Source organism: Sphingomonas phyllosphaerae, assembly GCF_036946485.1.
GTDB lineage: Bacteria > Pseudomonadota > Alphaproteobacteria > Sphingomonadales > Sphingomonadaceae > Sphingomonas > Sphingomonas phyllosphaerae_E.
Genome location: NZ_JAQIJA010000006.1, coordinates 172529 through 230199 on the forward strand (window position 1 = coordinate 172529; position 57671 = coordinate 230199).

The window sequence follows — 57671 nt, forward strand, 5'->3', positions numbered from 1 at the left end:
ACCGGCCGGCAGAACTAGCGAAGCTCAATAAATTTCCATTGCCGAAACGGTGCTTTGCAGTGATCTGTGTAATCGATTATAAAGATTAAGTGGTTGGGATGAAGTTTAGAGAAGATTAACCATTAGAACTGGCTGCAGGAGCGACATCCAGCGACATAAAGATCAAGACGTTTGTCTCAGTATTTACAATCTTTGTTCTTTTACAACCGAGAAAGTGGTTGTGAATGTTTTCAACGGTTAAGATAAGGTTGAAACCCACCAGTATCTACGGAGCAGTGGCGCAAATCCATGGTTTCTGGTTCTGCTCGTGATCATCCGAAGCGAGCAGGAGCGCCTTCAAGGGGGCATGATGCGGGTTCAGGCACGTTCGCCCTTTAATGCGCGCGAGAGGCAAAGAGGACCGAGGCAGGGCCTTTCGCCTCCATCCGCGGCGGCGCGTTTACCACGCGCCGGTCACAATTTTCTCGAACTGTTCAGCGCCTAAACAACGCCAACCGCTAGCCGTCGTGATGAAGATGAACAAACGTCGGCTGTTGGGAAGTCCTGCCCACCGATTAGCTTTCCGGCTGTGGGGCGTTTCGCCAAACTAATCAGTGCGTCGGAGCAGGTCCACCAAGTCCTGCTTCCAGAACCTCGCTGCGGTGTGGGTGCCGTGACCGCGGGTGTCAGCCGTCTCAGGGATGAGGCGAAATCGAGCATCTCTCATTCGGGCAACCGCGCGCTGCGGATAATCAAGGTTGCGCGGATTGATGAAGTCATCAGCCGAGTTCACCCAGGTGGTGGGCGTGGTGATCGCTGCCAGCAGCGGCCAGGGATCGTACGTACGCGACGCATCGACCAGATAAATCAGGTCGTTCGCGTCGGTGCCCGTGATCGATGCCGCCACCCGCTCGCGTGCAAATGCCTCGGCAGCTTCGCGCCGGGGGTATTGTGCCTGAAAGTAGAGGGGGGCGGCACCGGCAACGAACAGCAGGCTTGCGGCGGTGCGGAGCCCCTGCACAGGCGGAGTCCGGTATTCGCCGTCAGCCCATGCCGGGTCTGCCTTGATCCCATCGATCACTAGCGTGCGCCACATCCGGTTGAGGCCGGCGATCTCGACGGGCTCGCAGGCCAGCGGCATCAGCGCGCGTGCAAAGTCTGGGTGCGTCTCGCCCCAGACCAGGCTGTGCATGCAGCCCATCGACGTTCCCATGATGAGACGCATTCGTCGGATGCCGAGCCCGTCGTGCAGCAGTCGGTATTGCGCCTCAATCATGTCGTTATAGTCGTAGCGCGGGAAGCGCATGTGCAGGCCGTCCGATGGTTTGGTCGATTTGCCGTGGCCGATCGCATCGGGAAGGATGATCCAGTAACGTCTGATGTCCAGGGGCTGGCCAAGGCCGTAAAGCTCGTCCGCGAACTGCGGCGCCAGGAACTGGCGGCCCGTGCCCCCGGTGCCGTGCAGGATCATCACTGCATTGTCGATCTCACCCCTGCTGTTGCGGTGAGGCGATCCCAGCGTCGTGTAGTTGATGCTCAACTCCGGCAGGGACTCGCCCGAGCGGAAGCGAAAATCCCGGACGGTGAATTGTGCCTCGCGTGCCGGCCACTTCGACACGACCGCTGCCGGTTTGGACGCTGACGCGAGCGGAGGCGTCTGGGTTGCGGTGGCCTGAAGAAGCAGAAGCGGCAGGAGAGACAGCATGTCTTATCGTCGCGCTGCTCCGCCTTGGGTGCAAGCGGCCAATTCAAACCGACCCGCGGGCACCGTCAAACCAAATGCACCTGCTGGTAAACGGATGAGGCTGGGGTAGGGCGGGGGTCATGCCCCGCCCGCGTAAGCCAGCCTCACCGTTCCGCTACTTCAACTCCTCGCCGGAGGTGATCCGGCTGGTGGTGCTAATGTACGTGCGGTTTCCGCTCAGCCTGCGGAACGTCGAGGACCTGCTGTTCGAGCGCGGCATCGACATCTGCCACGAGACGGTCAGGCTGTGGTGGAACAGGTTCGGTCCGCTGTTCGCCGGTGACATCCGCCGCCAGCGGGTGAGCCGGATGCGCGGCTTTCGTCACTGGCGCTGGCACGTGGACGAAATGTACGTGAAGCTGAATGGCGAGATGGTCTACCTGTGACGGGCGGTGGATCATGAAGGCGAGGTGCTGGAAAGCTACGTCACCCGCACCCGCGACAAGGCAGCCGCGCTTGCCTTCATGAAGAAGGCGCTGAAGCGCCACGGCTCGCCCGAGGCGATCACCACCGACGGCTGCGCAGCTACCGTGCCGCCATGAACGAGCTTGGCAACGCCGGGAAGCAGGAGGTGGGTCGTTGGGCGAACAACCGGGTGGAGAATAGCCATCTGCCGTTCCGAAGGCGGGAGAGGGCGATGCAGCGCTTCCGGCAGATGAAGACGCTGCAGAAGTTCGCATCTGTCCACGCCAACGTCCACAATCACTTCAGCCTGGAACGCCACCTCATCGATCGACAAACCTACCGGGAGCGACGCTCCGCCGCACTGGCGGAGTGGCGGACGCTTGTCGGCTAAACGTCGCCGTCAAAGACCGAGATGCATCGTGTGGAGAGCGGTTCGCATTAGACTGACAGCACCGCCACTTCAACGCCTGACGCGGCTGGCCCAGCGCCGCTATTCTCTGTCAGTTCTGTGCGGGCAACAGCGTGTCATGAGCAGGCGGCGCTTCGATCCTATATCCGGATTTCGTCGTCACCAATCTCGCGCGCTGAGCGCAGGGGTGATCCCGTCGACACGGTGGGCATCCAAGCGCCTTAATGTGGCTGGACTGCTGCCGGTCGACTCTTCCCATTCTCCGGCGGCCGTGGGTTCGGCAGCGGGAGAGGAGGCGGTGTCTCGCCCAGGAGGTTGCGGACGAAATACTCGCGCAGCTTTCGCCAGAAATAGGGCTGGAACACGTTGTGTGACGTGTTCGGCAGGATCACGACATCGACGTCGCGGCGCCGGGCGATCAACTCGCTGGCCAAGCGGAAGCTTTCGACCACCGGCACGTTGTCGTCCACGTCGCCATGCACCAGCAGCAGCTTGCCGACCAGATTGCCCGCGACCGACATGTTGGAGTTGCGCTCCCATAGCTCGGGCGAGGCCAGGCCCATCGACACTTCGGGCCACCATGCCTTGTCGAGCCGCAGTTCGTGATTGCCGGCACCCGCCACCGCGACCTTGAAGAATTCCGGCCGGCGCAGGATGAAGCGCGCCGCGTCATAACCGCCTGCCGACATGCCGAACACGCCGACTCTGTCGAGATCGATATAGGGATATCGCGCGGCCATCTGACGGATCATCGCGATATGATCGTCCAGTCCGACCTCGCCCAAATTCTGATAGGCGGGCAGCCGGAAGGCCTGACCGCGACCGGAGGTGCCGCGGGCATCGATGCTGACGACGATCGCGCCGAGCTGCGCGACGCTCGCCGGGGCCGATCGCACCGTCGCCTGCCAGCTTTGCGGGACGATATGCGTCGTCGGCCCGGTATAGGCGAAATCGATGATCGGGTAACGACGGGCCGGATCGAAATTGGCCGGCCGCCAGATAATGCCGTAGAGCGGCGTCTTGCCGTCGGCGGCCACGCCGCGAAACGGCTCCGCCACGGTGAAGCCGGTTGCCGACAAGGCCGCCGGATCGGCTTGGCCAAGGGTGGCAACGATCCGCCCGTCGATCGCGGAGCGGAGCAGGGTGACGGTCGGCGTCGTCGGGCTCGACATGGTGTCGACGAACCAGCGCCCGTCGGGCGAGATCTGCGTATCGTGGTCGAGCGGCTCCGGCGTCAGCAGCCGCGGCTGCGATCCGTCGAGCGCCACGCGGTACAAGGCGCGGTAATAGGGGTTGCGATCCCGTTCGCGACCATTGCCGGTCAACAGCAAGGTGCGCGGCGTATCGGCGCGCGCCACGCCCGTCACTTCCCCTGGTCCCCGCGTCAGCGGCAAGCCGCCATCGGGATCGTCGGGCCGCACCAGATAGAGCTGTGCCCAGCCGCTCCGTTCCGAAACGACCAGTTCGCCGCCCAGATCGGGGGCCGGCCAGATCTGCGTGGCGGTGACGGTGACAAGCGGCTTGATCGCCTCGCGCGCGACGACGGTCGCCGCGCCGGTTTCGGGGTCGGCGTGAAAGACCTCCAGCTTGCCATAGCCGCGCTCGGTCCATTGCGACCGCACCAGATTGCCGTCCCAGCCGTAATAAGGCTCGGTCGGATAGAGCAGCGATTCGGCCGGCACCGCGAGCGGGACGAGCCGGGCGCGACGGCGTTTGAGCGCGCGTTCGACATCGACGGTATAGAGCGTCACCTGCGGCACCGCGGCGGCCCCGGCGAGCAGATAGATGTAGCGAAAGCTGCGCGGCAGCAGCCCGCCCGGATTTTCCTGCGTCATCGTCAGCGGGGCGACCCCGCGCGTGTCGAGCCGGAAGGTCGCGATCGAGCGGCCATCGGGCGACCAGCGCACCGACACCGGCATCTTCGGCTCTTCGGTTCCCTGCGTCAGGATCTCCGACAGCAGCGGCAGGGTACGCCCGTAAGGACGCTCCCGATCGCCATCGCTGGTCAGCGCCACCTCGCGGCCTGAACGCGTGTCACGCGCGACGAGATTATAGTTGCGCGCGAAGATCTCGAACCGACCGTCAGGGGAGCGTGCCCCGTCGCCCTGCGGCGGCCCGGCCGGCGCCTCCTTCAGCGTGCCGGCGTCGTCGAGCGTCCAGCGCTTGCCCATGAAGCCGAACTGGAACGTGCCGGCGGCATAATCCGGTGATTCGAGTTGCACGGCCCAGGGCGCAACCTCTTTGCCCGTGGCGTGCGACAAGAGCGTGGCGAGCGTGGCTTCGTGGGTGAGGATGCGCGACGATCCGGTGCGCAGGTCGAGCAGGCTGACGTCACGCTTGCCCAGAATGCCGGGGCGATAGATCAGCGCATGGCCGTCAGCGGTGAACACGGGTTGCAGATCGGCATTCAGCGACAGCCGCTCGTTGCCGATACCCAGCGCCTTGTCCGCCAGCTCGTAGCGTTCGGCGATCGTGGGTTGTAGGTGCGCGCCGGAGCCCGTCGGCTGCGCGAAGCCGCTCGCCTCGCCCGCGATGATGGCGAACGCTATCCGCGCGACCCAAACGCCAATACGCACCTGCTACCTCCCCGAATAATCATCGTATCATGTATACGGTGGACGAGGCTGGCAAGCGTCGTGTGCGGGCGGGCGCGGAGGCGCAGTTACGTGCAGCGGTTTGCGTCAGACGGGCGATCCCGCCTCAGCCCATGTGCGGAAAAGCTCGAGCCAGGCACGCGCCGGCTTGTCGGCCGCCTTGCGTATGCCGAAGCCGTGACCACCCTGCGCGAACAGATGGGTTTCGACCGACACGCCCGCGGCGCGCAACGCCGCCCGCATCTCCAATGTGTTGCCGACCGGAACGACATCGTCGTCCTCGGCATGGACGAGGAAGCAGGGCGGGGTATCGCGGGTGACGTTGTGCGCCGGCGTGTGCGCACGCTCCTGCGACGGTGCGGCATCGCTGCCGATCAGCAAGGTCCGCGACCCGGCGTGCGCGAGCGGCGCGCTCATCGACTGGACGGCGTAGATCGGCGCGGCACGGTCAGGGCGCGCGGACAGGCGGTCGGCGGCGTCAACCGGCGCATATGTCGCGGTGGCGAAGCGGGTGGCGAGATCGCCGCACACATGGCCGCCGGCGGAAAAGCCCATCGCCGTCACCTTGCCGGGATCGATGCCATACGCATCGGCGCGAGCGCGGATCAGGCGGATCGCACGCTGCGCATCGGACAAAGCGACATCGGGGCCGGCCGCCCAACCGTCGCCGGGCAGTCGGTAGAAGAGCACGAACACGGTATAGCCGCGCGCCGACAGCCACTGGCCGACCTCATACCCTTCCTTGTCGATCACGACCCAGCGGTAGCCACCGCCCGGCGTGACCAGCACCGCCGCGCCGTTGGGCGTGGCGGGACGGAACACGACCAGGCGCGGGCGGACGATGCCGTGTACCGCCCGGTCCGACTGGCGCGGATCGGTGCTGCGCTCGACGACGGTTTCGACCGGTGCGCGGGCCGGCATTCCGGGCGCGCCGCCGGGCCACAGGTCGATCGTTTCGCGTGGGTCACGCGCGCGCCCCGCCACGGTCGGCGGCGGCGTCTGCGCAGGGGCCGTTCCTCCGCCGATCACGGCGGCCAGCGTACCGACCAAAGCGTTGCGACGATCGATCGCCCTCATCGGCGCTCTCCTCACATCTTGAAGCGCGCGCCGAACAGGATCGTGCGCCCGAAATGATTGTATTCATAGTTCCGGTTGGCATCGAGATCGGTGTAGCGGCTGCGGTAATTGTCGGTGAGGTTGGTGCCTTCGAGCGACACCTCGACGTTCGGCGTGATCTTGTACCGGACCGAGGCGTCGACGTTGAGCGACGAGTTATAGCCTTCGAAGATGTTGCCGGTCCCCGATCCGCCGTCGATATACGGCCCGCGATAGCTGACCGAGCCGCGCGCGCTGAACCGCGCATCCTCGTAGTAGAGCGTGCCGTTGTACGCGCGCTTCGACAGGCCGTAGAGCGTCTCGGTGCGTGTCACCGCCACCAGCGCGCCGCCCGGTGTCACCGCCGGGCCGCTCTGCGTATAGCTGGCGTCCGATCCGATGAAGGTGGCGTTCGCGATTACGCCGAAGTTGCGCAGGAAGCCGGGCAGGAAGCGCAGCGCGGTCTGGAACGACAATTCCATGCCCTTCAGCGACGCGCCGGTGCCGTTGGTGACCGAGGTGATCTGCCACAACTGCCCCTCCGGGTTCGACGCCGCGGGCGAGCTGGGCGGGATGATCGAGGTCGGCAGCCCGGTCGAGGCATAGGTGCCGGTGGTGGTCACCGATACCGGGAAGCTGTCCACGGTCTTCTTGAACAGCGCCACCGACAGGATCGACTGCGGCGCGAAATACCATTCGGCGGCGAGGTCGTAGGAGGTGGCACGGAACGGATCGAGCTGCGGATTGCCGAAGCTGATCCGATAGTTGAACCCGTCGACCGAGCCGCCCGGGGTGAGGTTGCCGAGCGTCGGGCGGGTCATCACCTTCGACACCGCGCCGCGAACGATGATCTCTTCGGTCGGGAACAGCGCGACGTTGAGCGCGGGCAGCCAGTCGTCATAGCCGCGCCGCACCGTCACCGCGGTGCCGTTGTTGAGCCCGGTCGAGGTCTGTTCGGTGCGGACGTAGCGCATGCCGGCATTGGCGGCATAGCGCAGGCCGAGCAGCTCGCCCTTGATGTCGAATTCGAGATAGCCGCCCTTCACCTCCTCGACGACGTTGCGGATGTTGCCGACGTCGGGCGCGAGCGCGCGGTCGTAGAGGCCCGTATAATCCGCCGCCGCGGCGATGTTGGGGATCAGGAACGTCGTCGTCGTGCCCGACGGCTGACCCGCCTTGCCCAGCTCGAACGTCTCGCCGAGGTTGCCCGCCGGGAAGCCGTAGACCGCACCGGGCGCGAACACCTGCGACGAGGGCGAGCAGGTGACGGTGCCGAGCACCACATCGGGGGCGGCGGTCGTCTTGGTCGGGCAGACGGTCGCGTCACGGGTATAGGCGGTCGAATCGAATTCGAACCGGCGCCACACTCCGCCGACCTTCGCCTTGAAATTGTCGGTCACGTCCCATTCGGTGCGCAGTTGCGCCGTGCGGAACGTGTTGACGACGTCGGACGGTCGATCGCGTATTTCGGCGAGCTGGAAATTGGCCGGATCGGTGACGCTGGAGCCGAACGTCAGCTTCGGCTGCCACATGTCGGTATAGTCGTAGCTGTAATTCTGCGCGGTGCGGTTGTCGAAGACGAAGGTCGTCTCGACCGGGATCGTCGCCTCGGAGCGTGAAATGCCGCCGAGCAGCGTGAAGCGGAAGCGGTCGCCCAGATCCTGATCCCAGCTGCCGCCGATCTGGTAGAATTCGGTCTGCGACTTGCGGAAATAATGTTCGGTCCGCACCCACGCATCGTTGAGCGTCGCCGACGTCATGTTGCCGCGATCGTCGTAGGTCGGGTTGAGCAGGTCGATCGACCGCTCGTTCGAGCGCAGCAGCACCTCGCCCCATTTCTCCTCGCGATCCTCGCGGAAGCGCGAATACAGGCCGTCGATCGAGATCTTGGTCGCCTCGCTCGGCGCAAACTGGATGCTGCCGGTCACGCCGAGCCGCTCGCGATCGTGCAGCACCTCGCCATAGCGCGGGATGCGCGGGTGGAAGGCGAGCGCCGCCTGGTCGCACGCGGCGCTCGACCGGTAGGTGCCGCCGCTGTTGCGCACCGGCGTGGTGCCGGTGGCGCTGTTGTAGAAGCACGGCGTGCCGTTCACCGAATCGAAGCGCGCCTGCGCCCAGCGCACGGTGTTGTTGCCGAGTTCGAGGATGTTGGTCTTGCTGTACGCCGCCGACACGGCCGCGCCGAACGTGCCGGCCTCGTTCTTCCACGACAGCAGCCCGGCGACGCGCGGGCGGACCTTTTCGGACAAATCGTTGTAGCTGCCCTGTACCGAGCCGACGAGCGTCACCCCGGCCTTGCCGCCCAGCGGATTGCCGGTGTTGAGATCGACCACCGCGCCCAGCGACCCCTCGTCGAGCGATGCCTCGGCGGTCTTGTGGACGACGATCGAGTTGAAGAGTTCCGACGCGAAGACGTTGAAGTCGAAGGCACGATCGCGGTTGGAGCTGGCGCCGTCGGTCGAGGTGGCGACCGTCTCCATGCCGTTGACGCGCACGCGCGTGAATTGCGCGCCAAGCCCGCGGACGGTGATCGCCCGCCCTTCGCCCGCGTCGCGCTGGATCGAGATGCCGGGAATACGCTGGAGCGATTCGGCGAGGTTCTGGTCGGGGAATTTGGCGATGTCCTCGGCGACGATCGCATCGACCGCGCCGACCGACTCACGCTTGACGTTCAGCGCGGCGTCGAGCGACCGGCGAAACCCGGTGACGATGATGTCGGCGGCGGCGCCGTCCTCGATCGGTGCAGCGGTGATCGCAGCCGGATCGGCGGGGGTCGTCGCCTCCTGAGGTGCGACCGCGGTCTGGGCCGGGGCGGGATCGGTATGCGGTGGGTCGCCTGGCGCCGGGGTGGCGGGTATGGCCGCCGCCTGTGCGAACACCGGCGCGGGTACCGCCAACGCCAACGCGACCGCCGCCAGCGAACTGCCGCGCCGGTACAACGTGTGGCTGCGCTCGCCCATCGCGCGAAACTCGACCATTTCACCTCTCCCCTCTGGCATGGACGTGCACCGCCGATGCGCGCGCAAGCGCTCCGCTCGCCGGTTCGCCGGAGACGTGTCCTTTGGTCCGCGCCGTCGACGCAGGCAGACGATCCTCTCCAGCGATGAACCCATTTGCGGTTCAGCTTGCGGGCACTGTCCCTCATCAAGGTAACCGGTGTCAACCCGCTTTGTCGATCATGTGCAGGCTGGCCGAAAGATCATTTTTCCTTCGATCCCGAGGACCTGCGCGGAGCATTTGCGAAAGGCGGTGGTGCGCCGTCGCGCGCCTCAGACAGCGGCGTGCAAATCCTCGTCGCGCCGCCGCCCTGCGCGCAGGAACGGGATCAATCCCTCTGGCTGCTGCGCCATCCGCTCCCTGATCGAAAGCCAACTCGTCGCCTCCGCCACCCGGATGCCGGGCTCGACGAGGATGCGGCCGATGTCGGTGGCGAAATCGATGAAATAGGCAGGTTCGCCAAGTAGTTGCTCAAAACGCTGGCGCACCTCGGGGATCGGGGTTCCTCGCCAGTGGATCGCCAGATCGGCGCGCGCGCGGCTTACCCGGAACAGCAACCAGTGGAGATGCCCGAGCGCAACGAGCGGGTCGTCGCCGAGCCATCCAGCCGTGGCGGCCATCTCCTCGGCGTGAATGGCCCAGCCTTCGGGAAAGCCGACCGCATATTCCAGCCGTAGCGGATGGGGAGGCCTGCTGGCTTCCAGCGGCATCTGAAGCAAATGCCCGGGTAGCAGTTCGTGCGCGACCACGCTTGGCAAGGTCCAGCGTGGCCGCGCCGCGATGCGGCGGAGATCGACCACATAGGCGCCCGAGGCGGTCGGGGTCGGCAGTTGGCGAAAGCCCTGAACGCCGGCGGCCAGTTCCGAAGCAGTCATCCCGCGCACCGCTACGTCGAGCGGCCATGACGGGACATCCGGGACAATTCCACGCAACGTCGCGCGGATCGTCGCGAGCACGCCGTTCATGTCGTCCACCGCGGCCGCACGACCGCGGACATCGTCGGGATAGTGGTAGCGCGCGTCGCGCCACAATCGTCGGTACCGATCGCCGAGCACCCCGTTCCGATCGCCACGCGCGGCGAACAGCGCCTGCGCCCGCGTCATCAGTCGCGCCTCTTCGCGCGCGAGCAGGCGATCGGCAGCCACGGGCGACACCGCCACGCCGTGTCGCCGCAGCAGAAGCGCATACCACGCCGGACCGTGCGGCAAATGGAGCATCCCCGGCGGCGGTGCCTGTTCGCGCAGCGCCGCCAGCGCTCCGGCAAGCCGTTGGAGCGCGGCGGTGACCGCCGGCGCCGCGACGCGAGCGTGGATCGCAGCGACCGTATCGTCGAGCGCGGCGCGTGGCAGCATCACGCCTCGCTTTGCATCGGCGACCACCGCCTCCCGCTCGGCATCGATCGCCGCGGGATCGGTGGCGCGCTGCCAAATGCCGGTGCGCGCACTGACGCGATAGGGGCTGCGGCCCGGTGCGCCGATCGTCGCCAGCGCGGCATCGCAGGCGAGCCCGGCGCGTGCGGTCAGCAGGTCGAGCCTGGCGCTTTCGTCCAGCGCAGCGGGGTCGACCGGGTCGAGAAGCGCGCGTCCGACGCGTGGGGGCAGGGCGGCGGCGCGATCGAGAAGCGCGTGGAGTGACGCTTTGGTTACCGGTGTCTTTGCTGCCTCGAGCCGCGGCGCAAGCGTCGTCGCGAGCAATCCGGCCAGCGCCGCGCGTCGCGTGGGTGTGATCATTTCGGCAGCGGCACGCGATTGTTGGCGCGCGTCACCTCCGCCGCATCGCCGGTCAATGCCACCTCCACCGTCAGTTCCCGCGCCGCGGCCCCGCGCGGGATCGCGAGCGGCACGGTCGCGACGCGCGGACGAAGGTCGAGCGGGGCGGCGAGCGGCGGTATGGGGGCGCGCGCCACTTCGGTGCCGGCGCTATCGATCAGGCGCGCGATTCCGCCCGTCGTCGGCGCGCCGCCGAGGCTGTGGACGGTCACGATCGCGCGCGCGCCGCGTCGCACCACGTCGTCGGTGCCGATGCCGAGATCCGGCCGCGTCTCGACCGCGCGCGCCTCGTCGACGAGCGTCAGGTCGAGCACGGTCGTCACATGCGGCGCGAAACCGACCGGAACGCTGCTGCCGCGTTCCAGGGTTATCGTGGTCGGCGGGGCCTGCCAATTGACCGTGCGCCCGTCGTCGGTGCTGGTGCCGACCCGCATCGTCCAGCGGCCCGGCGCGACGTTCCACCCGGTCATCTGCGCCTGTCGCAACGCATCGGCGAGATTGTGGGCGATCACGCGGAAATGGCGCTGCGTCGCGTCGCGGACGAGAAGCGCGACATCGGTGCCGTCACCCGGCGCGGCGAAGCGCCAGCTGACGACGTGCCCCGGCCACGTCTGGTTGCGGCGCAAGGCGACGCCGCCTAGCCGCTCGCGCTGGAGCAGGCTGGTATCCATGTCGACGCGATCGGACCACCAATGGCCTTCGGTGAGCATGTACATGCGCTGCGTCTTCTCGGTCGCGCCCGCGGCGTGGAGCGCGGCGAGCGGGGCGGGATCGCCGCTGCGCTCGACCGCAGCCAGCGTCGCCAGTTCGCTGCCGCCAGTCAGCGCGGGCAGCCCCGGGATCAACGCGGGCGCCTCCGCGATCTCGCGGACGTCGCCTTTCGCGATCCGCGTCTCCCAAGGGCGCAGGAAGCGCGCGTCGCCCGAGAAACGCCATGCCGCCCACGCCGATTGCAGCGGAGTCGACGCTCCGCCGCCATCCCCGGCGCGCACCTGATCGGTCCGCCAGTTGATCTCGTTCGGATAGCGCCAGTGCCCGTTTGCGTCGCGCGTGCCATGCGCCATCCAGCCGTCGATCACGTCGGTGACGAGGCTGCGCGCGACGGGATTGGCGTTGTAGAGCCCGATCAGCAGCGGGGCATGCATCACCGTGAAGCTGTACGGTTTCTGCCACGCCCAGGGATCGTCGCGGTACATCGTCGTCGCGCCGTACCAGCTGGAGGCGAAATGCCGGTGCCCGGCGGGGTTGGTGAGGATCACCTTGTCCAGCCCGCGCACCGTCGCCATCAGCCGCTCGACCGCCCTGGGCTCGCCCCAGTTGAGATAGAGCCGCGCCGCATCGGCGTTCATTCCCTCTTCGTAGGCGTGCAGTTCGTCGGTGGTGATCGTCCCGAGCCCGTCGGTCATCATCCCGTTTTTGTAGACCGCATCGGACAGCGCGCGCAGCGAGGCGTTCAGCTTGTCGGGCATCACCCCCATCAGCGCGAGGCCCGGCCATTGCTGGACGAGGTCGGTGTCGTCGGACAGCCCGCCGCCGAAGTCGCCGTAAGGCACCTGCCGCTCGTCGATCCACCATTCGAAGAAGCGGCGGACCAGCTTCAGCTCCTCGACCTGCCGGAACGCCCATGCCGGGACGCCGGCCGGAACGGCGGGCAGCGTGACCGCGGGCAGGTTCTCGGGGCGATAGTCGATGTCCGCCCAATAGGCGCGCGCCTGCGGATGATCCGGATCGACGCGCAGCAGGTCCGAGATGTCGGTGTAGAGCCGGTCGTAGAGCGCGGCGCGACGAGAGGCGGTATGTTCCTCGACCAGGAACGCCCAATTGTCCTTCACCTGATGGAAGCGATCGGCGACATGCTCCTTCAGCGCCGCGGCGCGTGGCTTGAACACCAGCCGGACGCGCGCCCCCTTGAGGCTGTCGACCCCGAACGCCGGGTCGGCCGAGGCGATCGACAGCATCATCGGCTTGTCGGGCAGGATGCGGTCGCGCAGGTCGAGCCACAGCGTCCGCGCCTTGCCCGCCGGCACCGAAAGCTGGACGTCGATCAAGTCGCGTCCCGGCCACAGCGGATCGGCGACGCGGATGTCGAGCGGCACGGGCGCGCTGCCCGCCAGCGCGGGCACGTCGATCGCGACGCCGTCGAGCCCATCGTGGACGTTCTGCCAGCCGTAATCCCAGGCGCGCGCGAGCGGCTGGTCGGCGAAGGCGGCGCCGAAGCTCTGCGGGATCAGGACGTGGACGATCGGTGCCGCGCCGGCGACGCGTTCCGCAGCCTTGGTCTGCGCCCCCGCCGCGCCGACGGCGACCTTCTGTCCTTCGGTCGGCATCGCGATCAGGGTCGCGCGCTCGTCGGGCGCGTAGCGGCCCGCCAGATAGTGTCGCAGCGGCGCGAGGGCGGCCAGTTGCGGAGCCACCGCGGGGTCGATCGTATAGCTCAGCTGGAAGCTACCACCGGGCACGTCGCCGGCACCGATGTCATAGGCCCAAAGTTCCTGGATCGGCTGTTCGGGCATGATGTTGGCGAAGCTCAGCGTGCCGCCGGTGCGTCGCTCGACCCGCGCGACGCTGCGCACCACGCCTTGCGGCCGCGTCGCCAGCCGCGCACCGTTCCACGTCAGCGCGCCATAAGCGGCGCCGCGCAGTTCGATCTGGTTGAACGCCTCATCCGCGGGCACGGTCAGGTCGTAGCGGCCACCGCCTTCGACATAGGTGTTCCAGTCGGGCAGCGTGAAATAGTCGTTGCGGCCCGGCAGGCGCGAGCGATTGTAGACGCCCGGCCACGTCGTCTCGGCGATCCCGTCGACGCCTTTCCACATCCATTGTTTCTGGTCGCGCGCATCGGCGAATTCGACCTTGCGGACGCGCGTGACGGGATCGCGCACCAGCGGCGGGGTACCGGTATCCCAGCCGAAGCGATGCAGCCACGCCTGCCGCCGGCCGCTGGCGGTCGGCTCGGAAACCACCGGCTCGCGCCCCGCTGCCAGCGCGGCGGCGGCAGGGGCGTCGAGCATCCGGTCGTAGACGCGAATCTCGTCCAGGTCCGACCCGCGCATGAAATTGTAGCGGCTCTGCACCTGATGCGGCGACAGCACGCGTCCGGCCATGCCGAACTGGTCGAGCCCGGTGTCGAGGTCCGCCTTCTGGTCCTTGCGGGCCACTTCGCGTCCATCGACGAACAACCGCACCCCGATCGTCTCATCCCAGGCGAAGGCGATATGCGTCCAGTCGCTTGCGGCAGGCGGCTGGTCGATCCGCCACGACACGCGCACGCGCGACAGATTGGCGTCGGTGACGAAGGCGTCGAAGCCGTGGCCGTTCCAGTCGATGCGCAGGAACGCCATGTCCCAGCTCGAATGATCGGCGAAGGCGACGCGGAAGATGTTGAACGGCGTGGTGCCGACCGGCGTCCGCGCGCGCCAGAAGAACGCCAGCGTCCCGCGCTGTGCCCGGATGTTGCCGGGTGCCTTCCATGCGACATAGCCGTCGTCGGCCCAGCGCGCCGCACCGCCGATCCTGCCGTCCGGCACCACGTCCACCTTGGCGCGGAAGTTGGGCACCGGATCGCCGCCCGCGACCTCGGCCTCGAGCGTGCGATCGGCGGAGGCGCGGAACAGCAACCCGTCCTGCGCGACCGCCGGTGTCGCCACCAGTGACAGGAGCGAGGCGGCGGCGAGCAGCGTGGCGCGCGTCATCTCAGCGCGCATCCACCCGCGCCAGCCGCGGCGACAGCAGATGGACCAATGCGAGCGCGACGAAATAGGCGGAGCCCGCGATCGCGAACAGCACCGAGTAATTGTTGCCGGTGGCATCAAGGATATAGCCGGTGAACAGCGCCATCCCCATGCCGCCGATCGCGCCGATCGTCCCGCCGATCCCGACCACCGAGCCCACCGCGCCGCGCGGGAACATGTCCGACGGCAGCGCATAGAGGTTGGCCGAGAACGCCTGATGCGCCGCGGTTGCCAGCCCGATCACCGCCACGGCACCCCATACGCTGGAAATGCTTTGCGCGAAGAAGATCGGCAGCACGCAGGTCGCGCAAATCGCCATCGTCAGCTTGCGCGCGGCGTTCGCGCTCCACCCCTTGCCGATCAGCCGCGAGGACAACCATCCGCCCGCGATCGAACCGACGTCCGAGATCAGGTAGATCGCGGCCAAGGGCAGCCCGAAGGTCTTGAGATCCATATCGTAACGCTCGAACAGGTAGCCGGGCAGCCAGAACAGGAAGAACCACCAGATCGGATCGATGCAGAACTTGCCCAGCGCATAGGCCCAGGTCTCGCGATAGGTCGCGACGCGCCCCCACGACAGCGGCTCGACCGGATCGGCAGGGTCCTGATTGATGTAGGCCAGTTCGGCGGCGGTGACACGCGGATGCTGGTCGGGGCGACGATAGAGGGCGAGCCAGGCGATCAGCCAGACGATGCCGAACACGCCGGTGGCGTAGAAGGCAACCCGCCAGCTGAACGCGAGCACCAGCGCCGGCACCAGCAACGGTGTGAGGATCGCGCCGATGTTCGCCCCCGCGTTGAACAGCCCGATCGCATAGGCGCGCTCGCGCTGCGGGAACCACTCGGTCACCGCCTTGATCCCCGCCGGAAAGTTGCCCGCTTCGCCCACGCCCAGCCCGAAGCGCGCCATCGCGAAGGTCGTGACCGAGGTGGCGAGGCCGTGCGCCATGTGGCTGACCGTCCAGATCAGGATCGCGACCGTATAGCCGGCGCGCGCGCCCAGCGTGTCGACGATCTTCCCGAACCCGACATAACCGATCGCATAGGCGAGCTGGAACCAGAAGATGATCGTGGCGAAGTCGCTCTCGGTCCAACCGAATTCGGCCTGCAACGTCGGCTTGAGCACGCCGATCATCTGCCGGTCGACATAGTTGATCGCGGTCGCCGCGAACAGCAGCGCGCAGATCACCCAGCGATAGCGTCCGACCCGCTCGACCGTCCCGGAGATGGCTTCCTCGCCCGTCGACATGTCCCGTTCCTCTCCCGCGGCGGCGTTTGCCGTCTCGCCGCCTTCGGCTGCTTGTTGTTGTGCGTGCTAGCGTGCCACGATCGTGCAGCCGATGCGAAGCGAGGCGCCGAAGCGCGCCTCGATCCGGTCGCCCACCCGCACTTCATGTACGCCGGTGACAGCCCCGGTCGAAATCCATTGGCCCGGCAACAGCTTCAGCCCGCGCACCGCGGCATGTTCGAGCAGGAAGCGGACCGCACCGAACGGCCCGTCGAGCATCGTCGCCGTCGTGGCGGTGCCGATCGGCGTATCGTCGATCGACAGCGTGACCGGCCAATCGTCGAGCGTCGCATCCGCCCAGTCCGGGATCGCCGCGCCCACCACCAGCCCGTTGTTGTTGCCGAAATCGGAAATCGTGACCAGCGGGCCGTCGGCGTTGATCCCCGGATAGGGCGAACTGGCGATCTCGATCCCGACATGCACCGCGTCGATCATCGTGCGCGCTTCGTCGATCGACCAGCTCTTCTTCTCTGGCGGGGGCGCGGCGGACAGGCGCAGCAGGAACTCCGCTTCCGCCGCCGCGAAGCCCTCGGCGAACACCGGCATCGCGGCATTGTCGTCATGCGTCACTTGATCGGCGAAGATCGGACCGGTCAGCCGATTGCGCACCTCCAGCGGCGGATCGATCTTGCCGACCTTCCACCCCGCGACCGGCCGCGCGTCGAGCGCGATCGCTTCGTCCTGGATGCGGTAGGCCTCGTGCATCGTCAGTGGTTTGATGCCCGGATATACCGGCAGCGCGACCCCGTCGCGGCGCGCCGCGACGAAGCGTCGGGCGATGTCGTTGTCGGTCGATCGGTCGGCGATCACGCCATCCCCCCCATGTTTGATGTGTTGCGCCATGGCTATGGGAAACCGGTGTCAAAGGCAAGAGCAGTCAGGACGGTTTTGAGTGGCGGCGGGGGGAGGGGGGCGTTATCACCCGGCGATGCGCAAGACCGGACAGCCGACGATCAACGACGTGGCGCGGGTTGCGGGCGTGTCGAAAAAGACCGTCAGCCGCGTCATCAACCAATCGCCGCTCCTCAATCAGGAGACGCGCGCGAAGGTCGAGGCGGTGATCGGCGAACTGGGGTACATTCCCAATCCGCAGGCGCGCGCGCTGGCGTTGCGCCGCAACTTCCTGATCGGGCTGGTCCACGACAATCCGAACGCGCAGACGGTGATGAACGTCCAGCAGGGAATGCTGGAGGGATTGCGCGACACCGAATTCGAGATGGTCGTCCGCCCGCTCGATCGCGGCTCGGCGACGATGCTAGAGGATTTGCGCCACTTTCTGGAGCGGCAGCGGCTGTTTGGCGTGTTGTTGATGCCGCCGGTGAGCGAGAACGACTCGGTCGCGAAGCTGTGCGAGCAGATCGGCTGCCGGTACGTCCGCATGGGCTCGGCGGAACTCGACGATCCGCAGCATTCGGTAGCCTCCAACGATCGCGAGGCGGTGCGCGCCGCGACCGAGCATCTGCTGGGGCACGGCCACCGGCTGATCGGCTTCGTCGCCGGACCGCACGGCTTCCGGTCGGCGCGCGAGCGGAGGCTGGGGTTCGAGGAAGCAATCGCCGCCGCCGGGCTGAAACTGCCGCGCAGCCTGATCGCCGATGGCAATTACACCTTCGAGAGCGGGCTGAATGCCGGCGAGCGGCTGCTTGATCTGATGCCGCGGCCGACCGCGGTCTTCTCCTCGAACGACGAGATGGCCGCTGGTGTGATCCATGCCGCGCGCCAGCGCGGGCTTGACGTGCCGCGCGACCTGTCGGTCGTCGGGTTCGACGATACGCCGATCGCTGCGCATATCTGGCCGCCGTTGACGACGGTGCGCTGGCCGATCGCCTCGATGGCGCGCTCCGCCGCGCTCAAGCTGATCGCCGAAGAGGGCGAAAGCGAGGTTCGTGAGCCGTCGCTGTTCCCCTCGACGCTGATCCGTCGCGCCTCGGTCGCCACCCTCGCGAGCTGACACGTCCGCCGACGCCGGGACTTGCGTCATCATTTGACACCGGTTACCAATCAGGCGGACGCCGGGGAGAGGAGGCGTGCCGGCGACGCCAGCCATGCGTTTCGCCGTCGTTCTTCTCGACCGGCCATTCGATCGACTGAACGGAGCCGCCATGTTCGACCGCACCTATTACGCCACGCATCCCGACATGATGGAGTGCGTCTCCAACGACGAGCTGCGCGACCGTTACCTGATCGCCGGGCTGTTCCGTCCCGGCGAGGTCGTCCTCAATTACACCCACGCCGATCGCTTCGTGATCGGCGGCGTCGCGGTGGCGGGGGCGCCGGTCAGGCTGCCCGCGCAGGAAGAGCCCGCCTCGGCCAAGGGGCACCCGTTCCTCGAGCGCCGCGAAATGGCGGTGGTCAACGTCGGCGCGGCCGACGGCAGCGTCACGGTCGACGGCGAGACGTTCGCGCTCGCCAGCAAGGACTGCCTCTACGTCACGATGGGCGCGACCGACGTCGAGTTCGCGGGCGAGGGAGCGCGCTTCTATCTCGCCTCCTGCCCCGCGCACAAAGCGTTCGCGACCCGCAAGCTGGGCATCGCCGACGCCAACGCGCTGGATCGCGGCAGTCTGGAGGAATCGAACGAGCGCACGATCTACCAGCTCGTCATCCCCGGCGTCTGCGATTCGGCGCAACTGGTGATGGGGCTCACCGTGCTGAAGCCGGGCAGCGTGTGGAACACGATGCCGCCGCACGTCCATGAGCGCCGCTCGGAAATCTATTTCTACTTCGAGCTGGATGGTCCCAACGACCGCGTCATGCACTTCATGGGCGAGGGCGAGGCGATGCGGCACATCGTCATGGCCAATGAGGAAGCGGTGATCTCGCCGCCATGGTCGATCCACATGGGGGCGGGGACGAAGGCCTATGCCTTCATCTGGGCGATGGCCGGCGAGAATCAGGATTATACCGACATGAACGTGCTCGACATCTGTCAGCTGGCCTGAGGGGAGCGCACGATCATGACTCATCCCTTCGACCTGACCGGCAAGGTCGCGCTCGTCACCGGTGCCAACACCGGGATCGGGCAGGGCATCGCGCTGGCGCTCGCGGCGGCGGGGGCCGATCTCGCGGTCGTCGGCCATATTCCGCCCGAGGAAACGATCGCCAAGGCGCACGCGCTCGGGCGTCGCACGACCTTCATCGAGGCCGATCTGCTGTCGATCGAACCGGTCGCGCGGATCGTTGACACCGCCGTGGCCGAACTCGGCGCGGTCGACATCCTGGTCAACAACGCCGGGATCATCCGACGTGCGGACGCGACCGGCTTCTCCGAGCAGGACTGGGACGACGTGATGAACATTAACGTCAAGACCGTGTTCTTCCTCAGCCAGGCCGCGGGCCGCCACATGATCGCGCGCGGCAGCGGCAAGATCATCAACATCGCCTCGATGCTCAGCTTTCAGGGCGGGATTCGCGTGCCCAGCTACACCGCGTCGAAATCGGGAGTGGCGGGGATCACGAAGCTGCTCGCCAACGAATGGGCGGCCAAGGGCATCAACGTGAACGCGATCGCGCCCGGCTACATCGCCACCGACAATACCGCGCAGCTGCGCGCGGATGCCGATCGCTCGGCATCGATCCTCGCGCGGATTCCCGCCGACCGCTGGGGCACGCCCGAGGATCTCGGCGGGGCGGCGGTGTTCCTCGCCAGCCGCGCCGCGGATTACGTCAACGGGCACATTCTGGCGGTCGACGGGGGCTGGCTGGCGCGTTGACGCGGACGGGACGCCCGCGCGCAACGGCGTGCGGCCTGCCACAGGAGAGAGGGATCGCGATGGGCAGGTTGCTCGCGTTCGGCGAAGTGCTGCTTCGGCTCAGTCCGCCGGGGCGCGAGTTGTTGCTCCAGACGCCGCGTCTGGATGTATGGATCGGCGGCGCGGAGGCGAATGTCGTCACGCAACTCGCGCGGCTCGAACATGACGTGGGAATGGCGACGATCGTCCCCGACAACGATCTCGGCCGCGCCGCCGTCACGGCCTTGCGCGGCCACGGCGTCGACACCGCCGCGATCCAGACCGGTGGCGAGCGGATGGGGCTGTATTTCGTCACCGCCGGTGCCGGATCGCGCGCCAGCGAAGTGATCTACGACCGCGCCGGTTCGTCGTTCGCGCAAGCACCGGTCGCCGCCTGGAACTGGGACCGGCTGCTGGACGGAGTGGACCGGCTGCATCTTTCGGGGATCACGCCCGCGCTCGGCCCGGTGCCGGCGCAAAGCGCACTGGTTGCGGCAGAGGCGGCCGAGGCACGGGGCGTGGCGATCTCGTTCGACGGCAATTGGCGCGGCAAGTTGTGGCAGCGCTGGGATTCGGACCCGCGCGGCATCCTGACCGCGCTGGTGCGCAAGGCCGATCTGCTGTTCGGCAACCATCGCGACATCTCGTTGCTGCTGGGGCGTGACGATTTCTCGGGCGACGGAGCCGATCGCCGCCGTCACGCCGCGGAGGCGGCCTTCGCGGCATTCCCCAAGCTGCGCATGATCGCCTCGACCGCGCGGCAAGTCGAACACGCGGATCTGCATCGGCTATCGGCGCGGATCGATACGCGCGACGGCGCCGAGCAGACGGCGGAGATCGTGCTCGCGGGGATCGTCGACCGGATCGGCGGCGGCGACGCCTTCGCCGCCGGCGTGCTCCACGCAATGCGATCGGGGGGCGGGGCGGCGGAGGCGGCGCGCGCCGGGCTGGCGCTCGCCGCGCTCAAACATTCGCTGCCGGGGGATGCGGGGCTGTTCCGGCAGGCCGATCTGGAGGCGTGGCTTGATGGCGGGCTCGATGTCCGGCGCTGAGTGGAGTCGTCGCGCGGTGATCGCGGGCGCGGCTGGTCTTGCGGCGCTGCCGGCGCGGGCGCTTACCCCGCCGGTCGTCGATGCGCCCGCCGGCCGCTTCGTCGGCACCGCCGAGAGCGGCGTGCTGGCGTTCCGCGGCATTCGCTACGGCCGCGCCGAGCGGTTCCGGGCGCCGGTCGCGGTCGCGATGCCCGGCGAAATACGACCCGCCCAGACCTTCGGGCCGGTCTGCCCGCAAGCGACGCGGCTCGGTCCGCAGGACGAGGATTGCCTGTTCCTCAACGTCTGGACGGCTGCGGCGGATCGTCGCGCGGGCAAGCCGGTGCTCGTCTACATCCACGGCGGCGCCTATGCGACCGGCAGCGTCACCGATCCGATGAACGACGGCCACGCGCTGGCGGCGCGGGGCGACGTGGTGGTGGTGACGGTCAACCACCGGCTGAACGCCTTTGGCTATCTGTATCTCGCGCGGCTCGATCCGCGTTTCGCCGACAGTGGCAATGCCGGGCAGCTCGACCTGATGATCGCGTTGCGCTGGGTGCGCGACAATATCGCCGCTTTCGGGGGCGACCCGGGGCAGGTGACGGTGTTCGGCCAGTCGGGCGGCGGCGCGAAGATCGCGACCATGACCGCGATGCCTGCCGCGGCCGGACTGTTCCACCGCGCGATCACGATGAGCGGGCAGCAGGTCACCGCCTCCGGGCCGCTCCACGCGCACGACCGTGCGCGCGCCTTTCTGGCGAAGGCGGGAGTCGCCGAGCGGGACCTCGCGCCGTTGCTCGTGATGCCCGCCGCGCGGCTGGTCGAGGCCTTGAGTGCGACCGACCCGATCATGGGAGGCAACGTCTCGTTCGCGCCCGTGCTCGACATGCGGCATCTGTCGCGGCACCCGTTCTGGCCGGACGCGAGCCCGCAGGGGCTTTCGGTGCCGATGCTGCTCGGCAACGTCCGCGACGAGACGCGCGGCTTCATCTCGCCTGACGGCGCGCTGGTGCGCGGCCTCGACTGGGCGAACCTGCCCGACCGCATGGCGCGGGAGCTGCGTGTCGACATCCTGCCCGAATGGGTCGTCGCCGAATATCGCCGCCGCGAGCCCGGCTGGTCGCCCGCCGACGTGCTATGGGCCGCGACGACCGCGGGGCGAAGCTGGCGCGGGCAGGTGGAGGAAGCGGAGGCGCGCGCCCGCGCCGGGACGCCGGCGTGGGTCTATCAGCTCGATTTCGGATCGCCGATCGACCCGGTGCGCGGTGCCTTCCACACCCATGACATCCCGCTGGTGTTCGGCACGCTCGACGCCCCCGGCGCGAAGACCGGCACCGGACCCGCGGCACGGAAGGTGTCGCGTACGATGCAGGACGCCTTCGTCCGCTTTGCCACAACCGGAAGCGCGCCTTGGCCCGCCTACACGTTGCCGCGGCGCGCCACGATGATCTTCGATGTCGACAGCCATGTCGCCGACGATCCGCGCCGGTGGCAGCGCGAGTTGTTCGCACGCGTGCCCTATATCCAGCCGGGCAGTTGATGCGGCGTCACGACGTCAGAGGAGGTGCACGATGACCGGTATCAATCGCCGTGACGCATTCGGCCTCGCGCTGGCCGGCGGCAGCGCGACGATGCTTGGCACCGGGCCGGCGGATGCGACGCGGGGGGGCGATCAGACGTGGCGACGCGGCCACGATGGGCAGCGGATCGCCGATCTGGGCGACGGGCGCTTCCTGAATCCCCTGATCGGTGGCGATCGGCCCGATCCCGCCATCCTGAAGGATGGCGACGATTATTACATGACCTTCTCCAGCTTCGACAGCTATCCCGGTCTGACGATCTGGCATAGCCGCGACCTGCTGAACTGGGCCCCGCGCACCGCCGCGCTCACCCGCAACATCGGCGCGGTCTGGGCGGTCAGCCTCGAAAAGCACGCCGGCCGCTACTTCCTCTATATACCGGTGAAGGCGACGCCGAACGACATCTACGTCAGTTGGGCGGATCACATCGACGGTCCGTGGTCGGACCCGGTATCGCTCGGGCTCCACCGCCATATCGACCCATGCCATGCGGTCGGCGAGGATGGCTCGCGCTGGCTGTTCCTTTCCGGCGGCGACCGCATCCGCCTTGCGCCGGACGGTCTGTCGACGGTCGGCGCGGTCGAGCATGTCTACGACCCGTGGCGCTATCCCGACGATTGGGACGTCGAGGGCTTCAGCCCGGAAGGTCCGAAGATCCACCGCCGCGGCGACTGGTTCTACATGATCACCGCGGTCGGGGGCACCGCCGGGCCGCCGACCGGGCACATGGTGATCGTCGCGCGATCCCGCTCGATCCATGGTCCGTGGGAGAACGATCCCGGCAATCCGGTCGTCCGTACCGTATCGAACGAGGAGCGCTGGTGGTCGCGCGGCCATGCCAGCCTGGTGCAGGCACCGGATGGCGGCTGGTGGTCGGTCTATCACGGGTTCGAGAACGGTTTCTGGACGCTCGGCCGGCAGGTGCTGCTCGATCCGGTCCGCTGGACCGCCGATGGTTGGTTCCGGATGACCGGCGGCGATCTGTCGGCCCCGTTACCTGCGCCGCGCGGCGGCCGGAAAGGGCCGCATGGCCAGTCGCTGTCGGACGCGTTCGACCGCCCGTTGGCGCTGGGCACGAAGTGGAACTTCTTCCGCCCGCAGCCGGAGGAGGCCGCACGCGTCCGTACCGAGGCGGGTGCGCTGATCCTCCGCAGCACCGGCACCGCGCCATCCGACTCATCCCCGCTGCTGCTGATCGCGGGCGACCAGGCGTATCAATTCGATTGCGACATCGAGATCGCGCCGGGCACGACCGCCGGTCTGGTGTTGTTCTACGACGACCGCCTGTATTGCGGGCTGGGCTTCGACGAGCAGCGCTTCGTGACGCATCAATATGGAATCGAGCGCGGCCGTCCCGCCAATCCGCACGGGCGACGGATGCGGATCAGGATCGCCAACAAACGCCACATCGTCGCGATCCATACCTCGGGCGACGATGGTCGAAGCTGGCAGCGTTTCGACCGCGGCATGGAAGTCTCCGGCTATCATCACAACGTCCGGGGCGGGTTTCTGATGCTGCGCCCCGGTTTGTATGCCGCGGGCAAGGGTGAGGCGCGTTTTCGCGACTTCAGGTTCCGCGCGCTATGACTCGCCTGTTGAGGAGCGTCCAGAAGCGGGCGGACTAGCGAGTTTCGCCGCGATGTCGTCGCTAGCGCCGCGATGCGGTGGTCGGCGCGCGCCTTCCTCGTCAGAGGCATGTCGATCCACGGGCTTCCATCGGCGGGCAGGTAAAGTCGATGGTGAAGGCTTCACGCTTGAGTCAGTGCTGCTTGCGGTGACAGACGGTGATCCCTTCGGGCATCAGCGAGCCTTTATGTAGCGGTGCGCTGCCGTTGACGACATGGTCTGGACCTTGGCGCTACGCAGCGCGCCGCGTCGTGAACCCGCGTCGCGTGATCGCCCTCTATGCCAGCGTAATTCGGTTGCTTGGGCATTGCGCTCCACCTGCCCGCGCCGGTTTTCGTCGGCTACATCTACACGGCCATCCACATTTTATATCGGGGAAATCGAACAAAAGGTCACTAAGTATCAAAGGGTTGAAACAAAATTACTGTCATCGTAAAATACGATAATTATATTTGTCCGGCATTTGCAAACGTGCGATATAGCCTAGGTTAGCCGTGAGACGGCGACGACGTGAGGAGGGGTATATGCGGAAGCTGGAAGTGCGTTGGCTCATTGGTGCATCGATGGTGGCGATCACCGTCTGTGGATCGAGCGGAGTGGCCGGTGCGCAGGCGGGCGCAACCTCCGCGGCGCAGGGCGGCGTCAGTGTTGAACAGGGTGGCGGCGCGACTGGCACGCTGAACGCCTCTCAGGTCGGGCAACAGGACCAAGCGGAACAGGACGTCGTCGTAACCGGCGTCCGTGAATCGCTGCGCTCGGCGCAAGCGCTGAAGCGCAACGCCAGCCAGATCCTCGACTCGGTGCAGGCGACGGACATTGGCAAGCTGCCCGACGCCAACACCACCGAGGCGCTGCAACGCATCACCGGTGTGCAGATCCAGCGGCGCTACGGCGAGGGGGCGACCGACTTCGATCACCGCACGTCGCCGGCGATCACCGTTCGCGGGCTCACCCAAGTTCAGAACTTCCTCGATGGCCGCGCGGTCTATTCGGCATCGGGCGGTCGCGCCTTCGATCTGGAAGGCATCCCGCCCGAGCTGCTCGCCGGGATCGACGTCTACAAGAACGCCCCCGCCAACATCATTGAGGGCGGCGTCGGTGCAGCGGTGAACCTGCGCACGCGGCTGCCGTTCGATCAGGCCGGCCAGACGATCAGCGGCACCGTCCGCGGCAATTACTACGACCGTGTCGACAAGTTCGGCTATTCGGCGTCGGGGCTGTACAGCAACCGCTTCGACACCGGGATCGGCGAGATCGGTATCCTCGCCAATGCGGTCTATTCGACCAGCGCCTATCGCCAGGACGGCATCCTCGCCAACCCGCAGAACCCGATCCCCGCCGGATCGATCGCCGGCGCGCCCGCCAATGCCAAGGCGCCGATGGGGATGCAGGTCTATGACGATCTCGGCGACCGGCGCCGGCTGGGCGTCGCTGCCGCGATCCAGTGGCAGGCGGCGGACAATCTGCTCGTCACCGGCCAGTATCAGCTCGCCAAATACTGGTTCAACCGCCGCGGTGCCTATTATTACACCGTCAACGGCGGTTCGGAGTCCAACCCGCTGCCCGGCTCGACCTTCACGTTCAACAAGGACGGCTATGCGACATCGGGATCGCTGCAGCAGCAGAATTTCGAGACCGGCCGCTTCGACCAGCAATTGTGGAGCCAGAGCCAGAACTTCACGCTCGCCGCCGACTGGCAGGCGACCGAACGCGCCAAGGTCCATTTCGACGTCCAGTATCTGAAGAGCTATTACAACGCCGATCGCAACGGCCACGTCCTTACGCTGTTCACCGCCGCAGGCCAGAACACGCCGACCGGATCGCCGCACCCGTCGATCATCGACTTCGACCTGCGCGGCAGCCGTCCGCGCTGGGATGTGCGCGACAAGGCGCTGCTGACCAATCCCGCCAATTACGCGACGCCGTTCATCGCCGACGCGCTGCAACGCAACGACGCCGACACGCTCGCGCTTGCCTATGACATCGAATATGATCTCGAGGGCGGCTTCCTGCAGAAGCTGCGCGGTGGGGCGCGCTATTCGGACAATTCGATCGACCTGCGCGGCACCTGGAATGGCGTCTGCCTCTATGCGACCGGCCCCGATCCGTCGTGCTCGGCGAAGGACGGCACGGCGCTGATCCCGCTCAGCCGCAATCCACAGCTGGCAATGGCGGCACCGTCGCCGAACTTCTTCGACGGCAAGAGCGTGACCGGCGGGCTGCTCTATCCGGCGCTGCCCGGCGGCGGGGGCGTGACCGGCGACGTGTGGAAGCAGACCAAGGCGCTGTACGCGCTGTTCGGCGCCAAGACCAAGGACGCCTTCACCCCCGGCGATCTCAATGCGCAGACCGAAAAGACCTACACCGTCTGGGGCTCGACCGATTATGCGTTCGAGGCGGGCAGCATCCGCTTCGACGGCAATGCCGGCGTACGGCTGGTCAAGACCGACCTCACCTCGTTTGGGACGCAATTCAATTCCAACGGCACCACCTCGCCGCTGGCCGTCGACAAGAGCTACACCCGCGCGTTGCCCAGCGTGAACCTGCGCGCGCGGCTGACCGAAGAGTTCCAGATGCGCTTCGCCTATTCAAAGGGGCTGGCGCGACCGAACTTCGACCAATTGTCGACCAATCTCACGCTCAACAATGCCAACCAGGTCAATCCAATCACCGGTCGCCCGAGCGCCAGCTCCGGCAATCCGCGCCTAAATCCGATTGAGTCCAACAACTTCGACCTGACCGCCGAATGGTATTTCGCGCCGACCGGATCGGTGACCGGCGGGCTGTTCTACAAGAAGGTCGACGGGTTCCTGGCGAGCGGTACGCTGGTCCAGACGTTCCAGGGCCGCGCCTATGACGTCAGCACCGTGCTCAATTCGGGCAAGGGCACCGTCAAGGGCGCCGAGATCGGCTATCAGCAGTTCCTCGACTTCCTGCCCGGTCTGTTCAGCGGGTTCGGCGTGCAGGCCAATTACACCTATGTCGACTCGAACGTCACCAATCCGTTCGCGGTCGCCGGGTCCGGCCAGTCCTCGCAGCTGCCGCTCGAGAAACTGTCGAAGCACAATTACAATCTGATCGGGTTGTACGAGAAGGGGCCGCTGACCGCGCGGCTCGCCTATAACTGGCGGTCAAGCTACCTCGATCAGACGTTCGGGGCGGGCACCAACCAGCCGCAATATGCCAAGCCCTATGCGTCGCTCGACGCGTCGGTGAGCGTCAACCTCAACACCCATGTCGCGATCTCGGCTGATGCGGTGAACCTCACCAATCGCATGAACGTCACCTATATCGGGACGATCGGCCAGCCGCTGCAATATCAGCTCAACGACCGCCGCTTCGGCCTGTCGTTACGCGCGACCTATTGATGACCCCTGCCGGCCTTTCCTGATAGGGAGAGGCCGGCATTATCTCGAGGGAGGGGCGTCGGTGACGGTTCGGCATGATCTGGCATTTGCCCCAGGCGCGACCCTGACCGTGCACCATGTCGGCACGGAGCGGGAGCCGGTGCTCGTCGTCGACTGTGCGACGGGGCAGGTCGACGCGCTGCGTGCTTTCGCTGCCGATCGTGCCGCGTTCGTGCCGGCGGCCGAAGTCGGCAGCGGCTATCCCGGCCTGCTGGGTACCGCGCCGGTCGCCTATATCGACGCGATGGTGCACGGTATTTTGCCGTTGATCGCGACGCATTTCACTGGCTGCCCGGTTCGTCCGGTCCGCGCGCGAGGCAATTTCTCGCTCGTCACCACCACGCCGGAACGACTGACCGCGGATCAGCGCGTGCCGCATGTCGACACCGCCGATCGGCTGCAATTCGCGAGCGTTCACTTCCTGTCGCCGGATAATCGCGATGGCACCGCCTTCTTCCGTCATCGCGCGACCGGATTCGAGACGGTCGATGCCGAGCGGCTGCCGGTCTACCAAGCGGCGCGTGAACGTGATCCGGCTCCGCCGCGACGGTACTGCATCGGTGAGGACGACGGGTTCGAGGCAATCGAGACCATAGCGGCGTTGCCCGACCGGCTGATGCTCTACCGCGCGGCACTGCTCCATTCCGGATGGATCACGACGCTGCCCCACGGGGCGGCGGATCCGCGCCAAGGCCGGTTGACCGGCAATCTGTTCCTGCAATGCCGGATGGACGCATGACCGACAACACGCCGCTACAGCGTATCGCCATCGTGGGCGGCGGCACCGCCGGCTGGATGGCGGCGGCCGCGCTGGCGCGGGTTCTGGGGCCACATGGCCCTGCGATCACGCTGATCGAATCCGAGGAGATCGGCACCGTCGGCGTCGGCGAGGCGACGATCCCACCGATCCAGGCCTTCAACGCACTGCTCGGAATCGACGAGGCCGAGTTCGTCCGTGCGACGCAGGGCACATTCAAGCTCGGCATTGAGTTCGTCGACTGGCGGCGGCGCGGGCACCGCTATTTCCATCCGTTCGGCGTGTACGGCATCGACAAGGGCGCGGTGCCGTTCGAGGCGATGTGGCAGCGGTTGCACGTGGCGGGCGAGGCACAGCCGCTGGAGTCCTATTCGATCTGCGCGATCGCGGCGCGCGCCGGACGGTTCATGCCGCCGCAGCCCGGCAACACGCCGCTCGCACACATCGGCTATGCCTTTCATTTCGACGCCGCGCTCTACGCGCGCTTCCTGCGCGACAAGGCAGAAGCGGCCGGTGTTGTTCGACGCGAGGGGCGTGTCGTCGAAGTGATACGGAGCGGCTCGCGCGATTTCATCGCCGCGGTGGTTCTGGCGGACGGTTCACGCGTTGCGGCAGACCTCTTCATCGATTGCTCCGGATTTCGCGGGCTGTTGATCGCCGATGCGATGGGCGCAACGTTCGAGGATTGGGGCCATTGGCTGCCCAACGATCGTGCCGTCGCAATCCCCACCGCCAACACTGGTCCGTTGACACCCTATACACGCTCCACCGCGCAAAGTGCCGGCTGGCAATGGCGCATTCCGTTGCAGCATCGTGTCGGCAACGGTCACGTCTATGCCAGCCGGCATCTGTCCGACGACGAAGCGATCGCGACGCTCCTCGCGAATCTCGATGGCGAACCGCTTACCGAGCCGCGGCAACTCCGCTTCCGCACCGGTCGGGTGGATCGGTTCTGGATCGGCAATTGCGTCGCGCTAGGGCTGGCGAGCGGCTTTATGGAGCCGCTGGAATCGACCAGCATCCACCTGATCCAGGCCGGGATCGCCCGCATGCTCGAGATGCTGCCGACGCGCGCGTTCGAGCCTGCGGACACGCGCCGATATAATCGGTTGATGACCGCCGAGTTCGAGAGCATCCGCGACTTCCTCATCCTGCATTTTCATGCGACCGAGCGACGCGATACGGAATACTGGCGCAGGCTCGCCACGATGCCGATCCCGGAAGCGTTGTCCGAACGGCTGGCGATCTACGCGCGGACCGGCCGCGTGTATCGCGAGGGGGACGAGTTGTTCACAAAAACCAGTTGGCTGGCTGTCATGGACGGACAGGGGCGGACGGCCGACGGTTACGATCCGCTGGCGGCTGGGATGCCCCTAGACGAGGTGCGGGCGCGGTTGGAGCGGATCGCGGCCGTGACACACGCCGCGATCGGCCACATGCCCGCCCATGCCGATTTCATCGCGCGGCACTGCGCCGCTGTTTGAGTCGGGCGGTTCGACGTAAAGAAGAAAGTCCGCGCCTGATGTCGCGGCTTTCCCTGATGCCTCGTCTCTGCGTGATAATTCGATATAAAGTGTCGGAAATCGCCTTCTCGAAGCAAAACTCAAATACCGGATCGGCTATGAAAGGGTCAGTCGGAATCGCGTCGGCGCGTGAGATTGCAGCGTCAGCGTGCCGCCGTGCGCCAGCGCGATCTGCCGGGCGAGGCTGAGGCCGATGCCGGTGCCGTCCGGCTTGGTGGTGTGGAAGGGACGGAAAATGCGCGTGGCGGCGTCGGGCGGCACGCCCGCGCCCGCGTCCTCGATCTCGATCGTGAGACCGGTGGCGGTGATGTACATGCGCAGCGTTACTCTAGCGTCCGTATCGGAGTCGGCGGCCTCGGCGGCGTTCTGGAGCAGCGCCCATATGGCCTGATCCAGTTGATCACGGTCGAGTGGCCAGCACAGATCGTCCGCTACCTCGATCGACAGCGAAGCCGCTGGCCAACGGCCGATGAACAACCGCGCCAGATCGTCCGCCATCTCCCGCAATCGCACCAGTGCCCGCGTCGGCGCCGGTAACCGGGCGAGCGCCCGATACCCCTCGGTAAACCGCTGCAACCCCTCCGCACGCCGCGACAGGGTGCCGAGGATCTCGCGCAGCAAGTCGATGTCGACCACCGGACGTTCGATCGCCGCCGCTCCGCTATCGGCGAGCGAGACGATCGGGGAGAGGCCGTTGAGCAATTCGTGGCCCAGCACCTGGATCAGGTCGGCGGTAGCGCGTGCCTCGGCAACGCGCTCCTCCTGCTCGATGTCGATCAGCGCGGCGACATCGCCGCCACCCGTCACCGTCACCCGGTCGATCCGCCAACTGCGGCCTTCGTGGCGCAAGTGGGTAGCGCAGGGATCAGCCAGTTCGGTCGGCAAAGGAAGAACATGGTCGTCGGTCGCGAACAATTGCCGCGCGGCGCGATTGAGGGCTCGGCCGGTCGTGCCCTCAATCCCCAGCAGCGGGGTCGGCGCGGCGTCGAGCAGGACGCGCAGCACGATCGCCTGAGCGTCGGCACCGGCCGAAACGATCGGTGCCGCCGCGCCGCGGGGCCGGACCACCGTCGAATAGTTGAGCGCGGCGAGCCACAGGGAAACGAGGATGGCACCGGTCAGGAGACCCCATAGGCCGGCTTGCCAGGCGATCGTCGCGGCGATGCCGCAGGCGACGAGGCCGAGCGCCGCGCCGATCGCGACCCAGCGCCGCCTAGAGCCCATAGCGCGCCATGCGTCGATAAAGCGCGCCCCGGCTGAGGCCCAGGGCGGTGGCGGCGTGGGTGACGTTATGGCGATGTTCGCGGAGCGCGGCCTCGATCATCGCCCGCTCGGCATCGGTCAGGTCAAAGCGAATGTCGGGCGTGGCTTCGGTCGGGGTGGGGACGACGGGAGCGGGTGGGGCCAGCGCAGCGGCATCGATGACGCCGTCGTTCGAGAGCAGGACGGCGCGCTCGACCGCCAGCGCCAGTCCACGCACCTCGTCCGGCCAGGCCGCCGCGCGGATCGCTGTCTCGGCCGCTCCGGTCAGCCGTGCTTGCGGTCGTCCGAACCGCTCCGCGGCGGTGCGTGCGAAGTGCCGGGCGAGCAGGATGGCATCGTCGTCACGATCGCGCAGCGGCGGCACCGCCACTTCTACCGTCGCCAGCCGTCGCCGGAGTGCGGGCAGAAAGGGCGCGGTACTGTCGGCGATGGCGATGCAGCGCAGGTCTGCCGGGATGCGATCCAGCAATCGGGTCTGCGCGACGGGATCGAGCACGTCGGGGTGACGCAGGATGGCCGTGCCGCTCGCCCCGTCCAACCGGCTCCACGCGTCCATGTCGCGCAGATCGACCCGGGCGGGCGCGGTCGCGGCGCGGGGAGAGGCGGCGTGGATCGCCAGCGCGGTCAGCGTTCGGCCGCTGCCGGGCCGGCCGGTGATCGTGACGCCGGCTGGTACCGGGCCGATCCGGCGCACCAGATCGCGCAAGCCGTGCATCGCCGCACTGTCGCCGAGCAGGTGCGCCGGCGGCTCCCCGGTGGGCGCGGGCGCGGCAGCTGGGACGGCTGGTGCAGCTGTTCTGCCGCGCGCGATCGCCGCCTCCACCTTGGCGACAAGCTCGGCATTGCGCCACGGCTTCATCGCAAAGTCGCGCGCCCCCGCCTGCATCGCGGCCACCGCGATGCGGATGCCGCTGTGCGCGGTGATGACGACCACACAGGCGGCGGGATCGTCCGCCATGATCCTGGCGAGACACGCCAGCCCCTCTTCGCCGCTCGATTCGTTCGGGCCGAAGTTCATGTCGAGCAGGATCGCGTCGTAGCGGGCGAGCGCGAGCCGCGAGAACGCCTCCTCCGGCCCGGTCGCGGTGTCGAGCCGGTGGCCGGCGAGCCGAAAGGCGATCTCCATCGCGCGCGCCACCGCCGGATTGTCGTCCACCAGCAGGATCGTCGCCGGTCTTGACACATGCTGCGACTGTCCATCCACGGACACCATGTCCGGCTCCGGACGGTCGCTTGCCGAAGCATCTGATAAAAATCGTTCGTCATAGTGACTTAGGTTTTTCGACTGTTCCGGGCGACATTGTCCGCATGATGACCGAACAGCCCGTACACGCAACTGCTTCCGCCGGTGCCGCAATGGATCGCCGGATCGAGCGGTCTCCCAAGGCGTGGTGGCGACGGCGGGGCACGTTGGTGGCGGTGGCGATCGTCGTGGCGGCGATGCTGGTGTGGCGGTTCCTGCCGGCGAGCGGATCGACCGACATCGCGGCGACCGACATCGAAACCGGCTTGGTCGAGCGCGCACCCTTCGCCGACTATCTGCCGGTGCGCGCCACCGTCGCGCCGCGCATCACGACGCTGGTCGGCGTGCTGGCGGGCGGGCAGGTCGAGACGCTCTCGGTTCAGGATGGCGCGATGGTGGTGGCCGGCCAGCCGTTGGCGACGCTCGCCAATCCGACGCTGAAGCTGGACGTGCTGACGCGCGAGGCGCAGATCGCGAGCCAGTTGGGCAGCGTGGCAGGCGAGAATCTGGGGATCGAGCGCAACCGCCTCGATCGCGCCGGGCAGATCGCGCAGGCGAACTACGATCTCATCAAGGCGCGGCGCGAACTCGGCATCCGGCAGCAATTGCACGACCAGGGCTTTGTGGCAGACGCCGGGGTGAAGAGTTTCGCCGAAGAAGCCGCCTATCAGGAACGACGGCTCGCGCAGCTGCAATCGGGCGGTGCGGCGGAGGCGCGGATCACCGCGACGCAGGGGCGGCGGCTGGACGACACGCGTGGGCGGCTGGAGAGCAACCTGGCGGCGGTGCGCGCCGGGTTAGACGCGCTGGTGATCCGCGCACCGGCGAGTGGGCGACTGACCAACTTCGTCATCCAGCCCGGCCAGACGCTGAAGCCCGGCGACGCGGCGGGGCAGGTCGACAGCGAAGGATCGTGGAAGCTGGAGGCGGATGTCGACGAATATTTCCTCGGCCGCGTCGCGGTGGGGCAGAAGGCGTCGGCCGGCGAGATGCGCCTGACCGTGTCCAAGGTGTTGCCGGCCGTGAAGGACGGGCGGTTCCGCGTCGAGTTGACCTTCGACCGCGCACCGCCGGGCCTGAACCGTGGGCAAACGCTCGATATCCGCATCACATTGGGCAGCACGGCGCCGGCGCTGGTCGCACCGGTCGGCGGCTGGCTGGAATCGGGCGGTGGATCGTCGGTGTTCGTCCTCGACGCCGATGGCGCCCATGCCCGCCGCCGCACCGTGAAGACCGGACGGCGCAATCCCGAACAGGTCGAGATTCTGTCGGGCCTGCGCGTCGGCGAACGCATCGTCACCAGCAACACCGCCTCGATCAAAGGCGACATCATCAACATCTGTTGAAAGACCCTTTATGATCCGTCTCGAGAACATCCAGCGCCGCTACGTTTCCGACGATGTCGAAACCACCGCGCTCCACGACATCGACCTGCACGTCGAAGCGGGCGAGTTCGTCGCCATCATGGGGCCATCGGGCTGCGGCAAATCGACCTTGCTCAACACGCTGGGCACCGTCGATCGCCCGACCGGCGGCCGTTACCTGTTCGGCGACCGCGACCTCGCCGCGCTGGACGAGAAGGAGCTGGCGAAGTTCCGGGGCTCGACGCTCGGCTTCGTCTTTCAGAGCTTCAACCTGATCGACGAACTGACGATCGAGGAGAATGTCGCGCTCGGCCTCGCCTATCGCCGGGACGCAGGCGATCGGAAGGCGCGCGTCGCCGCGGCGATGGACAAGGTCGGCATCGCCCACCGCGCGCGCCACTATCCGCATCAATTGTCGGGCGGTCAGCAACAGCGCGCGGCAATCGCCCGCGCGATCGTCGGCGCCCCGAAACTGATCCTCGCCGACGAGCCGACCGGCAACCTGGACACCGCCAACGGGGAGCAGGTGATGAACATCCTGACCGGCCTGAACGACGAGGGGGCGACGATCGTGATGGTCACCCACTCGCCCAGCCATGCCGATCTGGCGAAGCGCCGCATCGACATGCTCGACGGCCGCATCGTCGCCAGCGCCATGCGCGCGATGTGATTGGGCCACGCCGATGAACCGCTTCGCCCTGCTGTCGCTCTACCGCTCGCTGACCCGCCACAAGCTCCATGCCGCGCTCAACATCGGCGGGCTGGCGGTGGGCATCGCGGTGTTCCTGGTGCTGTCGCTCTACGTCCGGTTCGAGACGAGCTTCGAGACGTGGCTGCCCAAGCATGACCAGATCTACCTTGTCCAGACGGTGTGGAAACTGCCGGGCAATCCGTACAACGGACCTCAACCCGAATCGATGGGCGGGTTGCTGGACGAGATGCGGCAGGACTTTCGGGTCGTCGGCACGCGCGTGAACGGCGGCGAGGGCGGTGGCAGCGTCATCCGCAATGGCATCGCCACCCGTGAGGATGTCGCGCAGGTCGACCCGAGCTTCTTCGACGTATTCGACCTGCCGATGGTCCGTGGCGACGGGCGGCTGGCGCTGTCGACGCCGACCGGCGCGCTCATCAGCGAAAGCCTTGCCCGCAAGTATTTCGGCAGCAGCGATCCGGTGGGCCAATCGATGACGATCAATGCCAACGGACCGCTTCGTTACCGTGTCGCCGGCGTCTTTCGCGATCTCCCGGCCAACACCGAACGCCATTTCACGATCCTCGTCCCGCTGCCGCGAACACCGCCCAATCCCCAATGGCTACATTGGGGCAGCACGGCGCTGTCTACCTATCTGCGGTTCGAGACGCCTGCCGCGGCACGTGCCTTCGAACAGAAGATGCCCGCCTTCATCGCGCGGCATGTCAGCAACGACATGGACCCGCATCATATCGGCCTCACGCTGCTTCCCATCGATCAGGCGCATCTGACGCCCGACATGGGAGAAGGGTCGCGGTTGACGGTGGTGACGCTTGGCCTGGTCGGGGTTCTGACCCTGTTGATCGCGATCGTGAACTACATCAACCTCGCCACCGCCCGTGCCGGACTGAGGGCGCGTGAGGTCGCGATGCGCAAGGTGCTGGGCGCCGATCGCGTCATGCTGATCCGGCAGTTTCTGGGCGAAGCGATGCTGACCGTGGCGATCGCCGCGCTGTTCGGGCTCATCATCGCCGAACTGGGATTGCCGATGGTCAATGCGGCCGGCGGCCTGTCGCTGACCGTTCCGTATCTGACCGTCGTGCCCGCGCTGGCGCTGCTGGTGCTGGTCGTCGGGATCGCCGCCGGCTTTTACCCGGCGGTCCTGCTGGCCCGCTTTCCCGCGGCATCGGTGCTGGCATCGGCGCGCTCGCCCGGGGGCGGGCGCGCGGGCACACGAACGCGCGAGGCGCTGGTGGTGGTGCAATTCGGTCTCGCCATCGCCTTCATGATCGGTACGGCGGTGCTGGTCGCACAGACCCGCTACGTTCGGCATGCGGATGTCGGATACGAACGACAAGGATTGCTGATCGTGGGCGGCCTTTCGGACGGCCAGATCGGCCCGGCGCGCGCGCGGGCAATCGTCGATGCGTTCCGCCGCGTGCCGGGCGTGGTGGACATCGGCATCTCCAATGCCGGGGTGGGCGGCAGCGGCACGTCCAGCAGCGACAATGTGCCGTTGCCGGGCGTTGCCGGCTTCGGACCGCTGCTCAACTGGGTCGACGTCGGTCACGGGTTCTTCTCGTCCTATGGCGTGAAGCCGCTCGCCGGGCGGCTGTTCGACGACGCGCACCGCGCCGACGACAACAGCAAGCGACCGGCGGGCACGGCCGCGAATATCATCATCAGCAACATGGCGGTGAAGTCGCTGGGCTTCGCGACGCCGCAGGACGCTATCGGCAAGACCGTGGGGGGCGACCGGCCCCGCACGATCATCGGCGTCGTGCCCGACCTGCGCTTCCGCTCGCCCCGCGATCCGCTGTTCCCGACCTATTATTACTACAGGTCCGATCAGCCGTCGTTCGTGACCGTCGCGTCGTTGCGCGTGACGGGTGATCCGCGGGAAGCGCTCGCCGGAGTGCGTGCGATCTGGCTGCGCATGGCGCCGCAGGTGCCCTTCTCCGGCAAGTCCGCCGATGCGCGACTGGAGCGCTATTACGAAGCCGACGAACGCGCCACCCGCCTCTTCGGGATCGGTGCCGGGCTCGCGGTGGTGATCGGCTGCGTGGGCCTGTGGGGGCTCGCCTCGTTCAATACGCAGCGGCGGATAAAGGAAATCGGCATCCGCAAGGCACTCGGCGCCTCGTCCACCGACATCGTGCGGCTGCTGGTCGGGCAGTTCCTGCGGCCGGTGCTGATCGCCAATCTCCTCGCCTGGCCGCTGGCGTTCGTCGCGATGCGGACATGGCTGGCGGGGTTCGACGACCGGATCGCACTGTCGCCTCTGTATTTCGTCGCCGCCAGCCTGCTTGCGCTGGCAATCGCGGTGCTGACCGTGCTCGGCCAGTCGCTGCGCGCCAGCCGCGCTGCCCCCGCCTGGGCGCTGCGTCATGACTAAGTGGCTGGTCTCCGTCGCCGCGCTATGCCTCGCGGTGCCCGTGTCGGCGGAAACGCTGCGCGAGGCGATCGCCGCGGCCTACGCCACTAATCCGCAACTCGCCGCCGCCCGCGCCCGGCAGGAGGCGCTGGAGGAGACACCCGAACAGGCGCGCGCGCTCGGGCGGCCGACGGTGTCCGCCAGCGGAAGCGGGGGATATGACCGGCTCGGCTATGGCAATGCCGGTGCTGCCTCGCTCACCGCGGCGCTGCCGATCTGGACCGGCGGTCGCGTGCGATCCGCGGTGCGCGCGGCCGGTGCGGACGTCGCCGCCGGGGCGGAGGCGCTGCGCGATACGGAGGCCGCGATCCTGCAGGGGGTCGTCGCCGCCTATGCCGACCTGCTGTTCAACCAGCAGGCCGTGGAGGTCGCGCGTGTCGGGATCGAGCGGCTGGATGCGCAGGTGGCGGAGGCGCGCTCGCGGTTCGAGTTGGGGCAGGCGACGCGGACCGACGTGGCGCAACTGGAGGCGCAGCGTGCGACGGTGGTCGCCAACCTCGCCGATGCGGAAGGGGCGCTGGCCACCGCCGCCGCCGCCTATCGCGCCGCCGTCGGTCGGGATGCGGGCGCGTTGTCCGCTGGCATTGCGGTGCCGGCCGCGCTGCCCGCCAGCCGTGATGAGGCGCGCCGCGCGGCGGAGGCCGGCAACCCGCTGCTCCTCCAGCAGCGCCGCATCGTCGAAGCATCGGCGGCACGCATCGATCAGGCGCGGGCGGAGCGGGCGCCGTCGCTCGACCTGGACGGCGGCTATGGTCGCGGTGCCCGCCTGACGGACGGCAACCTGCGCGGGTACGATGCGGCGGCGTCGCTCGGCGTGGCGCTGCGCGTGCCGCTGCTGACCGGCGGCCTCGTGCCATCGCGCATCCGCCAGGCCGAGGCCGTTACGCGCGCCGAGCGATTTCAGGCGGATGCCGCCGCGCGGGAAGCCATGCGCTCGGTCGATGCCGCCTGGGCATCGCTGACCGCGGCACAGGCACGGTTGCGCGCCAATATCGAGGGGCTCGCCGCGGCTGATCTGGCGCTGAAGGGCGTGCGCGCCGAATATGGCTTCGGCCTGCGTTCGACGATCGACATCCTCGTCGCGGATCAGAGCTTCCGTGGCGCACAACTCGCGGTGGCCTCGGCCCGCGCCGATGTGCTGGTGGCGCAGGCGGCGCTGCTACGCGCCACCGGTCGGCTGCGGCAGGACGCCTATGGATGATGGTGTGCCGTTTTCGGAGGGGGCGAGATGGGCCGGCGCACGCCGTCGACGCACTATGCCGGTCGCTCGGCCGCCAGTTCCTTGAGTGGCCGCGTCTTGTCGGCGAGCGCCTCGACCGGCGCCTGCGTCCCCGCGAGCACCAGCGCGCGACCCTGGACGTAGTCCCGGACCGCGTTGACCGCATCGATCGCGATGACGCGTCCCGCGCGCAGGTAGATCACCGAGAAGCTCCGTTCCTCGGGCCTCCCGCGCACGACCGCCTGATCGAAGCCGGACGCCAGCCCGACCGTCTGTAGTTTGAGGTCATATTGGTTCGACCAGAACCACGGCACCGCGTCGTACACGGCTTCCCGCCCGACGATCGTGCGTGCGACCACACTCGCCTGATCGTTCGCGTTCTGGACGGACTCGAGCCGGATCGTGGCGCCGTCCGCAAACCGGTTGCCGTGCGCGGCGCAGTCGCCGATGGCGTAGATGTCGGGCAGGGTGGTGCGGCAGCATTCGTCGACCACAACGCCGTTGCCGGTCACCGCCCCCGCCTTGGCCAGGGGCGCGACCGACGGAATGATGCCGATCCCGACGATCACCATGTCGGCGCGTAGCACCTCCCCGCTCGCCAGCCGCACGCCGCTGACGCGGGCGTCGCCCTCGATGCATTGCACCGCTGCGCCCAGCAGCACGCGCACGCCCTGCGCGCGATGCTCCGCCTCGTAGAAGCGCGACAGCGGCTCGCCCGCGACCCGTGCCAGCACGCGGTCCAGCGCCTCCACCAGCGTCACCGACTTGCCGAGCTTCGTCAGCGCCGCCGCTGCCTCCAGACCGATATAGCCGCCGCCGACGATCACCACGTCGCGCGTGTCGGGCAGTTCGGCCAGCAGCCGGTCGACGTCGGCGCGCGTGCGAACGGTGTGCAGCCCGTCGAGATGATGGCCGTCGCAGGTCAGCCGCCGTGGCTCGCCGCCGGTCGCCCAGATCAGCGTGCCATAACCGATCGTCCGTCCGTCGTCGGTGCGGATCGTCATCGCCGCCGCATCGGCCGCTTCCACGCGCGTGCCAAGCAGCATCGCGACCGCGCGTTCTTCCCAGAACGCGGCGGGACGGATCAGGATGCGCTCGAACGGCTTGTCGCCCGCCAGATATTCCTTGGACAGCGGCGGACGTTCGTAGGGAAGCTCGGGCTCTGCCCCGATGACGGCGATGGAGCCGGCGAACTTCTCCTGCCGCAGCGCGATCGCCGCCGCCGCCCCCGCATGGCCACCGCCGACGATCACGACATCATAACGGGCTTGGCTCATGGGATCGGCACCACCTTGACGCGATCGCCGGGCTGCCGCGCCGCGTTGAGTTCGGCCGGACGTCGGCCATCGGAGATCATGCCGGCCCTGCGCAGCACGTCGAGACGCGCGCAGCCCCCAAACCGGCGGGGAACAAGTATCGCGATCGCGTGCGGCGCGCATCCCGTCATCAGAGATACTTCAGCCAGGTGATGTCGCGCCGGCGCTTTTTCAGGCGCGAGAACCAGACGGTCGGAATATACAGCGGCACGATCAGCGCGACATACCACAGCAGCACCCAGCCATAGCTGCCGACCCCGAAGACGGTGCCCTGATTGGGGCCGTAGATCGCCAGCGCGCCGTGATACAGGACGCGCAACATCGTCAGGTGGAACAGATAGAAGAACATCGGCGCGGCCCCGAATACCGCCAGCGCGGGCAAGATCCGCGCCTCACCGAACCGCTCGCACAACATAAGCAGCAATGCGCCGGCACCGAGCGTCGGCAACAGGAACAGGAGTGACGGCGGATATTTGGTCATCGCGAAGAAGCTCATCGCGGTGCGCAGCGGATCGCCCGCGACCACGAACCACGGCTTGTCCCCATAGACGTTGATCGCGCGCAGCACCAGGAACGCAACCATCATCGTGACGCCCAGCCGCAGCAAGCGCCGCTGCCGCTCGCGGCTGTCGACGCCTGGCAGGAACCACGGGCCGATGCCGTAGCCGAGCAGCATCACGCCGATCCAGGCGAGCACCGGATAGGTGGTCTTTAATGTCAGCCCGATCGGCAGCACGATGGCGTCGCGCTGGTGCAGCAGCGCCCAGGGGATGAACAAGGCGTCGTCGGGCGCGAAACGGATCGTGTCGAGCAGGTTGTGCCCGCACACGATGACCAGCCCGATCGCGACCAGCGCGCGGTGCGGCAACCGGATCAGTGCCGCCAGTACGATCATGCACACACCGATGCACCAGATCACCTGCAGCCATAGGGTCGGCGCGGCGATCCCCCAATAAAGCTCGGAGAGATAGAGGATCTCGAACGCCATCAACACCAGACCGCGCGTGAGCAGATAATGCGTCGTCTCGGCCAGGCTGTGGTTGGCGCGATACAGATAGACACCCAGCCCGGTCAGTGCGACGAACACCGGCGCACAGATGCTCACCAGCAGCCGCGCCAGGAACAGCGCGACCGGCGCGATCCGCGCGTCGATCGGATCGGCGACGGGCACGTGGACGAACCACGTCTCGCGGACGTGATCCAGCAACATCACGACCATCACCAGACCGCGCAGCGCGTCGATGCTCTGCAGGCGCGGCCGCGTGGCGGCGGCCGGTTTGGCGGAGCGGCCTCTCGTCGAAATCGATGCGGCAGCGATTGTTGCGCCCATTCATGGTCCCTTGCTCGACGATCGGTGCCGCACGGATTCATGCGACAGAAGCGGCGATACAGGCTGGCCTGCAGCTTTCGCCGGACCACCGCGCTCATCGCCGCAGCGATGGCGGGCGGCAAGACCTTTTCGGGGACGCGTGACGATCCTCCGACAGATGCCAGAGCGCCAGCTCAGGAGGGTCGATCGACGGATGTCGTCGTGGCGCACGATCGTCGTTCCGCCAGGCGTCAGAACCAGGCGCGCACGCCCAGCGCCAGCGCGATGCCGCCGGTGCGTTCGCCGTCGCTGCGCGCATAGCGCGCCGTCGCGCCATAGCGCCGCTCCCACGACACGCCGACATAGGGTGCGACTTCGCGACGCAGCTCGTAGCGCAGGCGCACGCCGACCTCCGCCGACGACAGGCCCGCGCCGATGCGGCTGTCGGGCATGTCCTGCGCAGCGAGGTTCAGCTCGACGCGCGGTTGCAGGATCGCGCGTTGCGTGATCCGTTGATCGTACCACGCCTCGCCGCGCGCCAGCACGTCGCCCTTGTCGGAGAGGAACACCGCGCCCTCGACATCGAACCAGTAAGGTGCAAGGCCCTCGACGCCGACCACCGCATAGCTGCGCCGCGCGCCGGCCCCCAGATCCTGCCGCACGCCGGCTTGCAGGTTCCAGTAGGGATCGAGCGCCCTGGCATACAGCGCCTGCACTTCGGCGTCGTCGACGCGGTCGCCGAACCCGCCCTCGCCCTCGCTCTTGACGACCAGCCGGTCGATATCGCCGCCGAACCAGCCCTCGCCATCCCAGCGATAGCCGTCGCGGCCGCGCTGGACCTGCGCCTCGGCGAGATTGAAGATCACCTGGCTGAACCGCATCCCGCCGTGCATCGCGCGCATCGTGCGATCGGCCTGCGCCATCGCGGCCGGATCGTAGAAGCGCGCCGCTGCGCGGTCCGCGGGCGGGGCAGGGGGCGGGGCGTCGCCGGCCGGCTGGTCGGTGCCGGCGGGGGCGGCGACGTCCACTTCGGGCTTCGCCGCGGCCGGGGTGCAATGTCCCATGGCGGCGTGTTCGGGGGGGCAGGCGTCGGTGGCTGCTTCAGGGGCGGGCGCCGGCGTCGCGACCTTGCAGTGCCCCATTGCGGCATGTTCGGGTGAACAGGCGCCGGCCGGCGCGCTCATGTCCATTCCGTGCATGGTCTCCGCGGACGCCGCCGGTGCCGCGCGCCGCGCCGGTCGTTTGCGGACCGGGGCGGCAGGCTGGGGCTTCGCCGGCATCTGCATCCCCGGCATGTTCGCCATGTCGTGCATCTGCCCGCCCGCGAGCAGCGCCGACAGCGTCATCGCCAGCGCGCTCATGCGGCCGCCTCCGGCATATCGTCGGGGCGGACGGTGACGACCTGCATCATCCCGGCGTGCATGTGGTAGAGCAGGTGGCAATGGAACGCCCAGTCGCCGACCGCATCCGCGGTCAGGTCGAAGGTCGCGGTGCCGCCGGGGGCGACGTTGATCGTGTGCTTGCGCGGGCTGTGATCGCCATGCCCGGTCACCAGTTCGAAGAAGTGGCCGTGCAGGTGGATCGGGTGCGCCATCATCGTGTCGTTGACCAAGGTCACGCGCAAGCGCTCCCCGGCGCGGAACGGGATCGGTTCCTTGACCTCGTTCAGCTTCACGCCGTCGAACGCCCACATATAGCGTTCCATGTTGCCGGTCAGGTGGATGCGCAACTGCCGCGACGGTGCGCGCAGGTCCGGGTTCTTTTCCAGCGCGACCAGATCGCGATACACCAGCACGCGGTGCCCGGCGTCGGCCAGCCCCTGCGGCGGCTCGCCGGTGCGATCCATCGGCATCGGGGCGACCGTCTGCACCGTCGGCGTGCGTGGCAGGCCGGGTGCGTTGGCGAAGTCGCGCATCTTGTGGTCCATCGCCATCGGTGCGGCGTCGCCCGGCGTACAATGCCCCATCGCGGCATGTTCGGGCGCGCAGGCGGCGGAGCCGTGAGCGTGGCCCGTAGCGCCCATGTCGCCCATGCCCATGTCCTTCATCGTGGCCAGCGGACGGCGACGCAACGGGGGGACCGGCGCGGCCATCCCGACGTGTGGCGCGATCGTCGCGCGCGCCATGCCCGACCGGTCCCAGCTTTCCGCCACCAACGTATAGGCGCGCGGCTCCGCCGGTTCGACGATCACGTCATAGGTCTCCGCGACCGCGATCTGCAATTCGTCGACCGGCACGGGGCGCACGTTCTGCCCGTCGGCCTGCACGACGGTCATCTTCAGCCCCGGAATGCGCACGTTGAAGATCGTCATCGCCGCAGCATTGACGAAGCGCAGGCGCACGCGCTCGCTCGGCGCGAACAGCGCCGTCCAATTGTCGGCAGGGCCGTGGCCGTTGACGAGGTAGGTGTAGGTAGAGCCCGTCACGTCTGAGACGTCGGTGGGGTCCATCCGCATCTTGCCCCATGCCGCGCGCTGCCTGGCGGGCTGGTCGCGCCCGGCGAGCAGGCCGGCGAGCGTCTGCTTCTGATAGTTGAAGTAACCGCCCTGCTGTTTGAGCTTGCGGAAGATCGTGTGCGGATGCAGCGGGCTATGGTCCGACAGCACGATCACATGCTCGCGATCCGACGCGACGGGATCGGCGCCCTCCGGATCGATGACGATCGGGCCGTAATGCCCCATCTGTTCCTGCAGGCCGGAATGGCTGTGATACCAATAGGTCCCGGCCTGTACGACCGGGAATTCATAGGTGAAGCTGGACCGCGCCGCGATCCCGGGGAAGCTGATCCCCGGCACGCCGTCCATCTGGAACGGCACCAGCAGGCCGTGCCAGTGGATCGACGTTTCCTCGTCGAGCATGTTGTTCACCGTCAGCCGCGCGGTCTGGCCCTGCCGCAGCCGGATCAACGGGCCGGGCACGGTGCCGTTGATGCCGATCGTGTGGAGCGGCTTGCCGTCGATCATCGTCATCTGATGTGCTACCGTCAGCGCGATGTCGGTGCCCGATACGCTTGGCAGCGGGGTCGCGATCCCGGCGGACACCGGCTGTGCCCAGGCGGGGAACCACGGCAGCGCCGCCATGCCCCCGGCGAGGCCGGCGTCGCGGAAGAACTGGCGTCGGGTAAGGCGGGGCATGGCGTCGATCATGCCCTACATACGCGCGCCGCGCGCGATCCCCTCACGAAACCGTGCTGCGTGCCGACAGCGCCGCACGCGCACGGCGGATGCGCGTCTCGACCGCCTTGGCCGTGATCCCCAGCGCCTCGCCGGCCTCGGCATGGCTGAGTTCGTCGACGGTGCACAGCAGCAGCGGCTCGCGCAGCCCGGCGGGCAGTCGCGCGATGTCGGCCAGCGTCTGCGCCAGTTCGTCGCGGTCGATCGCCTGTGCCTCGACACCGGCCGTCGGATCGGGCACGCGCTCGCCCGCCTCGATCGGCAGCACCCGCGCCAGAAAGTGCCGCACACGTCGTCGTCGCTGCCAGTCCCGACACTTGTTGATCGCGATCCGCGCCAGCCATGCGCGCAGCGAGCGATCGGCGTCGAAGCGCGCCAGCGCGCCATGTGCGGCGACGAACGTCTCCTGCAACAGATCGAGCGCGTCCTCGGCGTCGCGGGTCTGCGCGACGATCAGGCGATAGAGCGGTTGCTTGTGGCGCGCCATCAGCGCGCCGAATGCCGCGCGCTGCCCGGCGCGGTGCAGCGCCACCAGCCCGGCATCGTCCAGCGCGTCGAGCCCGGCGCTCACGAAGCGGGGGTCAGCGCCCGCACCACGATCCGGTCGAAGGCCGCGGTCTGATCGGGCCGCAGCAACCGCCGCATCGCGAAGACATGCTCCAGCGTCGCCTTCTGCAGCGCGCCCATCGTGCGGTGCGACTGATCGACCGCCGCCGCCACCCCCGGCCCGTTGTCATGCTCCTGCTCGATCGCCGCCGCGAGCTGCGCGTTGTCGGCGCGCATCTGCGCCTCCAGGGCCCGGCGACGCACCGCGAAGCGCGCCTCCAGCACGTCGAGCGCGGCTTCCTGCTGCCGGTCGAGCGCGACCTCGCCGTGCAGCAGCGCATGGACTTCGGTGCCGTGCTGCATCCGCGTCGTCATCAGCCGGCAGCCGACCCATACCCCGGCCAATGCCGCCAGGAAGGCGAGCACCATCGTCAGCGCGAGGCGTCGCACGGTGTCGCTCATCGGCCGAGCAGCAAGGTGGAGGGGGCCAGCGCCGCATCGATGCCCAGCGGACCGGCGGCAAGCGCGGGTGGGGCCAGCATCGTGCCGCCCGCAAGTCCGATCGCCAACGCCACCGCCACCGAGCACATGCCCGCGGCCCGCCCGGCGCCGCGTTGGCGCGCCCGTTCGTCCAGCGTGGCGAACACCTCGGCCTCGATCCCGTCCAGTGCCGGCGGCCCGCGCAGCGCGGTCAGTCGGGTCAGTCCATGGTCGACGGGGTCGTGCATCGCTTGCTCCATCCTCATGCTGCCATACGCATGCGGTTGCGCAACCCCGCAGCTTTTTTTGGACAGGCTTTGATGCCCGCTGATTTTGCCCGGCTTGGAAGTCCGTCCCCGTCGGCGTAGGCGGAGCGCCCGAAATCGTATTGAAGCAGATGATTGTGGGTGATGGCATCCCGGCGAACATCACGTCGTTCGAACCGTCGCCCGGCGCGGCGTGACGTCGCGGCGGAGCGATGGCTCCTGCTCATCTTCGTCGTGGCCGCCCTCGCGATCGTGGCGAGTCTTCTGGATACGGACGCCATCGCGCCGGAATCGAAGCGCACCGGACAGATGACCATGGCGGAGGCGCGCACCTCCAACGCCAAGGTCCCCATCGTCGCCACAGCGCGCGTCAGCGCCGCGCCCTATCGCTTTCGCGGCGGCCCGGCCGAACGCGCGCAGGCGGTCGACTGCCTCGCCACGGCCGCCCTCTACGAGGTGGGCGACGACCCACGAGGGCAACGCGCGGTGATCCAGGTCGTTCTCAACCGTTCGCGTGCCCCCGGCTTTCCGCGCACGATCTGCGGCGTCGTCTACCAGGGGTTCGATCGCACGACGGGCTGCCAGTTCTCTTTCACCTGTGACGGATCGGTCAAACGGCGCACCAGACACTATGGCTGGGCGGCGGCGCGGCGGATCGCGAAAGGGGCGCTGGCCGGACGCGTCTTCGCGGGCGTGGGCCGCGCCACCCATTATCATGCCGACTGGATGGTGCCGTATTGGCGCGACACGATGACGAAGGTGGCGAAGGTGGGACCGCACCTGTTCTACGTGCGCGCCGCCTGAGCGCGGGCGCGCGTTTTCAGAAGAAATGCGCCGCCGCCACCACCATCGAGCAGCACACACCGGTATAACCGAAGAACCGCGTCCACCCGGAAGCAGGCGGACGGAGGAAGTCGCGGTACATCATTCCCGGCATCGTCGTGACTCCCCTTTATGCCGCGGACGCTTCGCACGGACGCGCGGCGGCGACCGCCACCGCGTCGGGCGCGCCGCCCGACCGGACGGCCTCGCCGATCAGCAGCAGCGTCGGGTCATCGTCGCTGATCGTCTGGACCAGGAAGGCGAGCGCCGAGAGCCGGCCGCGGATGCACCGTTCGTGCGGTAGCGAGGCGTTGACGACGATCAGCACCGGGGTCGAGGGATCGCGCCCCGCCGCCATCAGCCGCGTCGCCACCTCGCCCGCCGCGGCCCGGCCCATGTAGACGGCGAGCGTGCCGTCCGCCCGTGCCAGCGCCGGCCAGTTCAGATCGATCGGCTCGCCGTTGCGGGCGTGGGCCGTGACGAAGGTCAGCGATCGCGCAAGCCCCCGCAACGTCAAGGAAACGCCGCTCGACGCGGCGGCGGCACTGGCGGCGGTGATGCCGGGGCAGATGTGCACCGGAACGCCATGTGCCGAAAGATGCGCCGCTTCCTCCGCGGAGCGGCCGAAGATCGACGGATCGCCACCCTTCAGCCGCACCACGCGCCGCCCCGCTTTCGCGGCCGCCAGGATCAGGTCGTTAATCGTCTCCTGTGCCTTGGAATGACGGCCCGAGCGTTTGCCGACGGACAGGCATTCGGTGGTCGGGGCGGCCAGCGCCAGCACTTCCGGCCCGACCAGCGCATCGTAGAAGATGACGTCGGCGGCGCGGATCAGCCGCTCGGCCTTGCGGGTCAGCAGGTCCGGGTCGCCGGGGCCGGCACCGACCAGCCAGACCGTGCCGGGGGCGATTTCAACGGACGGCAGCATCGGCGATCTCCTGATGGTCGGTGACGAGGCGCGCGAGCGCGGGGCGGCACGAGCCGCAATTGGTACCGGCGCCGAGCGCCTTGCCGATCGCGGCGACGTCGGTCAGCCGCTGTTCGGCGATGGCGGCGACGATGGTCTTCATGCCGACATCGAAGCAGGCGCAGACGATCGGGCCGCGATCGACGGCTGCACCGGGTGCGCGGCCGGCAAGGACGGCAGGCCCGGCGGCTTCGCCCAACTGCCGGATCAGCCAGTCGCGCGGCGGCAGCGATCCGTCCCGCGCGAGGAACAGGCAGGCGGCGAGGCGTCCCTGTTCCAGCACGGCGGCGCGCCAGGTGCCGCGCGCCCGGTCCTGCGCCTCGACCCGCTCGCCGGATGGCAGCAACGCCTGCAACGCGGCGGGGTCGCCGTTGCCGGCCAGTTCGATCATCCACCCCGCCGGCACCGCGACACGCGTCGCCCAAAGGGCATCGGGCAGCGGCGGCGGCGCGCTGGTGCGCAGGATGGCGAAGGCGCGCCACTCCGTAGCGACCGAAGTGATGGCGGCGGGGGTCGCCTTGAAGCCGGGCTGCCCCGAATGCGGATCGACGAGCGGACGCGACAGCAGCCCGGTGCGGCCGCCTTTCGCGACATGGTCGGTCCAGTGGATCGGCACGAACAGCTCGCCCACGCGCTGCCCCTCGCTCAGCGCGACGCGGTAGAGGCTGGCGCCTTGCGGGGTGGCGACGCGCGCCAGCCCGCCGTCGACGAGGCCCAGCGCGTCGGCATCGGACGGGTGGACTTCGACCAGTGGCTCATCGCGGTGGCGCGCCAGCTTGGGGCTAAGCCCGGTGCGGGTCATCGTATGCCACTGGTCGCGATAGCGGCCGGTGTTGAGCGTCATCGGCCATTGCTTCAGCGGAGCGGCGATCGGGGCCGGCTGCGGCGTGACGAGCCGCGCCCGACCGGTCGGGGTCGGATAGCGGCCGTCGGCGAACGGCGTCCCGCCCCAGCGGAACGGCGTCATCGCGTCATAGCCGGCGTTGCTCGTCCCGGCGTGACCCGGCAGCGCGAACAGTCGCTCGCCGCCATTCTGATAGAGCGACAGGCGGGCATGTTCGCGCCAGATATCGGCGGGACGGTCATAGGCGAAGTGCGACGCCCACCCCATGCGCCGCGCCACCTGACTGACGATCCACCAATCGGGTTTCGCGTCGCCGGGCAGCGGCAGCACGGCGCGCTGGCGGCTGATCGTGCGGTCGGAATTGGTGACGGTGCCGTCTTTCTCGCCCCAGCCGGCGGCGGGCAGGCGGACATGCGCGTGATCGCTGGTGTCGGTCCGCGCGACGACGTCGGAGACGACGACGAACGGGCAGGCCGCCAGCGCGTCGCGCACGCGCGTCGCGTCGGGCATCGAGACGGCGGGGTTGGTCGCCATGATCCACAACGCCTTGATCCGCCCCTCGTCGACGGCGCGGAACAGGTCGACCGCCTTCAGTCCGGGCTTGGTCGCCATGGACGGCGCGGCCCAGAAGCGGCCGACGCGCGCGACGTTGTCGGGGGCGAAATCCATGTGCGCCGCCAGCGTCGTGGCGAGCCCGCCGACCTCGCGGCCGCCCATCGCATTGGGCTGGCCGGTGATCGAGAAGGGTGCCGCGCCCGGCTTGCCGATGCGCCCGGTCGCGAGATGGACGTTGAGGATCGCATTGACCTGATCGGTGCCGCGCAGCGACTGGTTGATCCCCTGGCTGAACACGGTGACGGTGCGCGGCGTCGCGGCGAACAGTTCGAAGAAGCGGTTGAGGTCGGCCGGCGGCACGTCGCAGGTGCGCGCGGTCGACCATAGATCGCCGTCGCGCGCGATCGCGTCCCAGAAGTCGTCGGGCACGTCGAGCTGGCCGTCGTCGGTCAGCCCCTCGCGCCGGCAATGCGCGAGCAGGCCGTTCATCAGCGCCACGTCGCTGCCGGGGCGGATCGCGAGGTGGAGGTCGGCGCCCTCGGCGGTTTCGGTGCGGCGCGGGTCGATCACCACCAGCCGCGTGTCGCGCGCCTCGCGCGCCGCCATGATCCGCTGATAGACGATCGGATGGCACCAGGCGGTGTTGGAGCCGACCAGCACGATCAGGTCGGCGGCGTCGAGATCGTCGTAAGCGGCGGGAACCACGTCCTCGCCGAACGCGCGGAGGTGTCCGGCGACCGCGCTCGACATGCACAGCCGTGAATTGGTGTCGATATTGGCCGAGCCGATGAAGCCCTTCATCAGCTTGTTGGCGACGTAATAATCCTCGGTCAGCAACTGGCCGGAGACGTAGAAGGCGACGCTGTTCGGCCCGTGCCGCGCGATCGTCTCGCGAAAGCGGCGCGCGACGAGGTCGAGCGCCTTGTCCCAGCTCGCCGCCTTGTCGCCGATCATCGGGGTCAGCAGCCGCCCCTCCAGTCCGACCGTCTCGCCCAGATGCGTACCCTTCGAACACAGCCGTCCGCGATTGGCGGGGTGATCGGGATCGCCCTGGATCGCGACCGATCGCTCGCCGGTCCGCGTCGCGAGGATGCCGCAGCCGACCCCGCAATAGGCGCAGGTGGTGCGAACCGGCGCCGCCATCTCAGGCGGCGTCCGCAAGCGGCATGGGGCGGGCGAGCAGGATGCGCTCGCCGTCGCGCCGCACCGCCAGCGTCGGGGTGCAGCCATGGTCGTCGCCCTGCGCCCGGCCGCTGGCTAGCGCGATCCGCCAATTGTGGAGCGGACAGGCCACCGCATGGCCGTGGACGATGCCCTGGCTGAGCGGCCCGCCCTTGTGCGGGCAGCGATCGACCAGCGCGAAGACGTGATCGTCGACGGTGCGGAAGACGGCGATCGGCGTGCCGTCCAGCGTCAGCGTGCGCGCGCCCTGCGCGGGGATGTCGGCCAAAGTGCCGATGTCGAGCCAGTCCTGCATGATCGTCTCCGTCATTGCGCCGCGACCAGCAGCGGCTGGTGCAGATGCGCATCCTCGCCCGTGACGCGCTTCTCCCACGGGTCGTCCTGCATGAAGCGCTGCGAGAAGCGGAAGCGCGCGGCCAGCGTCGGGATCGCGTCGGGATCATCGAGCAGGCTGGACTTGATGTGGTCCATCCCGACGCGTTCGATCCACGGCGCGGTGCGCTCCAGATAGCGCGCCTCCTCGCGATAGAGTTGGATGAAGGCGGCGCAGACCTCCATCGCCTCATCTTCGGTGGCGACCTTGCAGAGCAGATCGGTGGCGCGCACCTTGATCCCGCCATTGCCGCCGACATGCAGTTCATAACCGGAGTCGACGCAGACGATGCCGAAGTCCTTGATCGTCGCCTCCGCGCAATTGCGCGGGCAGCCCGATACCGCGATCTTGAACTTGTGGGGCATCCACGATCCCCAGGTCATCTGCTCGATCTTGACGCCCAGACCGGTGGAATCCTGCGTGCCGAAGCGGCACCATTCCGATCCGACGCAGGTCTTCACCGTGCGCAGCGACTTGCCATAGGCGTGGCCGGACACCATCCCGGCGGCGTTGAGATCGGCCCAGACGGCGGGCAAATCCTCCTTCCTGATCCCGAAGATGTCGAGCCGCTGTCCGCCGGTCACCTTCACCATCGGCGCGTTGAACTTCTCGACCACATCGGCGATCGCGCGCAGCTCCCGCGGGTTGGTCAGGCCGCCCCACATGCGCGGCACGACCGAATAGGTGCCGTCCTTCTGGATGTTGGCGTGCATCCGCTCGTTGACGAAGCGGCTCTGCTGGTCGTCCTTATACTCGCCGGGCAGCGCGCAGAGCAGGTAGTAATTGAGCGCCGGCCGGCACGACGAACAGCCGTCGGGGGTCGACCAGTGCAACTTGTGCATCACCTCGGGGATCGAGCGCATGTCCTGCGCGACGATCTCGCGGCGGACGTCATCGTGGCCGAAGCTGGTGCATTTGCACATCGTCTTGACGGTGCGCTCGCCGCCGTAATCCGCGCCCAGCGTGATCGACAGTAATTGTTCGACCAGCCCGGTGCAGGAGCCGCAGGAGGCGGACGCCTTGCAGGTCGAACGCACCGCGTCGAGGCTGGTCGCGCCGCCGACGATCGACTGGCAGACCTTGCCCTTGGTCACGCCGTTGCAGCCGCAGATCTCGGCATCGTCCGAGAGCGCCGCAACGGCCGCCTTAGGGTCCGCCTGCCCACCCCCGGAGGCGAAGGCTTGGCCGAAGATCAGCACGTCGCGGATCGCGGAGACGTCCTCGCCTTTCTTCAGCAGGTCGAAATACCAGCTGCCGTCCGCGGTATCGCCGTACAGCACCGCGCCGACGATCCGGTCGTCGCGGACCACGACGCGCTTGTAGATGCCGCGGCTGGCGTCGCGCAGCACGATGTCCTCCGCGCCGTCGCCACCCGCGAAATCGCCGGCCGAGAAGACGTCGATCCCGGACACCTTCAGCTTGGTGGAGGTGACCGATCCACGATAGCCGCTGTGCCGGTCGACCAGCCCGTCGGCGAGGCTGCGGCACATGTCCCACAGGGGCGCGACGAGGCCATAGACCTGCCCGTCATGTTCGACGCATTCGCCGACCGCGAGCACGTCGGGGTCTGACGTGACCATATGATCGTCGACCTTGATGCCGCGGCCCACCTCCAGCCCGGCGGTGCGGGCGAGCGCGGTGGCCGGGCGGATGCCGACCGCCATGACGACGAGGCTGGCGGGGATCAGCGTGCCGTCGGCCAGCCGCACGCCCTCGACTCGGTGCTCGCCGACGATCTCGGCGGTGTTCGCCTCGGTCAGGATCACCTGTCCGCGCGCCTCCAGCGCGGTCTTGAGCAGCCAGCCCGCCGATTCGTCCAGTTGCCGCTCCATCAGCGTCTTGGCGAGGTGGATCACCGTCACCTTCATGCCGCGCAGCGACAGGCCGTGCGCCGCCTCCAGCCCCAGCAGCCCGCCGCCGATCACCACCGCGTCGCCTCCCTTGTCGGCGGCGGCGAGCATGTGGTCGACGTCGTTCATGTCGCGGAAGGTGATGACGCCGGGCAGGTCCTTGCCCGGCACCGGAATGATGAACGGATCGGACCCGGTGGCGAGCAACAGCTTGTCATAGCCGACGCTGCGCCCCGACCGTGCCGTCACCGTCTTCGCCGCGCGATCGATCGTCTCGACCGGGTCGCCCGCGATCAGCTCGATTCCGTGGTCGGCGTACCAGTCGTGGCCGTTGATGACGATCTCGTCGAAGGTCTTCTCGCCCGCCAGGACCGGGGAAAGCATGATGCGGTTGTAGTTCACATGCGGTTCGGCGCCGAAGATCGTGACGCGGTAGCGCCCGGCGTCGCGCGCGATCAGCTCCTCGATCGCGCGGCAACCGGCCATGCCGTTGCCGACGACCACCAGATGCTGGCGGTCGGGGAGGGCGGGGCCGTCATCCAACGCGCAGGGTTCCAGCGCCTCCTCGAAATCGACCTTTGCGAAGCCTTCGAAATCCATGGGTCAATGCTCCGGAAACGAAAAAGGCCGCCATGAGGACGCTGGTGAACCCAGCGCCTGCATGGCGGCCTTGCCATCATCGTGAGCGGTAGCGGACGGGCCGCTGACCGAGCGATGCGCCGCCCGCATCCAGCATTGGAGCGGCCAGCCTATGATCGACGGGCTTCGTCGCCCGATCGAATGAGAAGATGCCGTGATTCGCCGCGACCTGCAAGAGCCTTCTCGCAGGCGCAGCATCTTCACAGCGTCCAGTCGGCCTGCAGCCACAATTTGCGGGTGTCGGTGGCGAACCGATCCGCCCGGTAATCGGCGTAGCGGATCGACAGCGCGGTGCGCCCGATCTTGGCGGAGGCGAGCAGATCGAGTTCGTCGCCATAGTGGCGGGCGAGCCGGTCGCTGTCGAACCGGTGGTAGCTGGCCTGTAGCGCGATCGTCCCCAGCCGCGATCCCGTCTTCACGCCGTAGCCGATGTTGCCGTACAGATCGCGCACGCCATCGGGCGGCGTGGTCAGGAACTTGTCCGCCCAGCCCTGGAACTTGAAGGCGGTGGCGAGCGGCGTCTGGAACGAAGTCAGCGCCGCGCCGCGATCGGCACCCAGCACCTCGAAACCGCCGCCGACGTTCAGCGCGGACAGCGCAAGCGCGGCGTCGGCCAGATAATAATCGGCCCGGTAACGGTTGGGATTGCGGTGCCAATCCTGCTGCCGTGCATAGCTCAACTGGTAGCTGAGCTTCGTCTTTCGTGAGAAGGCATAGCCGCCGCTGAAGCGCCCGCCATAGGTCTGGCTCGACAGGCGAAATGCCTGCACCGCCGCCTCGTCCTGATCGACGAGATAGGCGAAGGCGGTGAGCGTGCCGAACCGGGTGCGATAGCCGAGGTTCGCGAACACATTGTCGCCGGACACCGCCGCTTGCCGCGCCCCGCGTCCGTCGATCCCCCAGATCGTGCGCTGCGCCCAAGCATAGGTGAGGTCCACCTTCAACCGCGACAAGGGTGCGATCTCCGCGCGGACGGCGTCGAACGTCTGGCCGTTGTCGCGGAAGCCGATCGCGCCGACGAACCGCTCGTCATCCAGCGCGATCCGCTGCCGCCCGGCGGTGAGCGCGATACCCTTGCCGGCGTAGCGCAGCTGCGCGCGGTACAGCGCGACATTCTGCGGATCGGCCACCAGCGGGCGGGTCTGCGCGCCGTGCAATCCGTCGTAATAGCGGTCGACCACCGCCAGCGTGCCCTGTCCCTCGACCAGCGCCGACAGACCGCCCGCCTTGGCCTCGACCCCGGTGCGGACCCGAACGGTCAGCGCGTCGGCGTCGTCGGCGATCCCGTCCTGCGCGGCATGTTCGTAGCGGGTGCGCGCGTCGACCAGCGGCGACACCGTGACGGTCTGGGCGCACGCCGGCCCGGCGACGGCCAGCGCGGCCGCCGTTGCGATCAGCTTCTCCATGATGTCCCCCGAAGAAACGGGCGGGCGGCGTCGTCGCGCGCGGCCCGCCCCGGCACGATCAGATGCGGACGCCCGCCGCGGCGCCCCAGGTCCGTCGCCATGTCGCCTTGACCAGCGTCAGCCCGCCCAGCGCGACCAGCGCCAGCGCGGCGAAGATCAGGAAGCCGGGCGCAAAGCTGCCCGTCCATTGCTTGGCGAGGCCGAGCGAGGAGGCGAGATAGAAGCCGCCGATCCCCCCGGCCATGCCGACCAGCCCGGTCATCACCCCGATCTCCGCGGCGAAGCGCTGCGGCACGAGCTGGAAGACCGAACCGTTGCCGGTGCCCAGCGCCAGCATCGCGACGACGAAGAACAGCAGCGCGACCTCCAGCGTCGGGGCGATGCCGACCCCCGCCAGCGCCAGCGCCGCGACGACGAACACGCCGGTCAGCGCCTTGACCCCGCCGATCGCATCGGCGAGCGCGCCGCCCATCGGCCGCACCAGCGATCCGGCGAAGACGCAGCCGGCGGTGCAATAACCGGCGGTGACGGTCGTCAGGCCGAAGCGTTCGGTGAAATAGATCGGCAGGCTCGCCGCGAGCCCGACGAAGCCGCCGAAGGTGACGGCGTAGAAGCCCATCAGCCACCAGGCATCGGCCTGCCGCAGCGGCTGGAGATATTCGGTCAGGCTCTTCGGCGCCGGCCGCCCCGGCGCGTCCTTCGCCATGGCGAGATAGGCGATCAGGACGAGGACGAGCGGCACGCAGGCGAGCCCGAGCACCGCATTCCAGCCGAACATTTTCGCAAGTGTCGGCGCGAACAGCGCGGCCAGCACGGTGCCCGAATTGCCCATGCCCGCCAGGCCCATCGCCTTGCCCTGATGCTCGGGCGGGTACCAGCGGCTGGCGAGCGGCAGTGCGATCGCGAAGCTGGCGCCGGCAAAGCCCAGGATCACGCCGAGCGCCACCGTTCCGCCGAAGCTGTTCACGCCCAGCGCCCAGGCGGACAGCAGCCCGGCGATGACGATGATCTGGCTGATCGCGCCCGCCCGCTTCGGCCCGATCCGGTCGACCAGCAGGCCGTTGACGACGCGCAGCACCGCCCCCGCGAGCGTCGGGGTGGCGACCATGAACCCCTTCTGCGCCGGGGTCAGCGCCAGCGTCTTGGCGATGTCCGGGGCCAGCGGCCCGAGCAGCACCCACACCATGAAGGCGAGGTCGAAATACAGGAAGGCGGCGATCAGTGTCGGGGTGTGCCCGCTCGACCAGAAGCCGGTGGCGGGCTTGGCGGGATTATCCTCCCAATATGCGGTGGCCATCGGAAAACTCCATCGGAAAAGGGTTTGTCCTTGCACGGCAAACGCCACCGGCCGCCTCTCCCGATCGGGAAGGCGGTCAGCGGCTTTGCTGGCGAAATCGATGGGGGTGCCCACCCGCGCTGGCGCGGCATCCCGGCTGAACCCGCTGCGTCGCGAGTCAGGACCGAAAGCTGACCGAAGTCGTGTTTCTTCGCAAGTGCAAAATGTCAGCCCTGGTCGCCGCCGATGCGATAGCTGCGCAAATAGCCCGCGACGTCGGCAGGATCGAACACCGCCCCGTCGAAGAAGCGATCCGGACCCAGCGTCAACGCGCCGCGATGCGCGCCGACCGGCATCGGCTGCGTCACCGCGCCCTCCAGCTTCAGGCTGGCGCCCGGCATCGGTTCGCCCATGTCGACCAGCGCGCGGCGATAGATGTCGGAACGGAACACCTCGGCGGCCTGGCGTTCGTGATCGGGGCTGGCGGCGACCATCTTCCAGCGGACCAGTTGCGAATAGATCCACAATGCCTGGCTGCGCCACGGAAAGCCCGCCGCCTCGCGGTGGAACAGCAGCGCGTCGGGGACATCGACCACGCTCTGATCGGCGCGCAAGGTCAGCCGACCCGACAACGCCGGCAGCAGCGCCGCGGCCGGTTGCCCGACATACGCGTCGCGGGCGAGCAATTCGGCCAGCTCTTCGCGGTTCGCGGGATCGTCGCACCAGGCGGCTGCGGCGGTGAGCGCCTGAAGCAGCCGGTCGACGGTGTCGGCGTTCGCCTCCATCCAGTCGCGCCGCATTGCCAGCACCTTTTCGACGCCGCGCTGCCAGATGCACGGGCCGAGCGCCACCGCCTCCGCAAGGCCGTCGGCGATCGCGACGCTGCCATAGGGCTCGCCCGCGATGAAGCCGTCGATCTCCCCGGTGCGCAGCGCTTCGGCCATCAACGACGGCGGCAGCACGCGCAGCGTCACGTCGCGATCCGCGTCGATCCCGGCATAGCCGAGCCAGTAGCGCAGCATCAGCGCATGGCTGGAGAAGCGGTGGACCACGCCGATCACCGGCTTGCGATGATACAGTCCGATCGCCGCCGCGAAATCGTGCGCGCTGCCGATCGGATCGGCGGTGCGCCGGACCACGTCGGGATCGAGCGCGGCGGCGAACCCGCTGGCCATCACCAGCATGTTGCCGTTGATGTTGAGCTTGAACGGCGCGGCGATCGCGGCCGGATGCTGGCTGAGCCCCAGCGTCACCGCGATCGCGAGCGGTGCCAGCATGTGCGCGGCCTGCACCTGCCCGAACACCAGCCGGTCGCGCACCGTCGCCCAGGAGGTGGTGCGCACCAGCGTCAGGTCGATGCCGCGTTCGGCGGCGAAACCCTTTTCGCGCGCGCTGACCAGCACCGCGCTGTCCGTCAGCGGCAGAAAGGCGATCGCCAGCGGCGTCATGCACCGCCCCCCAGCAGCCCGGCCGCGGTGATCAGCGCCTCCGCGACATCGACGATCCGCCGGTTCTGGTTCATCGCGGTCGAGCGCAGCAGCGCATAGGCGTCGGGTTCCGACAGGTTCCGGCTGGTCATCAGGATGCTTTTCGCCTTGTCGATGGTCTTGCGGTCCGCAAGCGCAGTGGTCGCCTCGTCGAGCGCCGCCTGCATCCGCGCGAAGGCGTTGAAGCGGCGGATGGCGAGATCGATGATCGGTTTGACCCGCTCCTTGCGCAGCCCGTCGACGACATAGGCCGACACGCCGGCGTCGATCGCCGCGCCGATCATCGTATCGTCCGATCGGTCGACGAACATCGCGATCGGCCGGGCGAGCGCGCGGCTGACGACCAGCATTTCCTCCAGCGTGTCGCGGCTGGGATCGCCCAGGTCCATCAACACCACGTCCGGCGCCATCCGCTCCAGCCGCGCGACGAAGGCGCCACGCGGCGGCACGACGTGGATGTCGTCATAGCCCGCCTCCCGCAGCCCCTCCTCGAGGACGGTTGCGCGAAGGCCGGTATCGTCAATGATCACGATGCGCAGGACTCGACCCTCCCGCCCGCAATTTGATTGCTGCACCTGCGAGCGTCAATTTGCTATTTAGGGCCTCTCCGGTTCGGGCACGCTGGTGGCGGACCCCCGCACGATCAGTTCGTGGGGCATCATCACGTGTCTGGCCGTCCGGTCGCCGTCGTCAAGAACCTGCGCGAGTTCGGCGAGCAGCATGACGCCGCGGGTGGCCATTTCGGCGATCGGCTGGCGGATCGTCGTCAACTCGGGGTAGGTGGCGGTGGCGATCCAGCTATCGTCGAAACCGCATACGGAGAGCTGCGCGGGGACGTCGAGTCCGAGCCGCCGCGCGGTCATGACGGCCGCTGCGGCCATGTCGTCGTTGCTCGCCAGGATCGCGGTCGGGCGCTCCGGCAGCGTCAGCAGCCGGTCGGCGGCGTCGAGCCCGGTGCGATAGGTGAAATCGCCCTGCGCGACGAGGGCGGGATCCAGCGCGACCCCGGCCGCGTCGAGCGCGGCGACGAACCCGGCCTGTCGCGCATGACTGGCGGCGAGGGCGGGCTCACCGGCGATGAACCCGATGCGGCGATGCCCCAGGGCGAGCAGATGTTCGGTCATCTCGCGCGCCGCGGCGGTTTCGTCGATGAAGATCGAGGAGATGGTCGTCTCGCCCGCATCGGTGGATACCAGCAATCCTGGCAGATCGCAGCCGCGCACCAGATCCAGCAACACCGGCGAATCGCAGAGCGGCGGCGTGAGGATGATCGCGTCGATGCCGCTGCCGATCAGGCT

Annotated in this window: 40 protein-coding genes and 1 pseudogene (1 of these 41 cut by a window edge); 15 read left to right on the forward strand and 26 right to left on the reverse strand. The window is 68.1% G+C overall.

Annotated features, from left to right (window positions below):
* Window positions 1-586: 586 nt before the first annotated feature.
* Window positions 587-1684 (reverse strand): alpha/beta fold hydrolase, encoded by a 1098-nt coding sequence (locus PGN16_RS16645; RefSeq protein WP_335310493.1) that lies wholly within the window; start codon window positions 1682-1684, stop codon window positions 587-589.
* Between the two features lie 119 nt (window positions 1685-1803).
* Between PGN16_RS16645 and PGN16_RS16650 the strand changes: the two are divergent.
* Window positions 1804-2519 (forward strand): annotated as a pseudogene (locus PGN16_RS16650) (IS6 family transposase).
* Between the two features lie 239 nt (window positions 2520-2758).
* Here the strand turns inward: PGN16_RS16650 and PGN16_RS16655 are convergent.
* The 7 genes from PGN16_RS16655 to PGN16_RS16685 all read right to left on the reverse strand — a co-directional run bounded on the left by PGN16_RS16655 (window position 2759) and on the right by PGN16_RS16685 (window position 16821).
* Window positions 2759-5113 (reverse strand): S9 family peptidase, encoded by a 2355-nt coding sequence (locus PGN16_RS16655; RefSeq protein WP_335310494.1) that lies wholly within the window; start codon window positions 5111-5113, stop codon window positions 2759-2761.
* A 105-nt stretch (window positions 5114-5218) separates the two neighbouring features.
* A complete protein-coding gene (locus PGN16_RS16660) occupies window positions 5219-6208 on the reverse strand; it encodes an alpha/beta hydrolase (protein WP_335310495.1) in 990 nt (329 codons plus the stop codon).
* Window positions 6209-6219: 11 nt separating this feature from the next.
* Window positions 6220-9204: a TonB-dependent receptor gene (locus PGN16_RS16665; protein WP_335310496.1), complete on the reverse strand. Its 2985-nt coding sequence runs from the start codon at window positions 9202-9204 to the stop codon at window positions 6220-6222.
* 291 nt (window positions 9205-9495) lie between these two features.
* Window positions 9496-10953, reverse strand: a complete 1458-nt coding sequence (locus PGN16_RS16670; RefSeq protein ID WP_335310497.1) for a DUF885 family protein — start codon at window positions 10951-10953, stop codon at window positions 9496-9498.
* On the reverse strand, window positions 10950-14684 hold the full coding sequence (locus tag PGN16_RS16675; protein WP_335310498.1) for a LamG-like jellyroll fold domain-containing protein: 3735 nt from the start codon (window positions 14682-14684) through the stop codon (window positions 10950-10952). Before PGN16_RS16675 ends, PGN16_RS16670 begins: the two co-directional genes overlap by 4 nt.
* Before the next feature lies 1 nt (window position 14685).
* The gene (locus PGN16_RS16680) at window positions 14686-15972 is read right to left on the reverse strand and encodes an MFS transporter (RefSeq protein WP_335310499.1); all 1287 of its coding nucleotides are present in this window, start codon (window positions 15970-15972) and stop codon (window positions 14686-14688) included.
* 66 nt (window positions 15973-16038) lie between these two features.
* A complete protein-coding gene (locus PGN16_RS16685; RefSeq protein ID WP_335310500.1) occupies window positions 16039-16821 on the reverse strand; it encodes a 2-keto-4-pentenoate hydratase in 783 nt (260 codons plus the stop codon).
* A gap of 118 nt (window positions 16822-16939) precedes the next feature.
* On the opposite strand from PGN16_RS16685, the gene PGN16_RS16690 reads away from it, so the two are divergent.
* The 9 genes from PGN16_RS16690 to PGN16_RS16730 all read left to right on the forward strand — a co-directional run bounded on the left by PGN16_RS16690 (window position 16940) and on the right by PGN16_RS16730 (window position 29630).
* Entirely contained in the window at window positions 16940-17962 is a 1023-nt protein-coding gene (locus PGN16_RS16690) for a LacI family DNA-binding transcriptional regulator (protein WP_335310501.1), read from the forward strand.
* A 151-nt stretch (window positions 17963-18113) separates the two neighbouring features.
* Window positions 18114-18953 (forward strand): 5-dehydro-4-deoxy-D-glucuronate isomerase, encoded by an 840-nt coding sequence (kduI, locus tag PGN16_RS16695; protein WP_335310502.1) that lies wholly within the window; start codon window positions 18114-18116, stop codon window positions 18951-18953.
* 15 nt (window positions 18954-18968) lie between these two features.
* Window positions 18969-19724: a 2-dehydro-3-deoxy-D-gluconate 5-dehydrogenase KduD gene (kduD, locus tag PGN16_RS16700; protein ID WP_335310503.1), complete on the forward strand. Its 756-nt coding sequence runs from the start codon at window positions 18969-18971 to the stop codon at window positions 19722-19724.
* A gap of 59 nt (window positions 19725-19783) precedes the next feature.
* Window positions 19784-20794: a sugar kinase gene (locus PGN16_RS16705; protein ID WP_335310504.1), complete on the forward strand. Its 1011-nt coding sequence runs from the start codon at window positions 19784-19786 to the stop codon at window positions 20792-20794.
* On the forward strand, window positions 20781-22316 hold the full coding sequence (locus tag PGN16_RS16710) for a carboxylesterase/lipase family protein (protein WP_335310975.1): 1536 nt from the start codon (window positions 20781-20783) through the stop codon (window positions 22314-22316). The genes PGN16_RS16705 and PGN16_RS16710 overlap by 14 nt, the downstream gene beginning before the upstream one ends.
* 31 nt (window positions 22317-22347) lie before the next feature.
* Complete coding sequence (locus PGN16_RS16715; protein ID WP_443019676.1) at window positions 22348-23943, forward strand: family 43 glycosylhydrolase; 1596 nt, start codon at window positions 22348-22350, stop codon at window positions 23941-23943.
* Window positions 23944-24506: 563 nt separating this feature from the next.
* Window positions 24507-27350 carry a TonB-dependent receptor gene (locus PGN16_RS16720; protein WP_335310505.1) on the forward strand — a complete coding sequence of 948 codons (2844 nt, stop codon included), beginning with the start codon at window positions 24507-24509 and terminating at the stop codon, window positions 27348-27350.
* A gap of 61 nt (window positions 27351-27411) precedes the next feature.
* On the forward strand, window positions 27412-28128 hold the full coding sequence (locus PGN16_RS16725; protein WP_335310506.1) for a DUF6445 family protein: 717 nt from the start codon (window positions 27412-27414) through the stop codon (window positions 28126-28128).
* Window positions 28125-29630, forward strand: a complete 1506-nt coding sequence (locus tag PGN16_RS16730) for a tryptophan halogenase family protein (RefSeq protein WP_335310507.1) — start codon at window positions 28125-28127, stop codon at window positions 29628-29630. The genes PGN16_RS16725 and PGN16_RS16730 overlap by 4 nt, the downstream gene beginning before the upstream one ends.
* Before the next feature lie 135 nt (window positions 29631-29765).
* Here the strand turns inward: PGN16_RS16730 and PGN16_RS16735 are convergent, their stop codons facing one another.
* Both PGN16_RS16735 and PGN16_RS16740 read right to left on the reverse strand, forming a co-directional pair.
* Window positions 29766-30893: a sensor histidine kinase gene (locus tag PGN16_RS16735; RefSeq protein WP_335310508.1), complete on the reverse strand. Its 1128-nt coding sequence runs from the start codon at window positions 30891-30893 to the stop codon at window positions 29766-29768.
* Window positions 30883-32145 (reverse strand): sigma-54-dependent transcriptional regulator, encoded by a 1263-nt coding sequence (locus PGN16_RS16740; RefSeq protein ID WP_335310509.1) that lies wholly within the window; start codon window positions 32143-32145, stop codon window positions 30883-30885. The genes PGN16_RS16735 and PGN16_RS16740 overlap by 11 nt, the downstream gene beginning before the upstream one ends.
* A 98-nt stretch (window positions 32146-32243) precedes the next feature.
* Here PGN16_RS16740 and PGN16_RS16745 point away from each other — a divergent pair, with 98 nt between their 5' ends.
* Genes PGN16_RS16745 through PGN16_RS16760 form a run of 4 tightly spaced genes read left to right on the forward strand, consistent with a single transcriptional unit; the run spans window position 32244 to window position 37865 of the window.
* Window positions 32244-33521 (forward strand): efflux RND transporter periplasmic adaptor subunit, encoded by a 1278-nt coding sequence (locus tag PGN16_RS16745; RefSeq protein ID WP_335310510.1) that lies wholly within the window; start codon window positions 32244-32246, stop codon window positions 33519-33521.
* Window positions 33522-33531: 10 nt separating this feature from the next.
* Window positions 33532-34209, forward strand: a complete 678-nt coding sequence (locus PGN16_RS16750) for an ABC transporter ATP-binding protein (protein ID WP_335310511.1) — start codon at window positions 33532-33534, stop codon at window positions 34207-34209.
* 13 nt (window positions 34210-34222) lie between these two features.
* Window positions 34223-36625, forward strand: coding sequence for an ABC transporter permease (locus PGN16_RS16755; RefSeq protein WP_335310512.1), 2403 nt, complete (start codon window positions 34223-34225; stop codon window positions 36623-36625).
* Complete coding sequence (locus PGN16_RS16760; RefSeq protein WP_335310513.1) at window positions 36618-37865, forward strand: TolC family outer membrane protein; 1248 nt, start codon at window positions 36618-36620, stop codon at window positions 37863-37865. The genes PGN16_RS16755 and PGN16_RS16760 overlap by 8 nt, the downstream gene beginning before the upstream one ends.
* Before the next feature lie 53 nt (window positions 37866-37918).
* Here PGN16_RS16760 and PGN16_RS16765 read toward each other — a convergent pair whose 3' ends face one another.
* From PGN16_RS16765 to PGN16_RS16795, 7 genes are all read right to left on the reverse strand, one after another.
* Complete coding sequence (locus PGN16_RS16765) at window positions 37919-39160, reverse strand: NAD(P)/FAD-dependent oxidoreductase (RefSeq protein ID WP_335310514.1); 1242 nt, start codon at window positions 39158-39160, stop codon at window positions 37919-37921.
* A 169-nt stretch (window positions 39161-39329) separates the two neighbouring features.
* Window positions 39330-40529 (reverse strand): DUF1624 domain-containing protein, encoded by a 1200-nt coding sequence (locus PGN16_RS16770; RefSeq protein ID WP_335310515.1) that lies wholly within the window; start codon window positions 40527-40529, stop codon window positions 39330-39332.
* 230 nt (window positions 40530-40759) lie between these two features.
* The gene (locus PGN16_RS16775; protein WP_335310516.1) at window positions 40760-41869 is read right to left on the reverse strand and encodes a copper resistance protein B; all 1110 of its coding nucleotides are present in this window, start codon (window positions 41867-41869) and stop codon (window positions 40760-40762) included.
* Window positions 41866-43653 (reverse strand): copper resistance system multicopper oxidase, encoded by a 1788-nt coding sequence (locus PGN16_RS16780; RefSeq protein WP_335310517.1) that lies wholly within the window; start codon window positions 43651-43653, stop codon window positions 41866-41868. The genes PGN16_RS16775 and PGN16_RS16780 overlap by 4 nt, the downstream gene beginning before the upstream one ends.
* A gap of 31 nt (window positions 43654-43684) precedes the next feature.
* On the reverse strand, window positions 43685-44251 hold the full coding sequence (locus tag PGN16_RS16785) for an RNA polymerase sigma factor (protein WP_335310518.1): 567 nt from the start codon (window positions 44249-44251) through the stop codon (window positions 43685-43687).
* Entirely contained in the window at window positions 44248-44688 is a 441-nt protein-coding gene (locus PGN16_RS16790; protein ID WP_335310519.1) for a periplasmic heavy metal sensor, read from the reverse strand. Before PGN16_RS16790 ends, PGN16_RS16785 begins: the two co-directional genes overlap by 4 nt.
* A complete protein-coding gene (locus PGN16_RS16795) occupies window positions 44685-44954 on the reverse strand; it encodes a hypothetical protein (RefSeq protein WP_335310520.1) in 270 nt (89 codons plus the stop codon). The genes PGN16_RS16790 and PGN16_RS16795 overlap by 4 nt, the downstream gene beginning before the upstream one ends.
* Before the next feature lie 252 nt (window positions 44955-45206).
* Here PGN16_RS16795 and PGN16_RS16800 point away from each other — a divergent pair, with 252 nt between their 5' ends.
* On the forward strand, window positions 45207-45776 hold the full coding sequence (locus PGN16_RS16800) for a cell wall hydrolase (protein WP_335310521.1): 570 nt from the start codon (window positions 45207-45209) through the stop codon (window positions 45774-45776).
* Window positions 45777-45924: 148 nt separating this feature from the next.
* On the opposite strand, the gene cobA is transcribed toward PGN16_RS16800, so the two are convergent.
* The 9 genes from cobA to PGN16_RS16845 all read right to left on the reverse strand — a co-directional run.
* Window positions 45925-46722: a uroporphyrinogen-III C-methyltransferase gene (gene cobA, locus PGN16_RS16805; RefSeq protein ID WP_335310522.1), complete on the reverse strand. Its 798-nt coding sequence runs from the start codon at window positions 46720-46722 to the stop codon at window positions 45925-45927.
* The gene (locus PGN16_RS16810; protein ID WP_335310523.1) at window positions 46706-49303 is read right to left on the reverse strand and encodes a molybdopterin-dependent oxidoreductase; all 2598 of its coding nucleotides are present in this window, start codon (window positions 49301-49303) and stop codon (window positions 46706-46708) included. The genes cobA and PGN16_RS16810 overlap by 17 nt, the downstream gene beginning before the upstream one ends.
* A 1-nt stretch (window position 49304) precedes the next feature.
* Window positions 49305-49637 (reverse strand): nitrite reductase small subunit NirD, encoded by a 333-nt coding sequence (nirD, locus tag PGN16_RS16815; protein ID WP_335310977.1) that lies wholly within the window; start codon window positions 49635-49637, stop codon window positions 49305-49307.
* 11 nt (window positions 49638-49648) lie between these two features.
* Window positions 49649-52165: a nitrite reductase large subunit NirB gene (gene nirB, locus PGN16_RS16820; protein ID WP_335310524.1), complete on the reverse strand. Its 2517-nt coding sequence runs from the start codon at window positions 52163-52165 to the stop codon at window positions 49649-49651.
* Window positions 52166-52404: 239 nt separating this feature from the next.
* The gene (locus PGN16_RS16825; RefSeq protein WP_335310525.1) at window positions 52405-53610 is read right to left on the reverse strand and encodes an alginate export family protein; all 1206 of its coding nucleotides are present in this window, start codon (window positions 53608-53610) and stop codon (window positions 52405-52407) included.
* Between the two features lie 58 nt (window positions 53611-53668).
* A complete protein-coding gene (locus PGN16_RS16830) occupies window positions 53669-54907 on the reverse strand; it encodes a nitrate/nitrite transporter (protein WP_335310526.1) in 1239 nt (412 codons plus the stop codon).
* 206 nt (window positions 54908-55113) lie between these two features.
* Window positions 55114-56334 (reverse strand): CmpA/NrtA family ABC transporter substrate-binding protein, encoded by a 1221-nt coding sequence (locus PGN16_RS16835; RefSeq protein WP_335310527.1) that lies wholly within the window; start codon window positions 56332-56334, stop codon window positions 55114-55116.
* Window positions 56331-56912, reverse strand: a complete 582-nt coding sequence (locus PGN16_RS16840) for an ANTAR domain-containing response regulator (RefSeq protein ID WP_333917267.1) — start codon at window positions 56910-56912, stop codon at window positions 56331-56333. Before PGN16_RS16840 ends, PGN16_RS16835 begins: the two co-directional genes overlap by 4 nt.
* Before the next feature lie 57 nt (window positions 56913-56969).
* Window positions 56970-57671, reverse strand: the 3' portion of a protein-coding gene (locus tag PGN16_RS16845; RefSeq protein WP_335310528.1) for a LacI family DNA-binding transcriptional regulator. The gene runs 375 nt beyond the window's last position; only the last 702 of its 1077 coding nucleotides appear in the window; its start codon lies beyond the right edge, outside the window; it ends in the stop codon at window positions 56970-56972.

Coding starts and splice junctions, on each gene's coding strand:
- nirD (WP_335310977.1), bottom strand. CDS start 49,637: ATGCAGGACTGGCTCGACATCGGCACTTTGGCCGACATCCCCGCGCAG.
- PGN16_RS16705 (WP_335310504.1), top strand. CDS start 19,784: ATGGGCAGGTTGCTCGCGTTCGGCGAAGTGCTGCTTCGGCTCAGTCCG.
- PGN16_RS16755 (WP_335310512.1), top strand. CDS start 34,223: ATGAACCGCTTCGCCCTGCTGTCGCTCTACCGCTCGCTGACCCGCCAC.
- PGN16_RS16775 (WP_335310516.1), bottom strand. CDS start 41,869: ATGAGCGCGCTGGCGATGACGCTGTCGGCGCTGCTCGCGGGCGGGCAG.
- kduD (WP_335310503.1), top strand. CDS start 18,969: ATGACTCATCCCTTCGACCTGACCGGCAAGGTCGCGCTCGTCACCGGT.
- cobA (WP_335310522.1), bottom strand. CDS start 46,722: ATGCTGCCGTCCGTTGAAATCGCCCCCGGCACGGTCTGGCTGGTCGGT.
- PGN16_RS16680 (WP_335310499.1), bottom strand. CDS start 15,972: ATGTCGACGGGCGAGGAAGCCATCTCCGGGACGGTCGAGCGGGTCGGA.
- PGN16_RS16740 (WP_335310509.1), bottom strand. CDS start 32,145: ATGGTGTCCGTGGATGGACAGTCGCAGCATGTGTCAAGACCGGCGACG.
- PGN16_RS16660 (WP_335310495.1), bottom strand. CDS start 6,208: ATGAGGGCGATCGATCGTCGCAACGCTTTGGTCGGTACGCTGGCCGCC.
- PGN16_RS16810 (WP_335310523.1), bottom strand. CDS start 49,303: ATGGCGGCGCCGGTTCGCACCACCTGCGCCTATTGCGGGGTCGGCTGC.
- PGN16_RS16715 (WP_443019676.1), top strand. CDS start 22,348: ATGACCGGTATCAATCGCCGTGACGCATTCGGCCTCGCGCTGGCCGGC.
- kduI (WP_335310502.1), top strand. CDS start 18,114: ATGTTCGACCGCACCTATTACGCCACGCATCCCGACATGATGGAGTGC.
- nirB (WP_335310524.1), bottom strand. CDS start 52,165: ATGGATTTCGAAGGCTTCGCAAAGGTCGATTTCGAGGAGGCGCTGGAA.
- PGN16_RS16790 (WP_335310519.1), bottom strand. CDS start 44,688: ATGAGCGACACCGTGCGACGCCTCGCGCTGACGATGGTGCTCGCCTTC.
- PGN16_RS16645 (WP_335310493.1), bottom strand. CDS start 1,684: ATGCTGTCTCTCCTGCCGCTTCTGCTTCTTCAGGCCACCGCAACCCAG.
- PGN16_RS16750 (WP_335310511.1), top strand. CDS start 33,532: ATGATCCGTCTCGAGAACATCCAGCGCCGCTACGTTTCCGACGATGTC.
- PGN16_RS16780 (WP_335310517.1), bottom strand. CDS start 43,653: ATGATCGACGCCATGCCCCGCCTTACCCGACGCCAGTTCTTCCGCGAC.
- PGN16_RS16675 (WP_335310498.1), bottom strand. CDS start 14,684: ATGACGCGCGCCACGCTGCTCGCCGCCGCCTCGCTCCTGTCACTGGTG.
- PGN16_RS16665 (WP_335310496.1), bottom strand. CDS start 9,204: ATGGTCGAGTTTCGCGCGATGGGCGAGCGCAGCCACACGTTGTACCGG.
- PGN16_RS16760 (WP_335310513.1), top strand. CDS start 36,618: ATGACTAAGTGGCTGGTCTCCGTCGCCGCGCTATGCCTCGCGGTGCCC.
- PGN16_RS16735 (WP_335310508.1), bottom strand. CDS start 30,893: ATGGGCTCTAGGCGGCGCTGGGTCGCGATCGGCGCGGCGCTCGGCCTC.
- PGN16_RS16830 (WP_335310526.1), bottom strand. CDS start 54,907: ATGGCCACCGCATATTGGGAGGATAATCCCGCCAAGCCCGCCACCGGC.
- PGN16_RS16730 (WP_335310507.1), top strand. CDS start 28,125: ATGACCGACAACACGCCGCTACAGCGTATCGCCATCGTGGGCGGCGGC.
- PGN16_RS16670 (WP_335310497.1), bottom strand. CDS start 10,953: ATGATCACACCCACGCGACGCGCGGCGCTGGCCGGATTGCTCGCGACG.
- PGN16_RS16690 (WP_335310501.1), top strand. CDS start 16,940: ATGCGCAAGACCGGACAGCCGACGATCAACGACGTGGCGCGGGTTGCG.
- PGN16_RS16745 (WP_335310510.1), top strand. CDS start 32,244: ATGACCGAACAGCCCGTACACGCAACTGCTTCCGCCGGTGCCGCAATG.
- PGN16_RS16710 (WP_335310975.1), top strand. CDS start 20,781: ATGTCCGGCGCTGAGTGGAGTCGTCGCGCGGTGATCGCGGGCGCGGCT.
- PGN16_RS16795 (WP_335310520.1), bottom strand. CDS start 44,954: ATGCACGACCCCGTCGACCATGGACTGACCCGACTGACCGCGCTGCGC.
- PGN16_RS16770 (WP_335310515.1), bottom strand. CDS start 40,529: ATGGGCGCAACAATCGCTGCCGCATCGATTTCGACGAGAGGCCGCTCC.
- PGN16_RS16720 (WP_335310505.1), top strand. CDS start 24,507: ATGCGGAAGCTGGAAGTGCGTTGGCTCATTGGTGCATCGATGGTGGCG.
- PGN16_RS16825 (WP_335310525.1), bottom strand. CDS start 53,610: ATGGAGAAGCTGATCGCAACGGCGGCCGCGCTGGCCGTCGCCGGGCCG.
- PGN16_RS16765 (WP_335310514.1), bottom strand. CDS start 39,160: ATGAGCCAAGCCCGTTATGATGTCGTGATCGTCGGCGGTGGCCATGCG.
- PGN16_RS16835 (WP_335310527.1), bottom strand. CDS start 56,334: ATGACGCCGCTGGCGATCGCCTTTCTGCCGCTGACGGACAGCGCGGTG.